This window comes from Photobacterium sp. BZF1 (genome assembly GCF_014349205.1).
Classification (GTDB): domain Bacteria; phylum Pseudomonadota; class Gammaproteobacteria; order Enterobacterales; family Vibrionaceae; genus Photobacterium.
The window spans coordinates 1-42111 of sequence record NZ_JACSOF010000044.1 but is presented as its reverse complement, the minus strand read 5'-3'; the positions used below and the strand labels follow the sequence as shown (position 1 = coordinate 42111).

Genomic DNA, 42111 nt, shown 5'->3' with positions numbered 1-42111 from the left:
GACATTGTTTCATTCGGGTATCGGCGTAAAGTATGCCTTGTCGACAGGGAGTTGGCACAGGAAGGAAAGCGCCATTGAAGGCATGGGCAGGTGGCCCGAAGGATCACAGGATGTCCGGCAAGGAGCCGGGTAGACCGCAAGAAGTGGTAAGGATTGTCAGGAAAGACCCTTACGGAAAAGAAAACACAACATAGGAAGCAGCATTCTAGGGACGGGGTGCACACACGGATGGTGAACTGGTTGCTTGATGGCAACACGCTAATGGAAAAGCCGGTTAAGGATAACCGTATAGGTAAGGAAAGCCGTTCAAGGACGGAAAAAATTCATCAGGATGATGAAGAACAACAAGTTGGCATGGAAGCAACAATAACAATGGATATTGTCAGACCGGGATGTTTCTAACTGGTTAAGGACAGACTAGACAGGATATAGCCAGCAATGGCGACCCCACAGAGCGACAGGTTTTCTAACCTGTCGCTTTTTTCTTTTATACATCTTGCCCTGCTAACCTTTGTAGTGCACATTTCTCAATCAAATCTGCTATTATACCCGGCTTCATTTTGGCGCCGTGGCATTGTCCTGTGCGTTAGACTTAACAGGAGAGCGAAGATGGCCCCTTGCCCGCTGTGCCATAGCCAAAGCACTGCGCTGTTTTTTGAAGACCGGCGCCGACAGTATTTCCGTTGCGGTGAATGTGCCCTGATTTTCGCTGATCCTGGGTCGAGATTGTCGCCACAGGAAGAGAAAGCGCACTATGATTTGCATGAGAATAACCCGGAAGATATGGGTTACCGGCGCTTTCTTGCCCGGCTAGCGGATCCGCTCCTTGAGCGAATCGGCCGTGAACCGCTCGATGGCTTGGATTTTGGTTGTGGCCCCGGCCCGACCTTGTCGCTGATGTTGGCTGAAGCCGGCCATAATATGGCGGTCTATGATCCCTATTTTGCCGACAAGCCGGCGGTGCTGGATACGCAATATGATTTTGTGACCTGCACAGAAGCGATAGAACATTTTTATACGCCTGCGAAGGAGTGGGGGCAGCTGGTTGGTATGGTAAAACCCAGTGGTTGGCTGGGCTTGATGACCAAACTGGCACGAGATGCAGATGCCTTTGCGCAATGGCATTACAAGAACGACCCGACCCACGTGAGCTTTTTCAGCCGCGAAACCTTCCATTATCTGGCCCAGCGAGACGGTCTGGATGTGGAGTTTGTCGGGAATGATGTAATTTTGCTGAGGAAAACCCAGTAATGACCCGTAAGAAAAGAAGCCGTACTACCGGAATGTCCGATCAGGTAGTCACTGTAAAGACCCGCACCCAGCATGACCTTGATGGTCTGCAGCGTAAGAAAGATCGTAAGCGCAAAGGCCTGAAATCTGGTAGCCGCCATTCAATGGTATCGCCGGAAGATGCCCGCAAGGCTGCACAGCGTAAAGATCCGCGCCACGGCAGCAAAAAAGCGATCCCGTTGATTGTCGAGCCGCAGAAGCCGGCAACCAAACAACAGCGCCGCATGAGTGCAGAGCAAGAGCTACAGATGCTGGAAAATGATGCGCAGCTAATGGTATTGCTTGACCGTATTGAAGCGGGCGAGAAACTGGGTGCTGGCCTGCAGAAGCAAGTTGACCAGAAACTGGATCGTATCGAGCAATTGATGAACCAACTTGGCCTGCTTGAAGAAGACGAGCCTGAAATGGATGAGGTAGCGGTTAGCGGTCCTCGTTCCGATGACGACTTGCTCGATCAGTTCGAAAACATGGAATTTGACGGTTTAGACAAGGAGTAAGCCTTGCAGGATATGACATTGTGGCTAGGACTGGCCGGGCTGATTGTGGCAGTACTGGCAAGCTATGCCGGCTATTTGTTGTTTAAGCTATATAAGCAGACTCAACGTCATAAGGCTTTTCTTGCCAGGGCCCAGCGCCAGCAGGAAGAAGGGATCAAGCAGCGCAATGCCAATATTATGGAGAGCGTGCTGATCATCGCCGAAGCCGGCAAGCAGGACGAGTGCGATATGTCTGAGATCGCCATTCGCTTGTACAAGCTGATGGAAGTTCTACAGGGTGATCACCGGGTGGACTTTGCCAGCCAATATCCGGCTATGCATGAGCTCTACCAAGTGGTGAAGGATATGCCACGTGGTGATCAGCGTAAGACCCTGGCCAAGAAAGAGCGCATGCAGCTGGATCTGATCCGGATGAAAGCTGAAGCCCGCCTGCAAGATACCATCAAGTCAGAGCTGGATCTGATCTTGGCCGCCAAGCCAACAGCCTAATACCGAGCACTGCCTTCCCCTGTCTATACTACAGACAGGGGAAGCTGATCGGGTTAGCAGTTTAGTTATCTCCTATCTACATCTTTACCAAGTTGTGTCACACTTGGTGGTCAGTTTTCTCTCCCCTCTAATTTAGTGGAAGTAAGTCATGTCAAATGAGCAAATTGTTTGGGATCAGGCCTTAATCGAAAAATATAACTATTCCGGGCCGCGCTATACTTCATACCCGACGGCGCTGGAGTTCCACGAAGCGTTCACGCCAGCGGAATTTGACATGGCGTGTGCCCAGTACCCTGAGCGCAACCTGTCGTTGTATGTCCATATCCCGTTTTGCCACAAGCTGTGTTACTACTGCGGCTGCAACAAGATTATCACCCGTCACCAGCACAAGGCTGATCAGTACCTTGATGCACTGGAGCAGGAAATTCGCCAGCGTTCGACCCTGCTGGGTGAGCGTACAGTCAGCCAGTTACACTGGGGTGGTGGTACGCCAACCTTCCTGACCAAGCCGCAGGTCAGCCGTTTGATGGGGCTGCTGCGCGAGCAGTTTACCTTTGCCCCTGATGCCGAGATCAGCATCGAGGTCGATCCGCGTGAAATCGAGCTTGATATGCTTGACCATCTTCGCAGCGAGGGTTTCAACCGCCTGAGTATCGGGGTGCAGGACTTCAACAAGGAAGTCCAGAAGTTGGTCAACCGTGAGCAGGATGAAGAGTTTATCTTTGCGATGGTAGAGCGTGCCCGCGAATTGGGTTTCCGCTCGACCAACCTTGACTTGATCTATGGCCTGCCGAAGCAGACGCCTGAACTGTTTGCCCAAACCCTGCAGCAGGTGCTGACCATGCGCCCAGGCCGTTTGTCGATTTTCAACTACGCCCATATGCCGAAGTTGTTCGCGGCCCAGCGCAAGATCAAAGAGGCAGACTTGCCTCAGGCTAACGCTAAGCTGACGATTTTACAGCAGACGATTGCAACCCTGACCGGTGCCGGTTACCAGTTTATCGGTATGGATCACTTTGCCCTGCCGGAAGATGAACTGGCTGTTGCCCAGCGCGAGGGGATCCTACACCGCAACTTCCAGGGCTATACCACCCAGGGCGATACCGATCTGCTGGGCCTTGGTGTATCGGCCATTTCGATGATTGGCGATTGCTATGCCCAGAACCAGAAAGAGCTCAAGCAGTACTACGCCAGCGTTGGCGAGAAGCGTGAAGCGCTGTGGAAAGGGGTCTCGCTGGATAGTGATGACCTGTTGCGCCGCGAGGTCATCAAGTCGCTGATTTGCAACTTCCACCTCGACAAACAAGCTATTGAGCAGCAGTTTGGTATCGAGTTCGACAGCTACTTTGCCGAAGATATCGAGTTGCTACAGACCTTTATCGACGATGGCCTGGTAGAGGTTAGCGATAACGCGATTGATGTAGCGCTCAAGGGCCGTTTGCTGATCCGCAATATTTGTATGTGCTTTGACAAATACTTGCGCCACCGTGCCCGCCAGCAGCAGTTCTCCCGCGTTATCTAACGCTGACCAGAACACGTTGCCGAGATAATCAAAAAGCCCCCGAGCCATACGGTTCGGGGGCTTTTTTGTATCGGCTGATTTATCAACCGTTAAACATGTTCACCGCAGCAATCAGTGCCAGGATGCCGGCAGCAAAATGGCCCGGGCCATTGGCTGCGATCTCACTGACAGCAGGGATTGCCACGCTGAATGAAAATAAACTTTCCAGCATGGTGGGATTCCACTGTGTTCTTGGTGTTATGTTCGCGTTGTGTGGTGTGGCTTCAGGCTTGGCTGAAGTCGGGGGTATTGTACGCAAAATGAGCGAAGATGGAATGGGGGTAGGTCAAAAAATGGCCAGTAATTGGCATTTAATTTTCAAGGCTGTCGTCTGTTTACCTGCTTGAGTTTTCATTCAATCACTGTGCGGAAGGAAGCTTTGCGTTTGGTTGAGCTTCCTTCCGTACAGAAAAGCGAATTAGTCAGTCACGACATTGAGCTCTTTGAGTTTGCGGGTCAAGGTGTTACGCCCCCAGCCGAGCAACCGGGCCGCTTCCTGCTTGTGGCCATGGGTATGCTCCAGTGCTGCTTCCAGCAAGATTTTCTCGAATTCCGGCAACGCTTCACCGAGTAGGTTCTGATGGCCCTGGCGCAGGTTGTCGAAGGCCCACTTTTCCAGTGCATTGTGCCAGTGCTGGTGGCCGCCTTCGCTGGACTCCGGTTCGCTCGGTGCCAGTAGTTCGGGTGGTAAGTCAGCAGGGAGGATTTCCTTGCCGCTTGCCATCACGGTAAGCCAGCGGCAGGTATTTTCTAGCTGGCGGACATTACCGGGCCAATCCAGGGTCGTTAGGGCTTCTTCGGTATCCGGGTGCAGGGTTTTGACTTCGACACCAAGTTCATCAGAGGCGCGCTTGAGGAAATGGCGGGTCAGTTGCGGGATATCCTGACGGCGGTCTTTGAGCGCCGGCAGGTGGACTCGGATAACATTGAGGCGGTGGAACAAATCCTCACGGAAATCCCCTTCGGCCACCAGGCGTTCGAGGTTCTGGTGGGTCGCCGCAATGATCCGGACATCGACATTGACCGGGGAGTGGCCACCGACCCGGTAGAACTGGCCGTCGGCCAGGACCCGCAATAGCCGGGTCTGGATATCCAATGGCATATCACCGATTTCATCGAGGAATAAGGTCCCGCCGTTGGCTTGCTCGAAGCGGCCCTGGCGGACACTGTTGGCACCGGTGAAGGCGCCTTTCTCGTGGCCGAACAGCTCCGACTCAATCAAATCTTTGGGGATCGCTGCCATGTTGAGGGCGATGAACTCCTTGTGGCTGCGTGGGCTGTGGCGGTGCAGGGCATGGGCCACGAGCTCTTTACCGGTACCGGACTCACCGTTGATCAGCACCGAGATGGATGAACGGGACAGGCGGCCGATGGCGCGGAAAACTTCCTGCATCGCTGGTGCTTCACCGATGATTTCCGGTGCATTCTTTTCAATGGCCTCGGGTTGCTGTTGGCGCTTCTGCTCCTGGCTATGGGTCACCGCCCGCTCGACCAGGCTTACTGCCTCATCGATATCAAATGGTTTTGGCAGGTATTCGAAGGCCCCTTCCTGGTAGGCATTGACCGCCGCATCGAGATCGGAGTGGGCAGTCATGATGATCACCGGTAGGGTCGGGTAATCGGCTTGTAGCACCTTGAGTAGCGAGAAGCCGTCCATCCCTGGCATGCGGATATCGGAGACCAGTACGTCAGGGACGCTGCGCTCAAGTGCTTCTACCACGCTGTCGGCATTGGCGAAGGTTTCACATTTCAATCCGGCTGCGTTGAGGGTCCGCTCCAGTACCCAGCGGATAGAGCTGTCGTCATCGACGACCCATATTAGTCCTTTGCTCATGCTAATCCTCTACATAATCGGTAAATACAAGGTGAATTTGGTATGGCCCGGCCAGCTGACAACTTCTATCTTGCCTTGGTGCTGGTCGACCAGGTTCTGTGCAATGGAAAGCCCGAGCCCGGTACCGCCTTCACGCCCGGTCACCATGGGATAGAACAGGGTGTCCTGGATATCACTGGGGATCCCGGGTCCATCGTCGATAATGTCGATTTTGGCGGCGACGCGGTAGCGCTTGCCATGAATTAACGCCTGGTGGGCAGTACGGGTCTTGAGGGTAATATTGCCACCGCCATGCTGCTTGAGGGCCAGCGAGGCATTGCTGACAATATTGAGGATGGCCTGCTCGAGCTGCTCGGCGTCCATGGTGAAGTCGGGCAGGCTGGGATCATAGTCGCGGTGGAGGTGAATATTCTCGCCGCAGTCAATGCTGATCAGCTGGCGGACTTTTTCCAACACCACGTGGATATTGTCTTGCTGGCGGCTACCGGGACGCTGTGGCCCAAGCAAGCGGTCGACAAGGTTGCGTAGCCTGTCAGCCTGCTCGATGATCATCTGGGTATATTCGGTATAGCTCGGGTCGGGCAGGGTCTTTTCTAACAGCTGGGCTGCGCCACGTAGCCCACCCAACGGGTTTTTGATTTCATGGGCCAACCCGCGCACCAGCTCCTTGGCGGCTTGTTGCTGGGCATGTTGGCTGAGCTCCTGGCTGATCCGGCGTTGTTGGTCAATCGGTTTTAGCTCGAGCAAGATCAGCAACTCGCGCTGCCATGACAGTGGGCTGGCATTGAGCTCGAGGGTGTGGTGGCGGCCATCAATGACAAAGGTTACGTCACTGTCTGCCAACCCCTGCCCGCTTTGTAGTGTTTCGGGGATCAGGTTTAAGTCCAGTGAGGTATGCTGAAGCAGGTCGGAAAAACGGGTGTTGTTGAGCCGGCGCTTGCTGAACGACAGTAACTGCTCTGCCGCCGGATTGACGTAGCGTATGGTCAGCGACTCATCGAGCAACACGATTGCCGTGACTTGGTTGTCCAGGATCAGGGAAGAAATGTCAGCCGTCACAAATACCATCCTTGTTGGTGCAGTTCATCATGGTGCATTGAGCTGCTAATGCACCATATTGGTGCAATCAAGTGTAGCCTGTCTATCTGGTATCGTGAACGAAAAAATGGCGAACGCCTGTTATTTGGGCACCGGGAGCGGTGCTGGGCGTTGGTTGATACGGGCACGGTGCAAGAAGACAGTCATTTCTTTAGAAGATGCAATAACCTTGCCGTGTTTGAGCAATTCTACCTGTAAGGTCTGGCTGCCACGATCAATATTGGTGAGGTGCCAAGTCAGTTGGGCCTGGGAGCGGCCGTATACTTCACCATTAAGTCGCAGCTGTGCACTGTGGCCTTGGCTGAGTTTCCGGTTTGCTGAGGCGATGATGGTCAGGTTGCCCTGATTGTCGCGGATGGTTTGTTGATCCGCTGGGCTATTAATTTGGATGCTGGGGGATGGCAGGGCCGGTTCATCGGATAACGGGTCACCGATGGCCGATAAACCCGTAGGTGTCGGCTCCTCTTTTGTAAAGAGGGGCATTGCAGGTGCTGGTAGTTGGATATCGAGTCGTTCTGCACCGGGATAGGGCTTATCGGAAAAATGGGTGGTGCCGTCTTCATCTTGCCAGGTATAGATCTCAGAGGCTGGGGTGGTAGTAGGGAGTGCGGCCAAAGCCACTAACATCGCTGCGAGTACATGGGGAAGCCGGTACATGGTGTCTTCCGGGTTGTGGGTGTTCTGGGTATTTTCAACAGCATCAGCTTGGGTGGACAAGATCAAAAAGGCCAGCTTGTGAAGCTGGCCTAAATCTATTATGTCGACTTATTTATCAGTTACTTAAACTGAGTAGTACAGTTCGAACTCTAGTGGGTGAGTGGTGCTGTTGATTTTCTCAACATCCTGAGATTTCAGGTCGATGTAAGAATCGATGAAGTCGTCAGAGAATACGCCACCCGCTGTGAGGAACTCACGGTCTTCGTTTAGGGCTGCCAGTGCGCCTTGTAGAGACTCAGCAACAGTTGGGATTTCTGCCGCTTCTTCTGCTGGTAGGTCGTACAGGTCTTTGTCCATCGCTTCGCCTGGGTGGATCTTGTTCTGGATACCATCAAGGCCAGCCATTAGCATTGCTGCAAAGCATAGGTATGGGTTGGCTGATGGATCACCGAAACGAACTTCGATACGGCGTGCTTTCGGGCTTGGTACCACTGGGATACGGATAGAAGCAGAGCGGTTACGAGCTGAGTAAGCTAGCATAACTGGCGCTTCGAAGCCTGGAACTAGACGCTTGTATGAGTTGGTTGATGCGTTCGCGAATGCGTTGATTGCGCGAGCGTGCTTGATGATACCGCCGATGTAGTAAAGAGCCATCTCAGATAGGCCGCCGTACTTATCGCCAGCGAATAGGTTAACACCGTCTTTAGCTAGAGACTGGTGAACGTGCATACCAGAACCGTTATCGCCTACTAGTGGCTTAGGCATGAAGGTTGCAGTTTTACCAAATGCGTGAGCAACGTTGTGAACAACGTACTTGTAGATTTGGATTTCATCAGCTTTGTCCGTTAGCGTGTTGAAACGGGTAGCGATTTCGTTCTGGCCTGCAGTTGCCACTTCGTGGTGGTGTGCTTCAACAACTAGACCCATTTCTTCCATGATTAGACACATAGCAGAACGGATGTCTTGTGATGAATCAACAGGCGCTACTGGGAAGTAACCGCCTTTAACACCTGGACGGTGACCTTTGTTACCGCCTTCGAAGTCAGAACCTGTGTTCCAAGCTGCTTCTACGTCGTCGATCTTGAAGAAAGAACCAGACATATCGGTTGCGAACTTCACGTCGTCGAACAGGAAGAACTCTGGCTCAGGACCGATAAGAACGGTATCTGCAACGCCTGTTGCACGCATGAAGTCTTCTGCACGCTTGGCAATAGAACGTGGGTCACGGTCGTAGCCCTGCATAGTAGAAGGCTCTAGGATGTCACAGCGGATGTTTAGCGTTGCATCTTCTGTGAACGGGTCAAGTACCGCGCTCGCTGCATCTGGCATCATGACCATGTCTGATTCGTTGATACCTTTCCAACCAGCAACAGAAGAGCCATCGAACATTTTGCCTTCTTCGAAGAAGTCAGCATCGATCTGGTGGGCTGGGATAGAGATGTGCTGCTCTTTACCTTTAGTATCGGTAAAGCGTAGGTCAACAAACTTAACTTCGTTTTCCTGGATCAGCGCAAGTACGTTTTCTACTGACATCTTGAGTAACCTCCGGTGTTAGGTTGGGCATTGGCCACAACAAATTAGGAATGAGCGTGTTCTGCTCTATTGCTCTAATACAATGCTATAACCGTGCCAACTTTTCAAAGCCCCAAAATAGCGCACTTAGCGGGTATTTCGGGCCGATTAAGTCCATACTTTGCACCTTTTTGGGGAATGGTTGCACCAATATAGTGCAATTGGTGTGATTATCCCTTTTATGGTGCGCGTAACTACATTAGCCCACCGCGGCATATTGTCAATTAGCAAGGATAGGAAAAGGCAAGCAATAAACCGGTCTGCCAGAGCGGTTTGTGGGCTGACGGGGCGGGAAAAACCCCAAATAGAACGGCCAGAGAGAAAAAGGCGGTGATATAAATCACATATTACGTGGGTTTTGGCGTAAAATCTGTTAGATTATGAGCCGTTTTTTTAACCAAGTAGCGCCATCCGGTCGCTGCATGTTCTGAGTGAATGTGAATCCATGTCTAATCCACAGATCGATAAATTAAGAAATATCGCAATTATTGCGCACGTTGACCACGGTAAAACCACCCTGGTTGACAAACTGCTTCAGCAGTCTGGCACGTTAGAGTCTCGCGGTGAAGTTGAAGAACGCGTAATGGATTCCAACGACATCGAAAAAGAGCGTGGTATTACCATTCTTGCTAAGAACACAGCGATTAACTGGAATGATTACCGCATCAACATCGTAGATACCCCAGGACACGCCGATTTCGGTGGTGAAGTTGAGCGTATCATGTCGATGGTTGACTCTGTACTGCTTATTGTTGACGCCGTTGACGGCCCAATGCCTCAGACGCGTTTCGTAACCCAGAAAGCGTTTGCCCACGGCCTGAAGCCAATCGTGGTAATCAACAAGATCGACCGCCCAGGTGCACGCCCTGATTGGGTAATGGATCAGGTATTCGACCTATTCGACAACCTAGGTGCAACTGATGAGCAGCTAGACTTCCAAGTGGTTTACGCATCAGCGCTTAACGGCTGGGCAACTCTGGAAGAAGGCGAGACGGGCGATGACATGGAACCATTGTTCCAGGCTATCGTTGACAACGTAGCGGCACCTAATGTTGACGTTGACGGCTCTCTGCAGATGCAGATCTCTCAGCTTGACTACAGCTCATACGTGGGTGTTATCGGTGTTGGCCGTGTTACCCGTGGTAGCGTGAAGCCGAACCAGCAAGTGACTGTTGTCGGTGCAGACGGCAAAACCCGCAACGGTAAAGTCGGTACTATCCTTGGCTACCTTGGCCTTGAGCGTCACGAAGTTGAGCAGGCGACTGCTGGTGACATCATCGCAATCACTGGCCTTGGCGAGCTTAAGATTTCTGACACTATCTGTGACGTGAACGCGGTTGAAGCACTGCCTGCTTTGTCTGTTGACGAGCCAACCGTAACCATGACGTTCCAGGTGAACACTTCTCCGTTCGCGGGTAAAGAAGGTAAGTACGTGACTTCACGTAACATCCTTGAGCGTCTGCAGAAAGAATTGGTACACAACGTTGCCCTGCGCGTTGAAGAAACGGAAGACCCGGACAAGTTCCGCGTATCTGGCCGTGGTGAACTTCACCTGTCTATCCTGATCGAGAACATGCGCCGTGAAGGCTTCGAGCTAGCGGTATCTCGTCCTGAAGTTATCATCAAAGAAGAAGATGGTCAGCTGATGGAACCGTTCGAAACCGTAACTATCGACGTGGTGGAAGAGCACCAGGGCGGTATTATGGAGAACATCGGCCTGCGTAAAGGTGAGCTGACTGATATGGCACCAGACGGTAAAGGCCGTGTGCGTATGGACTTCATGATGCCTTCTCGTGGCCTGATTGGTTTCCAGACTGAGTTCATGACCCTGACTTCTGGTTCTGGCCTGATGTACCACACGTTTGACCACTACGGCCCGCACAAAGGCGGTACTATCGGTCAGCGTAACAATGGCGTACTGATTGCTAATGCAGCGGGTAAAGCCTTGACTAACGCCCTGTTCAACCTGCAGGAGCGTGGCCGCATGTTCATCGGTCACGGTGTAGAAGTCTACGAAGGTATGGTTATCGGTATTCACAGCCGTGACAACGACCTGACGGTTAACGCCCTGAAAGGTAAGCAGCTAACTAACGTTCGTGCATCTGGTACCGATGACGCGCAGGTGCTGACTCCGCCGATCAAGTACACGCTTGAGCAAGCACTTGAGTTCATCGATGATGACGAGCTAGTGGAAGTAACACCTGAAAGCATCCGTATTCGTAAGAAACTACTTACGGAAACTGATCGTAAGCGTGCAAGCCGCTCAGCAAAATAATTGCTAGCTGTTAGCCGTTAAACCATCCCCCCATCGGTGCTACCATGGGGGGATTGTTGTATCTGAACCCTACAAAAAAAGAAGAACGACTATGCAACCTATCATTATCACTGGGGGACCGGGCGCAGGGAAAACCTCGCTGCTCGCTGCCTTGGCACGGCGCGGGTATATGACTTTCCCCGAGGTGTCCCGTACCTTGATCCGCGAGCAGGCTGCCCTACCTGATGGTGTATTACCCTGGACCGATTTGCCGTCCTTTGCTGCGCTTTGCCTCGATAGGATGAGCAACCAGCGTGAGCAAGCCAAGCGCGGGACCATGCCGGCCTTTGTTGACCGTGCAATAGGGGATATCTGTGCCTATTTGACTATCGGTGGCGTCGAAGTGGACGAACATTACCAAACCATGGCCAAGGGTTACTTTCCGACGGTCTTTGTTTGCGCACCGCACGCCGATATCTATGTTCAGGATGAAGAGCGCCCGCACAGCTTTGCCGAGGCAGGGCAGATCCACCTACAACTTATCGAGACTTACCGAGAGCTTGGCTACGAGGTGGTTGATATTCCGTGGGATGGCATCGAAGAGCGGGCCAGCTGGTTACTGGCCCGGCTTAAGCAGGACTAACTGCAGCAGCGGGCTAGCTGCGTTGCAGCTGGGAAATAAAGCGCTCGGACTCGGCAATCGCTGCTTCCATATCGGTGATCGCCCGTTGGATATCGCGCTGCAGGGACTGGAATTCTCCTTGTAGAGAACCAATCGCGGCCGCATTGAGGTTATGCTTTAAGTACAAAGTGTTATCGCGTAGGGTATCCAGTACTGGGCCCATTTTCTGTTCTGCACGGTGCATCGCACTGAGCATCCGTTGGTATGAAGCCTTGGTGTTGTTGAGCTTGGACTCGCTATCGCGGCGCAGTTTGCTGCTGCTGTAGAGCTCCAGCTCATCTTGCCATTCGTCGAACAGGGCGTCGGCGACATCTTCAATTGCTGCAATGCGCTCACGCACTTTTTCAGCGGCATCGTTGCTGGCCTCGTACTGGTCATTGACCTGATTGTAGGCGCTTTCCAGTTCGCCACCGTCGAACTGGTTGAGGGCCTTAAGGGCATCGAGTGCACTGGTAAACTGTTGTTGGGCGTCTTGTTGGGCCTCATTGGCATCTTCGACCCGGTCGACCATGATATCCCGTTTGTGGATGCCGACCTGTTCCATGGCCGAGTAATAGGCACTTTGGCAACCGGTCAGTACGGTTAGGCTGAGAAGGAAGGCAAGCAAATAGGGCATAGTTGACTCCATGTGTCCTAATATGTGAAAAGTGACTGTAATTAAAAGCAATTAATGACATGACTATGGATGACAAAACGGCAACAAGCAAATCTATCTGGCGTGACAGGCTACGTAGTGCTATGGCATTTACCGGGTATTTGCACTACCGGGTTGGCCATGACCGGCTGACTGTGACGGCGGGCTCGATGGCTTATGTGACTTTGCTGTCCTTGGTGCCTCTTATCACTGTGGTATTGTCGGCCCTGTCATCCTTTCCGGTGTTTGCCGGGCTTGGGGAGTTGCTGCAAAACTTTGTGATTGAGAACTTTGTCCCGGCAGCCGGTGAAGTGGTCAAGCAGTACCTCAACGAGTTTGTGGCCAATGCCGGCAAGATGACGGCGGTGGGGGTCGGAGCATTATTTGTCGTGGCGATGATGCTGATTTCGTCTATCGACAAGTCACTCAACTACATCTGGCGGGTCCATGAAAAGCGCCGCCCGGTGATCTCGTTTTCGATATACTGGATGGTCCTGACCCTCGGGCCGATTTTGGTCGGAACCAGTATTGCGGTCAGCTCTTATCTCGGCTCGCTCAACTTACTCGGCAGCGATGCGGTTAATGGCCTGCTGCAGCGCTCGTTGCGCTGGCTGCCGGTCCTTATGTCGAGCAGCGCCTTCCTCGGGCTTTACTTATTGGTGCCCAACACCAAGGTACGGTTCCGCCATGCCTTGGTCGGTGCCGTTATTGCCAGTATCCTGTTTGAACTGAGCAAGAAAGGTTTTGCCCTCTATATCACTAATTTCCCTTCTTACCAGGTGATCTACGGCGCGTTGGCCGTGGTGCCGATTTTATTTGTATGGGTTTACCTGTGCTGGTGTATTGTATTGTTCGGGGCGGAAATTACGGCGAGCCTCGGCGAGAAAAGCCATTGGCACCCAGAAACCAAGGGGTGGCAAACTACCGTACCCACCCAGGAAGAACTGTCGGATATTCAACAGGCTGTGGATCTTCAGGCAGAGAATGAACAAACAGCCTCACAACAGATTGTAGGAAAAGGTAAAAACGAATGATTGCACTGATCCAACGGGTGAGCGAAGCGAGTGTAACGGTTGATGGCCAGGTAACGGGTGCTATCGGCAAGGGCTTGCTGGTTCTGCTTGGCGTCGAAAAAGGCGATGATGAAGCCAAGGCCAAGCGCCTGCGCGAAAAAGTGCTAGGCTACCGGGTATTCGAGGACGAAGAGGGTAAGATGAACCTCAATGTCCAGCAAGCCGGTGGCAGTGTGCTGGTGGTATCGCAATTTACCCTAGCCGCCGAAACCAAGAAAGGAATGCGCCCGGGTTTTTCCAACGGTGCGGCACCGCAAGATGCCGAGCGTATGTATGAATACTTTGTTGATTGCTGCAAGGAAACAGGGATCAAGACGGAAACGGGCATCTTTGCCGCCGATATGAAAGTGGCACTGCTCAATGATGGCCCGGTAACCTTCTGGTTGCAGGTATAATTATCTAATAGGCACCTTTGCCTCAGGAACGCTGGAGAAGGATTTCATGTTTCGACTTGTCACCCCCCAAACGGAAGAAGAGCTGGCGAGCTATTATGATTTTCGCTGGCGGATGCTGCGTGAGCCCTGGCATATGCCGGTTGGTTCGGAGCGAGATGCCTACGACGATTTGAGCAGCCACCGGATGATAGTCAGTGATAACGGTCAGACTATCGCGATTGGCCGTCTATATATGACACCGGACAACGACGGCCAAATCCGCTACATGGCGGTCCACCCGGATCACCGCCACCAGGGAATGGGGGCGATTGTCCTGATGGCGCTGGAATCACTGGCCCGTGAGGAAGGGGCGAAACGCCTGGTGTGTAATGCCCGCGAGGATGCAATCCCGTTCTACCTGCGGAGCGGCTTTGCTAATCAGGGTGAGTTGAGCGAGGAAAAGGGGCCGGTACGGCACCAGCAAATGCTCAAGCACCTCGATCCGCTCACCGAAGTGGTGCGCCATCCGGATTGGTGCCAAGAGCTGCAAGAACTGTGGCAGTCCCAGATCCCAATCAGTGAACGGATGGGGGTGAAGATCAGCCAGTATACCGGTTACCGGTTTGAGGTCAGTGCCCTTATCAATGCCAACCTAAATACCAAAGCCAATATGTTTGCCGGCAGTATCTTTACGATGGCAACACTGGCTGGCTGGGGCTTTGTCTGGATGTTGCTCAAAGAGCGTAAGTACAAAGCCGATATCATGCTGGTTGATAGCCACATCCGTTATCGCTCACCCGTCAAAGAACGCCCTCGGGCGGTGGTCACTGTGGAAGATCTTGAGGGTGACGTAGAACGGTTGGCGACCCACCGTAAGGGCCGGGCTATCGTTAAGGTCAATGTCTACAGTGGCGATGAACTGGCTTCGACGTTCACCGGCACTTATATGCTGCTGCCGTCACATAACGAGCCAGATACTGTTTGCTGACCTTCCTGCCAGCGCTTGGTTAGGCGCTGGCAACCTATCTTCGCCTCCAATTCCAGTTGCTGCCCGGAAGGCGTGGCCAAATCCCATTGGCCTTTAAATAGCACGTCTATCTCTTTGCCGGTAATGCTGAGCGGTGAAATCGTCATTCGCCCCCGGTCACTGGTGATCTTGAGTGGTGTGATGGCTAGAGGTGTGGCCTTATCCACCTCTGCTTTGGTAGCCGCTGGTATGTCCGATGAAGATGCCTGCTGCCAGGCATTGAATAGCACTTCGCCGCCTAGCTCGACAGCACTATCACGGAATGCTGCCCGCAGCTCGCCGTTCAGGCTATGGGACAGGCTGGCATAGTTCTGGCCGAGTCCTTGAAGGGCAGCAGTCATATCAATGTGGCCGCTAGCGGGCCAAGGCACTGATAGCCAACGCGGTAAAATGTGGGCAGGCAGGCTATCACCCTGGAGGGCTACCTGCCAGGGTAGCCCTTCTTGGCCCAGATCAATCTGCCCCGTTGCCTCTAGCAACCCATCCTTGAACGGCAGGAAGGCTTGCTCCAATTGCCACTGGCCGTTATCACTGCTCATCTCGACAAGCGGTTCGAATAAGTCGACAGTATTGAGGCTAGCCTGGCGGGCAGTCGCTGCGACATTGCCTTGCCAGAGGCTGAAATAAGGTTGGGTACGGAGCTCGATATTCTTGCCGCTGGCGTTGAGTCCATTGATATACCAAGGGATTTCACTGTCAGCAGCGGTCAGCTGGGCATAACCGATATCCAAAGATTGGATACTGATTTGCTTGAATGGTGAGAGAGCCAAAGACAGGAGGTTTGCCCAATCGGCAGGTAAGAACCATTTGATCCCCTTGCTGGTGAAGTTATCCAGTTGCAGTGCCCCTGGGGAGGCTTTGCCTTCAACCCGCCAATATCCTTCCAGCGCATTGACCGATGCTCCGTTGATAATGACCTCATGCGGCCTGAAGTTCACATCCAATAGGGGATCGGTAAATAGTTGCTGCTGCCAACTGCCACTCTCTGCATTGAATGATAACCAGGCGTCCTGTTGCAAATAAGCGGTGCGTGGCCACTGCCAGCCGGTGAGGGAAAGGTTGGCGTGGTTGAGGCTAACAGCAGGGAGCTCGATACTGCTGTCGAGGATATCGACCCGCTTTAGGGTGGCCTGCCATTGTTCTGAGGCCCAGTTCTCGAGCTGATGCTGGATTATTTGCATTAACCCGCTATCTTGCAGCTGCAGTCCGGACAAGCTCAGCTGGTGGATAGCCAGTGTTTTATTGTCGCTGTCCAAGTCGAGTTGGCCATTGACGCTGGCATGCTGCCAATCGAACGAAAAGCCGTTGAGTGTCCATTGGCTGTCATCATAGTGCCCATCAAGCAGAAGCTGCTGGGTTTCCCATTGCTGCCACTGGGCGCTGTCGGCTGCCAGTTGGAAGCTGCCCCTGAACTGCTGCCACCAAGGTGTGGTCGTGCCAGGGCGGTAATGCCAATTATCAAGCTGGAGTTCTGCTTGCCCGAGGGCCACTGTGTTGGTGCTTACGTTCAAGCGGCTGATTGCAAGGCGATGGCTGTACAGTTCGGGCAGCTTGGTGTTGGTTAGTGCTTGGGGAGGAACGACAGGGCTATCAATCAATAGGCTATCAAAGCGCCACTGCAGTTGGGTCAGCGATTCAGTGTTTAGCCAAAGCGAAATGCGGTCAGCACTTATTGGTGGCTGGCTGCCATTGATGCTCAACGATGGACTAAGCAGTGTCAGGTGCCATGGCTCACGGATGTGATAGCGTACATCTGCAAGGTCTAAGGTATGGGGGGTTAGTTGGTTGACCGCTTGGCGGATCATGGTAGCGGCATACTGGGTATGGAGCAGGGTCAGGATGATGGTCGCTCCCAATGCAGCGAGCACAGCTAAAGTGGCAATAATCTTCCCAATAATACGCATAGCGGCTCCCAGCATCCGACAACTCCCAGTCAATTGCCTTCAGTATAACTGTACCGAGGCAATGATTATTAGGCGGCAATTTCCTCCCGGCTGCAAGCATAGGGCAGGACTTTTGATATTTATTTAACGAAAAAGCCCCTCATCAGAGGGGCTTAGAGTGTTTCGGCTAGCGACTAGCGGTTAGTCAATTTGCGGACCTGCTGCAACCAGAGAGGCACCTTCGGCATTGTCGGTGTACTTCTCGAAGTTGTTGATGAAGCGCTCGGCCAAGTCTTTCGCCTTGCTTTCCCACTGTAGTGGATCGGTGTAGGTATCGCGAGGGTCAAGGATCTCTGGGTCAACATGCGGTAGCGATGTTGGGACTTCCAGGTTGAAGATTGGGATATTCTTCGTTTCGGTGTTCTCGATAGAGCCATCAAGGATAGCATCGATAATTGCACGGGTATCCTGGATAGAGATACGCTTGCCAGAGCCATTCCAGCCGGTGTTCACCAGGTATGCCTCGGCACCTGCTGCTTCCATACGCTTAACCAGTACTTCTGCGTACTTGGTTGGGTGTAGCGTCAGGAATGCATTACCGAAACAGGCCGAGAAAGTCGGGGTTGGTTCGGTGATACCACGCTCAGTACCTGCTAGTTTGGCAGTGAAGCCAGACAGGAAGTGGTACTTGGTTTGCTCTGGGGTTAACTTGGACACAGGAGGCAATACGCCGAATGCATCCGCCGACAGGAAGATAACCTTGTTGGCATGGCCGCCTTTGGAGATAGGCTTAACGATGTTTTCGATGTGGTAAATCGGGTAAGAAACACGGGTGTTTTCTGTTTTCGAGCCATCATCGAAGTCGATAGCGCCATCGCTGCGTACAGTTACGTTTTCTAGCAATGCGTCACGGCGGATCGCATTGTAGATGTCTGGCTCGGCTTCTTTAGATAGGTTGATGGTTTTCGCGTAGCAACCGCCTTCGAAGTTGAAGACACCGTTATCATCCCAGCCGTGCTCGTCATCACCGATAAGGGCGCGCTTAGGATCAGTCGACAACGTTGTTTTACCTGTGCCTGATAGGCCGAAGAATACTGCTACATCACCGTTTTCACCCATATTGGCAGAACAGTGCATAGAGGCGATATCACGAAGCGGCAGGAAGTAGTTCATCATCGCGAACATACCCTTCTTCATTTCGCCGCCGTACCAAGTACCGCCGATAAGCTGCATCTTCTCAGTCAGGTTGAATACCGTGAAGTTTTCAGAGTTCATTTCATGCTCTTCCCACTTCTCGTTGGTGCACTTGGCACCATTCATTACCACGAAATCAGGCTCGAAGGTTTCTAGCTCTTCTTCCGTTGGGCGGATGAACATGTTCTTCACGAAGTGAGCCTGCCAGGCCACTTCAGTAATGATACGGATACATAGGCGGGTATCTGGGTTAGTACCGCAGAATCCGTCAATGACAAACAGGCGCTTGCCAGATAGCTGGCCTGTCACTAGCTCTTTCAGATCGTTCCACGCTTCGACACCAATGCTCTTATTATCGTTTTTGCCTTGGTCTGCCCACCACATGGTATCGCGGGTAGTGTCATCTTTGACGATGAACTTATCTTTCGGGGAACGGCCTGTGAAGATACCGGTATCTACAGCGACTGCACCTAGCTCAGTAACGATACCTTTTTCGTATCCCTCTAGGCCCGGCTTGGTCTCTTCTTCGAACAGAACTTCGTAACTTGGGTTACGAACAATCTCTGTAACATTGTTGATACCGTATTGAGATAGATCTAATTTTTTTGCAACCTTTTTTTCGACGTTCATGACAGTCATAGGTGCTCCTTGGGTAAGATGTTGTTTAACTGTTGACCATGCTAGCAACCCTAAAGGGGTAATTCAGGGAGGTTTATCAAAAATTAACCATTAAAAAGTTAAGGTTAAGTAAAAGTCTTAAATATATTGTAGGTTGTAAGTTTATCGTGTTGTAAAGCGTTTGCGCTAGCTCTAAAAATTAATATTTTCCCTGAAAAAAGCGAGGGTTAGCATGTTATTTGCTTACATCTTGAGCAAGGAAAGTGTGCTTCAGGTAGAAAAAAAGCCGGACAATGTCCGGCTTTTGTAAGTCAGTTTCAGGCTTAATTATGAAGAATAATTAATGCACCTGGTTGCTGTTGTCTTTTGCTGCATTTTCGAACAGTGCGGCAACGTCAATGCTATCAAAGTCATAGCTGGTGCCACAGTAGTCACAATGCAGAGAAACCTTGCCTTCTTCAGCAACGATGCGGTCGACTTCAGCGCGCTCGATAGAGCAGATTGCTGATGCGCTGCGCTCACGTGAACAGCCACACTGGAAGATCACTTCCTGTGGGTCGAACAGCTTAACCGTTTCCTGGTGGTATAGGCGGTAAAGGACATCTTGAGCTTCCAGGCTGAACAGTTCTTCGTCCTTAACGGTGCTTGTTAGCTGCTCAAGGTGCTCGAAATCATCTTCGTGGCCTTGGCCGTCAGGCAGGATCTGCAGCAGCATACCGGCTGCTTTCGCTTGGCCTTCGTGCTCGCCGGTACGTAGCCAAATACGGGTCTTCAGCTGCTCTGAGTTTTCGAAGTAACCTTCAAGGCATGCCGCAAGGCTGTCGCCTTCCAAACCAACGACACCCTGGTAGCGTTCGCCTTTGGTTGGGGTGATGGTGATCACCATGTGGCCCTTGCCCATTAGGTCATGGATATTGCCTTCGGCAGGGACATCGCCGTCCCAACGGGCAACACCGCGCAGTTTCTGGTCGTGGTCACCGTTAATTACAGCGAGCTTAACCGGGCCATCACCTTGCAGCTGGACAGTGATTGACCCTTCGAATTTCAGTGTGGCCGTCAGCAGGCTTGTTGCAACCAGCAGTTCACCCAACAGGGTCTGTACTGGGGCTGGGTAGTCCTTGCTGGAAATGATTTGTTGGTAGGTGTCGCCCAACTGAACCAGTTCACCACGTACGGATACACCGTCAAACAGGTAACGGTATAGACTATCTTTTGTCATTAGCTTGATTTCTCCAGCAGGTATCTAATTGACCAATTTTTGGTATCTTGCGTCAACATAACGAAACTTTTCTGCGCTACACTGAACTAATACCCTTAGTCGGAATGACTCTTAAACTTAATTATATCGCGACGCTGCTTTTTATCAGGGCGCTTTTCGGGACTAGGACTGCCGTAGGCGTGAAGGCGACGCATTTTAGCATGCTCTTCACGGCGCTTTGCGCTCTCCTCAGTCTCCCGGTATAGAGTTTGTGCTTCAGGTGCACCACGGCGGGTGTCTGAGAGTTTCTCTATAATAATGGTTTTTTCGTCATTGCCTTGGCGTAAACGGATCTCAGCACCCACTTCGACCAGTTTACTGGGTTTGGAGCGTTGGCCGTTATATTGCACCTTGCCGCCATCAATCATGGTACGGGCAATAGAACGGGTCTTGTAAAAGCGTGCCGCCCATAACCACTTATCGAGACGGACCTGGATGTTGTCTTGATGCGATGTGTGTTGGCCCACATTATGCTCCTTAACCCATAAGGGCGCTAAAAGTACCACATTGCCGACAGAGCGTCAGCAGGCGTTGAGAGATATTAAATGGTGATATGGGATCGGGATTTCAACAGTAAATCGGGAATAAATCACAGATAATAGCTAGTCTATTGATAGTAGTAGAAACTTTTCTTCATACATTTTGATAGACTACTCACGATAATTAAACGATTCGTTAATTAAGTAATACGTTTTGATATTACATTTTGGTATAACGCGCTAGTTTTTCCGCAGGATGATGGATATTTCATGGTTACAGCAAATTGGTTAGGGAGCTTGCAGTCTAAAAGCAAGATCTCAATCTCTTCATTGACCCGCGTCCTTACGTGGGTGCTAGTGGTGATGCTCGCTTGGGTCGTCGGCCGAATGGTATGGCTTGCGTTGCAGCCTGCCCAAGCACCAGCCAGTTGGCAGGCTTCAACGGTAGCTGTGACATCGAATGCCGGTGGCAATCGTTCTGAAGTGGCCAAGGTACTGAACATGAACTTGTTTGGCCGTTACCAGCAGAATGCGCCAGTGGTAGAGCGCAAGCAACCGGTGAAGCAGGATGCCCCGCAGACTCGCCTTAATTTGACGCTTGTTGGTTTGGTCGCCAGCTCCAATCCGCAAACAGCCCTTGCTGTTATTACCCACCGCGGTAAGCAAAATACCTATGGCCTTAACGAAGCTATTGAAGGGACCCGAGCGACGCTGCAAGCAGTCTATCCGGATAGGGTAATAATCCGTAACAGTGGCCGAGATGAAACCCTGATGCTAGATGGTGTCGATTTCAACAAGGCATCACAAAGTACACCAAGGCCCCGTCAGCCTGAACCGCGACAAGCCGAGCCAACCTCGGACTTGAGCCGTATCAAGCAGGAAATCCTCGAAAAACCACAAACCTTATTTAGCTATATTCGCCTGTCCCAAGTGAAAAGGGATGGTGAGTTGGTGGGATACCGGGTTAACCCCGGTAAAGAGCGGGCGTTGTTCGACGCCGTGGGCCTTAAGGCCAATGACTTGGCCGTTAGCCTCAACGGCAATGATCTGACTGATGCTGCTGTGATGGCGAAACTGTGGACGGAACTATCTAGCGCCACAGATTTTACATTGACCGTCGAGCGAGAAGGTCAGTTACACGATATCTATATTGAGCTGCAATAGCAGTCCAACGCGAACATGCGAAGACGCAGGAGTTTTTTGTGAAAAAATGGATGGGTAAAAGTGCCCTCTGGTTATTAGGCAGCTTGATGTGCAGCTCTGCATTGGCTAGCGAGTTTAGTGCCAGCTTCAAAGGAACAGACATTCAGGAATTTATTAACATTGTCGGGCGGAACCTGCAGAAAACCATCATTGTGGATCCTGCAGTGCGGGGCCAGGTTAATGTTCGCAGTTATGATCTGCTCAATGATGAGCAGTACTACCAGTTTTTCCTCAATGTCCTCGAAGTCTATGGCTTTGCCGTGGTTGAGATGGATAACGGCGTACTCAAGGTCGTCCGTGATAAGGATGCCAAGATTTCTGCTATTCCAGTGGTGGGTGACAACAGCAATATCACCGGCGACCACGTCGTTACCCGCGTCATTGCGGTACGTAATGTCTCGGTCCGTGAACTCTCGCCACTACTGCGTCAGCTTAATGATAATGCCGGTGCGGGTAACGTAGTGCACTATGACCCAGCCAATATCATTATGATCACCGGTCGTGCCGCAACGGTAAACCGTTTGGCGGAGATCATCGAGCGGGTTGACCGTGCTGGTGACAAAGAGATCGATGTGGTTGAGTTGCGCAATGCCTCGGCAGCGGAGATGGTACGTATCGTAGAAGCGCTGAACAAAACGGCAGATGCCAAATCAACCCCAGAATTTCTGCAGCCTAAACTGGTTGCCGATGACCGTACCAATTCCGTATTGCTATCAGGTGATCCGCAGGTGCGTGATCGTCTGCGCCGCCTGATCCGCCAACTGGATGTCGAAATGGCCTCCTCGGGCAATAACCGTGTGGTGTACCTGAAATACGCCAACGCCGAAGAGATGGTAGACGTTCTTAAAGGGGTGTCCGATAACCTGCAGGCAGAAAAGCAGGGCAATGCCAAGGCGACAGCGAACACTAACTCCCAGGTGATGATTTCGGCTCACGTTGATACCAACTCGCTTATCCTGACCGCGCCGCCAGATATCATGCGCGCATTGGAAAACATTATTGCCCAGCTTGATATCCGCCGAGCCCAGGTTCTGATCGAGGCGATGATTGTCGAGCTTGCCGAGGGTGATGGCGTGAACTTCGGGGTGCAGTGGGGCAGTACCGATAGCGGTGGGGTGATCCAGTTTGGTAACTCCGGTGTGCCGATCTCCCAGTACGCCATTGGTCTTGAAGAAGCACAAGAATCGACCAGAACCGAAACCTTCATTAACCCAAATACCGGTCAGGAAGAAACCCGTACCATCACCGAGGATGGTGACTTCAGTACTCTGGCTTCCGTGCTGGGTGGTGTGAATGGTGCCGCGCTCGGTATTGTGATGGGTGACTGGACCATGTTGGTCAATGCCGTTGCCTCGGACCGTAACTCTAATATCTTGTCATCACCGAGTATTACCGTGATGGATAACGGTGAAGCCTCGTTCATTGTCGGTGAGGAAGTCCCTGTTGTAACCGGTTCGACGTCGAGTTCGAACAACGATAACCCATTCCAGACCGTTGAGCGTAAAGAAGTGGGTATCAAGCTCAATGTCACCCCGCAGATCAACGAAGGGGACTCGGTTCAGCTGAAAATTGAGCAGGAAGTCTCTAACGTACTGGGTGCCGATGGCGCTGTCGATGTGCGTTTCTCCAAGCGTCAATTGACCACCAATGTCTTGATCCAGGACGGCCAGATGCTGGCGTTGGGTGGTTTGATCCAAGAGCAGACCAACGAGAGCGAGCAGAAAATTCCAATTCTGGGTGACATCCCGGTACTGGGCCACTTGTTCAAGTCAACCAATACCACGACGGGTAAAACCAACCTGATGGTCTTCATCAAGCCGACCATTATCCGTGATGGGGTGACGGCAGATGGTATTACCCAGCGTAAGTACAACTACATTCGTGCTGAGCAGCTGTTCAAGGCGGATAAGGGTTTGCGCCTAATGCCTGAAACCGATGTGCCGGTTCTGCCGAAATACGGCGAGGATATCTCACTACCGCCAGAGGTACGCGCCTTTGTTGCCCAGTTGGAGAATGACCAGTAATGCATGATGTAAGCCAGGAACAGGATAAGCAGCCGCTGTTCCGGCTGCCTTTCTCTTTTGCCAAGCGCCACCGGGTGGTGCTTGAAGCATTGGATCAGGATGTTGCCTTGTATTACAGCGGCCAGTTGTCAGGTGCGGTTTTGGCCGAGATCCGTCGGGTTGCCGGTGGTAGTTTTGTGCCACATGCACTGGAAGACAAGGCATTCGAGCTGAAATTGACCGAAGCTTATCAGCGCGACTCGTCTGAGGCCCGCCAGTTGATGGAAGATTTGGGCTCGGATAGTGATGACTTTTTCTCTCTGGCCGAGGAACTACCGGAAACTGAGGATCTGCTGGAATCGGAAGATGATGCGCCAATCATCAAGTTGATTAACGCCATGCTGGCCGAAGCGATCAAAGAGGCGGCATCGGATATCCATATCGAGACTTTCGAAAAAGTGCTGTCGATCCGTTTCCGGGTCGATGGTGTGTTGCGTGAAGTCCTGCAGCCAAGCCGCAAACTGGCCCCGCTGTTGGTTTCTCGTATCAAGGTAATGGCAAGATTGGATATTGCCGAGAAGCGGGTCCCGCAGGATGGCCGTATCTCGTTGCGTATCGGTGGCCGTGCGGTAGATGTGCGTGTATCAACCATGCCATCTTCCCATGGTGAGCGGGTGGTATTGCGTCTTCTGGATAAGAACGCGACCCGTTTGGATCTCTACAGTCTTGGCATGACCGAAGCCAACCATGCCAACTTCCGTCATATTATTGAGCGCCCGCACGGGATTATCCTAGTGACCGGCCCGACGGGTTCGGGTAAGTCGACCACCTTGTATGCCGGCCTACAGGAGCTCAATGGTAAGGAACGTAATATCCTGACGGTTGAAGACCCGATTGAATTTGATATCGACGGTATCGGCCAGACCCAGGTAAACCCGAAGGTTGATATGACTTTCGCCCGTGGCCTTCGTGCGATTTTGCGTCAGGACCCAGATGTGGTGATGGTCGGTGAGATCCGTGACCTCGAGACGGCTTCTATTGCAGTACAGGCGTCGTTGACCGGCCACATGGTGATGTCCACCCTTCACACCAACACAGCTGTGGGTGCCATTACGCGTTTGCGTGATATGGGGATTGAACCCTTCCTGGTGTCTTCTTCACTGCTTGGCGTACTAGCCCAGCGCCTGGTCCGTACCTTGTGCCCGACCTGTCGCGAACCCTATGAAGCCGATAATGAGCAGAAGAAGTTGTTCGGTGTATCAGCAGATGAAGATTTGACGCTCTACCATGCCAAGGGCTGTGAAGCGTGTAACAACAAAGGCTATCGCGGCCGTACAGGTATTCACGAGCTATTACTGATTGATGATCAGGTACAGGAGCTGATCCATGCTGAGGCCGGTGAGATGGCGATAGAAAAAGCCATTCGCGCCCATACCCCAAGTATTCGTGATGATGGTCTGTCGAAGGTCAAGGCCGGTATCACTACCCTTGAGGAAGTGATGCGGGTGACCAAGGAGGGCTAACCGATGGCGGCGTTTGAATACAAAGCCCTGGATGCCAAAGGGCGCCAGAAAAAAGGGGTTCTCGAAGGGGATACCGCGCGGCAGATCCGCCAGCAACTCCGTGAGCAGGGGATGATCCCGGTTGAAGTGGTGCAAACTCACGAGCGCGAGAAGAAAAAAGCCAGTGGCGGTTTTCAGCTGCGCCGAGGGATCAGTACCACGGAACTGTCTCTTATCACCCGACAGCTTGCGACCTTGGTGCAAGCATCGATGCCGCTAGAGGAATGCCTTAAAGCCGTGGCTGAGCAAAGTGAAAAGCCGCGGCTGAAGAATATGCTGCTGGCCGTTCGCTCGCGGGTGGTCGAAGGTTACACCTTGTCGGATTCGATGGCGGAATACCCGCATATTTTCGATCAGCTGTTCCGGGCCATGGTGGCTGCCGGTGAGAAATCCGGCCATCTGGATACGGTGCTGAACCGCTTGGCGGACTACACCGAAAACCGCCAGAAAATGCGCAGCAAGTTGATGCAGGCGATGATCTACCCAACCATGCTGACCATTATTGCGATAGCCGTCGTGGCCTTCTTGTTGGCCACGGTAGTGCCGAAGATTGTCGACCAGTTCGTTCAGATGGGCCAGCAATTACCGACTATTACCGAGGTCTTGCTTGCGGCCAGTGACTTTGTCCAGAACTGGGGCCTAGTTGTCCTGCTGGTGATTGCTGCCCTGTTCTTGCTGATCAAGATGGCCCTCAAGCGTCCGGACTTCCGGCTGAAGTGGGATCGTTGGGTTATGCGCCTGCCGGTGATAGGTAAGGTCGCTCGGGGCCTGAGTACCTCTCGTTTTGCCCGTACCTTGTCCATCTGTACCTCAAGTGCGATTCCTTTGTTGGAAGGCATGAAGGTCGCCTCGGATGTCATGACCAATACCTGGGTCAACCAACAGATCCAGGAAGCGGCAGACAAAGTGCGCGAAGGTTCAAGCCTGAGGGTTTCTCTCGAGCAAACCAAACTTTTCCCCCCTATGATGCTGCACATGATCGCCAGCGGTGAGCGCAGTGGTGAGCTGGAGCAGATGCTGACCCGTGCGGCCGATAACCAGGACCGAGACTTTGAGTCCTTGGTGAATATGGCGCTGGGGATTTTCGAACCCTTATTGATCGTCGCGATGGCTGGCATCGTGATGTTTATTGTTATTGCTACCCTTATGCCGATCATTGCTTTGAACAACATGGTCGGAATGTAATTTTTGGAGGTTTTTTCAATGCAACGCAAACAACGCGGCTTTACGCTGCTGGAAGTCATGGTCGTAATCGTTATCCTTGGGGTGTTGGCCAGTTTGGTCGTACCTAACCTATTAGGCAACAAGGAAAAAGCTGACCAGCAGAAAGTCGTGACCGATATCAGCGCGTTAGAGCAGGCACTGGATATGTACAAGCTGGACAACAGCGTGTACCCAACGACAGATCAGGGCCTTGAAGCTTTGGTCAGCATGCCTTCTTCTAGCCCTGAGCCACGTAATTACCGTGATGGTGGTTACATCCGCCGTTTGCCGAACGACCCATGGGGTAACCCATACCAGTACGTAATGCCGGGTGAACACGGCGCGGTTGATATCTTCAGCCTAGGCGCTGATGGCCAAGAGGGCGGTGAAGGTGTGAATACCGATATCGGTAACTGGAACATGCTGGACTTCTAAGTCGTGATGATGAGTAAGCGTGCAGCGGGTTTTACCCTGATCGAAATACTGTTGGTGCTGGTGCTATTGGCAACCAGTGCTGTGGCAGTCATCGTGGCCTTGCCCGAGAGCAAGGAAGATAAAGTCAGGGAAGAAGCTGCGCGCTTTCACCACCTCGTCCAGTTGCTGGGCGAGGATGCTCTGCTTAATGGTTACGACTACGGCGTTCGGGTTGAGCGTAACCGGTACCAGTTTCTTCAGCTAACCAGTCAGGATTGGCAACCACTCGAGTCTTCCAAGTTTTTCACCGAGGTGGAAATGCCTGAAGATGTTCGTTTAGTGGTCGAAATAGGCAGTTACTCTTGGCAGGACAAGGATCGTTTGTTCAAGCCGGGCTCGCTGTTTAATGAAGACTTGTTTGCTGAGCAAACTGATAAAGACAAGATTAAACCACCTCAGGTGGTGGTGATGGCCAGTGGTGAATACACCCCATTTACCTTGGAGTTTGAAGTGACGGGTGAAAACCAATTTTGGCGGGTACAGGCTGATGAGTTGGGGCAACTGTTCTTGCTGCCACCGGGCGAGACTATTGCCAGTGTGCAAGAGAAGGCCCAACCATGAAGCTGTTATCCCCATCACTCAAGCGGAATCGGGGCCTGACCTTACTGGAAGTGCTGGTTGCCTTGGCGGTGTTTGCGACTGCGGCTTTGAGTGTGATGAAGGCGGTTAGCCAGCACCTCAATACCTTGGGTTACCTTGAGGAGAAGACCTTTGCCTCCATGGTCGCCGACAACGAAATGGCCAAGATCAGGCTGTCGGGAGAGATCCCAACCACAGCCAAACGCGGGAAATCCGAACTGGCTGGGCGCGAGTGGTATTGGTCGATAACAAGCACCCAGACGGCAGATGGCTTTTTGCGTGCATTGGATGTCACGGTAACTACAGATGAAGCACGCAAGCAATCGGTAGTAACGCTGAGAACTTATGTTGAGAATTAAAACGTCTTCCGGCCAACGACCCCCTCGCTTGAATAGCGCAAAACAAGCGGGCTTTACCTTGCTGGAGGTATTGGTAGCGATTGCGGTGTTTGCCATGCTGAGCCTGTCAGCCTACCAGGTGATGAATGGTGTACAGCGTAGTGACGAACAATCTCGCGAACACAGTGAGCGGCTTAAGGATATTCAGCGTGCGATGGTAATGATGGATAATGATTTCCGTCAGGTGGTGGCTCGCAAGGTCCGCAATCAAGGTGAGACAACTAGCGACCGTATTTTCCAGAGCAGTGAATATCTGATGGACTCATCGAGCTACGGCATTTTGTTCACCCGTACGGGTTGGCAAAACCCACAACAGATGTTTCCGCGTGGCGAAAACGTCAAGGTGGGCTACCGGATTGTCGATGATCAGCTAGAGCGGGTTTGGTTTAGATACCCTGACAGTGTGGTCGGTACCGAAGCCTTGATCAGGCCGATTTTATCTGGGGTCGAGGAGATGTCGTTCCGCTTCTACAGTGAAAAGAAATGGCTGGAGACCTGGGATAAACCAGCGGCCTTGCCAGAAGGTGTCATGATCAAACTAACGCTTGAAGACTACGGTGAAATTGAGCGGGTCTACATGCTGCCAACCTCGGCATTGGAGGCGAGCAATGACACGTAAATGTGCACCGCCTAAAAAGCAGCGGGGTGTGGCCTTGATTGTGGTGCTGTTGCTGCTGTCACTGATGACCTTGTTGGCTGTACAAATGACCGAAAGGCTGCACCTCAATTTCTACCGGGTCGAAAACCAAATCCAGAACCAGCAAGCCTACTGGTATGCACAGGGGATGGAAGAATTGGCCAAGGTGGCGATCAAACAAGGGGTTGATGATAGTGATACGGTCAACTTGAGCCAGGCTTGGGCAACACAAGGTCAGCGCTATCCACTCGATGGCGGTGAAGCTATCGGCGATATTATTGACCGCCAGGCATGCTTTAACCTAAATGCGTTGTCTGGTGTGCAACCGGAAACAGGAAGTAGCACCAAGCCATACATCGTGACCGTTTTGCAGACTCTGATCGAAGAGACAGGCGTTGATAGCTATGACGCCGAGGTTGTAGCAGATTCGGTATGGGAATATGTCGATACGGATGAAAAGGTCAATGCTGCGTTTGGTGCCGGGGACAGTACCTATGAGGGGTTCCGTCCGCCTTATTTGCCGCCACGGGATTGGATGGCTGATGCCAGTGAGTTGCGAGCAGTCAATGGGGTAACGGCCGCGATTTTTGACAAGGTCCGTCATCAGGTGTGTGCGATTCCGACCACCACATTGGCCATTAATGTTAATACGCTCTATGAACATCAAGCCCCTATCTTGGTGGCATTGTTTTCATCACGGTTGTCGTTGTCAGATGCCCAGAAATTGATTGCCGACCGGCCTTACGACGGTTGGGATAGTGTAGTTGACTTCCTTGGGGAGTCGCAGCTAAGTAGCATTGACGCCGACACAAAAAATCAGGCCAAGAATTATCTGGCGGTCAGCAGTGATTATTTTCAGATGGATACCGAGGTATTGGTCGATCGGTCTAGGGTAAGGCTGGTGGCCTTGCTCAAACGAGATAGTGAAGATTCGGTGACGGTTGTTCGTCGCCGTTATGGAGGAATCAGTGAGCGAATTTCTGACAATCAGGCTAAGTAGCCGTGCTGACCAGCCGGTGCAATGGCTTGTCTGGTCGCCACAACAAAAAGAAGTCATCGCATCGGGCCAGCTAGATGCTATCAGTCAACTCAACGAGATAGCTGACTATGCCAGCCAACGCGTTGTGTACGTACTGGCACCGGCTGCCGATGTGTTGATGACGGAAGTTGCCATCCCGGCAGGGAGCAGTCGTCAGTTATCCGCCGTATTGCCATTCTTATTGGAAGAAGAGCTGGCTCAGGATGTTGATAACCTACATGTCCATCTACTGCAGAAAAGTGGTGATATGGCGCAGGTGGCGGTGGTGGAACACCAGAAAGTCACCTTATGGCTGGCCGCGCTGGAAGATGCCGGCATCGAAGCCAAGGCGCTGATCCCTGACTGTTTGTGTTTACCGCTATTCGACAATGGTTTTACGGCCGCTGAGCTTGATGGCATGTGGCTGATCCGCCAATCGGATTCCTTGGGTGTGGGTGCGGATCGATCCTGGTTAGCACCTTGGCTGCAATCACAGATGGTAGCGCCAGGTAAGAGTGAAGAAGTTAGTGAAGCCAATGACGATCAAGAATCGCAGCAAGATGATGAGCCGGCAAGTGATGAACTTGTGGTGCATTACTATACCCAGGCGCCTGAGGGGATGCCGGGTGTCTGGCAGGCGGAAACGCCGGAACTGGTGATGCAGCTTCTTGCTCAGGGAGCCGCAGAGAGTAAGGTCAACTTACTGTCGGGCCAGTACAAGCAGCAACCAGCATGGCGTAAGTATTTAAAACCTTGGCGTAAGGTGGCTATCGCCGCTGGGGTCTTGTTGTCGGTACTGGTCGTAGAGCATGTGATTTCGGTACAGGCGATGGAAGCGCAAGCACAGGCCTATAAAGCGGAAAGCGAGCGTATTTTCCGCCAGGTGCTGCCCCAGTTCCAGCGTGTCCCGTCACAGAGTTACCTAAGACGACAAATGGACAGTGAGTTGTCCCGGTTGGGTGGCGGCGGCAGCACGGAAGGTATTTTGCTTTGGCTAGCTGAATTGCAACCATCACTGGCCAAGGTTTCGCAGTTGTCGGTGCAGAACTTCCGTTATGACCAAAACCGTAACGAGATGCGCTTTCAGGCTATTGCCTCGGAGTTCCAGCATTTTGAGCAACTAAGGACCCTGTTAGATGAAGACTTTGATGTCGAGCTAGGTCAGTTGAACCGCGAGGGGACCCAAGTAACTGGTGCCATCGTGCTAAGGAGAAAGTCATGAATGCATGGTGGAAAGGGCTAAGCCAGCGTGAGCAAAGGCTAGTACTAGGCGGCGGTATCGCCTTGTTTATCGCCATACTCTATTGGGGAATTTGGCAACCGTTGGCAAACAATGCCGAGAATGCTGAGCGCCGCCTGCAATCTGAGCGCCAGTTGCTAAGTTGGGTATCAACCAAGGCTGATGAAATCTTGTCACTGCGGGCGTCAACCGGTTCAACGGGTTCGGTTAGCGATAAAGGGTTGAATCAGGTCGTCAATGAAACCACTCGCCAGTTCAATATTGAATTGATCCGTATGCAGCCTCGTAGTGAAGCCGTTCAGGTATGGGTGCAACCACTACCGTTTAATACCTTGATCAACTGGTTGGCCTTTTTGCGTGATGAGCACGGTATTGATGCCCAGTTTTTGGATGTATCTAAAGCCGATCGTACAGGTGTTGTTGAAGTTAACCGCTTGCAGTTAGGGCGGGGGTAAGCGTGAAATATAAGTTATTACTGGGTGCCTCGTTTGGTGCGGTGTTGGTTGGAAGCCTAGTGGCACATATTCCTGCAAGTTGGGTATGGCAGCAGGCACCAGCTATTCAAGGATTAGATATATCGGGCATACGTGGTACCCCTTGGCAGGGGACAGCAGCCCAGATCCGCTGGCAGGGTAAGAATTTTGGCCGGGTGCAGTGGGATATGCAAATTTTCTCTTTGCTGACGGGTAAACTGAAAATGGATGTCCGCTTTGGCCAAGGCAGTGAAATGAATTTGCAAGGGCGGGGTTTGGTTGGCTATGCCAGCAGTGGTCCGTTTGCCGAGAACCTGCTGGTCTCTATGCCCGCCAGTGAAGTTATCAAGTATTCCCCAACGGCGTTGCCGGTTGTGGTCAATGGGAACTTAGAACTGACGCTGCGCAACTATCAGTTTGCAGCACCATATTGTGTCCAACTAGACGGTGCCTTGGCATGGACTGCCGCTCAAGTATCTTCACCGTTAGGCGCTTTGGAGCCCGGCCCGGTTATTGCTGACTTAACCTGTGATCAGGGTAAGTTGTTAGCCGATGTCGCTCAATCTTCTGACGATGTGGCCAGTGAATGGCAGGCTTCCCTTGCCCCTGGCAATACTTATTCCTTGTCTGGTTGGTTCAAACCGGGAGCGCAATTTCCGCCCCAGCTTGGTGAGCAACTTAAGTGGTTGGGTAACCCCGATCCCAAGGGGCAGTACAAAATTTCGTATAACGGACGCCTTTAATCGTAATACCCGACTTTTTTCGTCGGGTTAACGTTTTCCCCACAAACTACTTTATTTCCTTTGCGGCTTGCCATTAAATAGCAGTTATTGTCTTGGTTTCCGCTTCAATGGCGGTAGACCGCTTTCCCGGGAATAGGACATAACATGACTGCGGAACACAACAAACCTGAAATTTTGGCGACAGAAGTAGTCGCCCAATCCCGACTGTTCAAGATTGAGTCGCTCGATTTGCGTTTTTCTAATGGTGTTGAGCGAACCTACGAGCGGATGAAACCGTCAGGTCGTCATGCTGTGTTGGTTGTGCCAGTGACAGAGCAGGATGATCTGCTTCTGATCCGAGAGTACTCTGCCGGGACCGAGCGTTATGAGCTTGGCTTTCCTAAAGGGCTGATTGACCAAGGTGAATCGGCAGCCGAAGCGGCAAACCGTGAATTGAAAGAAGAAATCGGCTTTGGCGCCAAGGCACTGCAACCACTAAAGGAAGTGGTGCTGGCACCGTCATACTTCTCGAGCAAAATGACCTTGTTCTTAGCTCAGGATCTCTACCCGGAAAAACTCGATGGTGATGAGCCAGAGCCTCTTCAAATCGTGCGCTGGCCGCTGAGCCAGGCGGAAGAGCTGCTACATCATATGGATTTTGCCGAAGCAAGAAGTATCACAGCCTTGTTCCTGGCATTAAAGCAACTTGGAAAATAGGAGCGAATATGGACTTATCTCACCTGTTGCCACAAGTTATCGATATTGCTCGCTCTTCAGGGCAAGTGATCCTGGATATCTACCAGCGCGGCCAGTTTGAAAAACAAGTAAAGCATGACAACACCCCAGTCACCAGTGCTGACTTGGCAGCCCACAAGTTGGTTGTTCAGCGTTTGTCAGAGTTAACGCCAGATATTCCGGTGTTGTCGGAAGAAGATGCTGATGTCCCATTGACCGAGCGGGCCAAGTGGCAACGGTATTGGCTGGTGGATCCGTTAGACGGCACGCAGGAATTTATTGCCGGGAGCGGTGACTTCGCGACGATTATTGCCTTGGTCGATAACAACAACCCGGTAATGGGGGTTGTTTATGCTCCGGTATCAGGCGTGGTGTATTACGCTTACAACGGCAAAGGTGCATGGAAAACAACGCCGGAAGGCGAGACGGTACGTATCTCTACCCATAAGCATGAGTTACCGACCCAGTCGATTGCTGTCGCGATCAGCCGCCGCCAAGATATCAGTGCTATCACTAACCGGTTAGATCCGGCCCTGAATTATGATTTAGTACCGCTCGGCTCTGCTGCGCTCAAGTCTTGTTTGGTAGCGGAAGGGGCGGTGGATTGTTACCTGCGCCTCGGGCCAACGGGAGAGTGGGATACGGCAGCGACCCAGTGTATTGTTGAAGAAGCAGGGGGGCGTATTCTTAATACCCACCTAACGCCTCTGTCGTATAACGAGCGCGATACGCTAGAGAACCCTAACTTTATTACCCTGGGTGATGAGAGCCTGCCGTGGTCGTCGATATTGACGCCGGATAATCGGTTGATGGAAGTCGACTGACAAAAAAACGGAGCTAATTGGCTCCGTTTTTGTTTGGTTTATTGTAAATGGATTAGGGGTTAGAACAACCGGTTAAGGCCGTTGAGGGCAGCAACCCGGTAAGCCTCTGCCATCGTTGGGTAGTTGAAGGTGGTATTGACGAAATAGTCGAGGCTATTGCCTTCTCCTTTTTGCTCCATGATCGCTTGCCCGATGTGAATGATCTCTGCAGCACGCTCACCAAAGCAGTGGATCCCGAGGATCTCCCGGGTTTCGCGGTGGAATAGGATTTTCAAACTGCCCACTTCCGTTCCGGCGATCTGGGCCCGGGCCAGGTGTTTGAACTGCGAACGACCAACCTCATAAGGGACTTTTTCTGCGGTTAGCTCTTGCTCGGTTTTACCTACCGAACTGATTTCAGGAATGGTATAGATCCCGGTGGGGATATGGTCGATAAGCTGGCCTTCGGCTGCGCCGTTGGCAATGGCCTGGGCCACAAAACGGCCTTGGTCATAAGCAGCACTGGCAAGGCTAGGGTAGCCAATCACATCCCCTACAGCATAGATGTGCTCTACATCAGTGCAATAGTTCTGGTTGACCTTGAGTTGGCCACGGGAATCAGGTTTCAGGCCGACTTTGTCCAAATGGAGTTTGTCCGTATTACCAGTACGTCCGTTGGCATACAGCAGGCAATCGGCACGCATCTTTTTGCCTGACTTCAGATGGAGGATCACCCCGTCTTCGGTCCCCTCAATCTGGTCGTAGACCTCTCCGTTGCGGATCATTACCCCACTGTTCCAGAAGTGGTAGGACAGGGAATCGGAGATTTCGTTGTCGAGAAATTCCAGCAGGCGGTCCCGGGTGTTAATCAAGTCGACCTTGACCCCAAGGCCGCGGAAAATTGAGGCATACTCACTGCCGATAACACCTGCGCCATAGATGATGATATGGCGGGGATCATGCTTGAGCTGCAAAATAGAATCGCTGTCGTAGATCCGGTTATGGGTAAAGTCGACGTCACTAGGTTGGTAAGGACGCGAACCGGTAGCGATGACAAACTTGTCGGCACTGTAGTGCTCTCGGCTACCATCGGGCTTTTTCACTACGACACTGTGGGTACCGGTAAAACACGCTTCACCAAAAATGATGCTGCAGTGGTTACGGTCGTAAAAACCCTGACGCATCCGGGTCTGCTTGTTGACCACGTCTTGGGCGTGCCCGAGGATTTGGCTGAAGGTGCTGTGCAGGCTGGAGTTATTCTTGCAATAGAGCGGGTTCTGGTTGTATTCGATAATACGGCTGACAGCATGGCGTAGCGCTTTGGACGGGATGGTTCCCCAGTGGGTACAGCCGCCACCAACACTGTCTTCACGTTCAATTATTGCCACATTGAATCCGGCTTTGGTTAGCCCCATGGCCGCCCCTTCACCACCTGGACCACTGCCAATGATAATGGCATCAAAGTGTTGGGTAGAAGAGTGTTTGCTTTTTGTCATGCTTGGCCTTATTTATCATCCTTGCAACATTGCTACCGCGTTATTTTAACTTCTTCTAAAGCAAGGTAGAATGAGTGCGCTGCGATAGGGAGCGGGCGATCACGTTGCTGCATTATTTTTGCAGCAAAAGTTGGAGGTAGGTGGGAGTTTTGTTTAGTGCCCAGCGGGGGCGGAGTTTGTGAGCTGGCAGAAAAACTGGCAAGAACGACTTTGATTAAGCGCCAGTCAGGATTTACTATGTTTTGATGGCAGTGAAAAAGCGCGTATAGTGACTATTAATTTGACGCAAGATAATTCAAAGAGAAACAAAAACCCCATGGGAATCAGGGCTCAGCAGAAAGAAAAAACCCGCCGTTCACTGATTGATGCTGCCTTCAATCAGTTAAGTGCTGAACGTAGCTTTTCTAACTTAAGTTTACGGGAAGTGGCCAGAGAGGCCGGCATTGCGCCGACATCGTTTTATCGCCACTTTAAAGATATGGATGAGCTTGGCCTGACAATGGTTGATGAAGGTGGCTTGATCTTACGTCAGCTGATGCGCCAAGCCCGTCAGCGCATTGCCAAAGAAGGCAGTGTGATCCGCACCTCGGTTGAAACCTTTATGGAGTTCATCGAGAGTAGCCCGAACGTATTCCGTTTGCTGTTGCGTGAGCGCTCCGGTACCTCACCGGCATTCCGTGCAGCTGTTGCCCGGGAGATCCAGCATTTTGTCGCGGAACTAACGGAATATCTCGTGGCCAAAACCGGTGTCACCCATGAGGAGGCCTTTACCCAGGCCGAAGCCTCGGTGACCTTGGTCTTCAGTTCTGGGGCAGAAGCTTTGGACTTGGACAACCAAGCCCGCGGTGAGCATGCAGAAAGATTGATTATGCAATTAAGAATGATTGCAAAAGGTGCTTATTGGTACCGTAAAGAGCGTGAGCGTAGAGAGCTCAGGCAAAAACTCTAACTTTATTATGTTGGTGAAAGGATATGAACAAGGAACAAACTAAAGCTGAACGCAAAACGCTGGTATTGTCATTGCTAGCAGGCCTGTGTGGTAATGCGACACTGGCAGTGTTTACTTCAAGCGCGGTGGCGTTTTCTATCTTCCCAGTGATTGCATTCGCATTGGCGCTGTACTGCCTGTACCAGGAGTACTTGAGCAAGCCAATGGCCGAAGGGACACCTGCGATCGCATTTGCCTGTTTCCTCGTCGGTGCATTTGGGTATTCAGGTTTTGTCCGTGCTCAGGTACCGGACATGGGCTCGAACTACTTCCAGTTGATCGTATCGCTAAGCTTGATCATCTGGGTGGCGTATAAGCTTGGTATCATGTCTCCTAAATCACAGTCTGAAGCTTAATAGCCCCTAGACATTGATATTAAAAAAGGCGCCGGAAGGCGCCTTTTTTTATCATTTTGTTATTTACGCTCGAGTAGTACCCCAGCTTCCATATGATGGGTGTATGGGAACTGGTCAAACAGGGCAAAGCGAGTAATGCGGTGCGTTTCAGACAATATCTCTAGGTTGTCCTTCAGCGTATCTGGGTTACATGAAATATACATGATACGGTCATAGCCCTGAACCATACGGCAGGTGCCTTCATCCATGCCTGAACGTGGTGGATCAACGAAAATCGTGTTGCAGTTGTAGCTTTGCAGGTCGATATTCTGATCTTTAAGACGGCGGAACTCACGGCGGCCTTCCATTGCATCAGTAAAGTCTTCTGCCGACATACGGATGATTTGTACATTGTCGATGTTGTTCACGGCAATATTGTATTGTGCCGAGTCAACAGATGGCTTGGCCAACTCTGTTGCCAGAACGCGCTCGAAGTTTTGGGCAAGGGCCAGTGAAAAGTTACCGTTACCACAGTACAACTCCAGTAGATCACCTTGGCTTTCCTGAGTGCAGTCAACCGCCCACTCCAGCATCTTCTGAGCCACTTCACCATTTGGCTGGGTGAAGCTGTTTTCCACCTGCTTATAAGTCAGTACACGGTCATTAACCTGAAGTTTTTCGATTACGAACTCTTGGTCTAGGACAATCTTTTGTTTACGGGCGCGGCCAATGAAATTCAGGTTGAAGCCTTCGTCATTCAGGCGTTGCTTAAGTGCTTTGGCTTCCTTTTCCCACTCGGCATCTAGCTGGCGGTGGTAAAGCAGGGAAACCAAGATTTCACCGCTTAGGGTAGACAGGAAATCTACCTGGAACAGTTTGTGGCGAAGGGCTTTTACTGGCTTCAGTGCATCAACCAGCAGCGGCATTAGGTCATTGATCAGACGGCTGGCTGCTGGAAACTGATCCACGCGGTACTTTTCGCGTGTCTCTTGGTTGAACATGATGTAGTAAAGATCTTCACCTTCATGCCATACACGGAACTCAGCACGCATACGGTAATGCTCGGCAGGAGAGGCAAACACCTCAAGCTCAGGTGTATCAAAATCGGCAAAGATATTTTGAATACGCGCTGCTTTTTCATCTAGCTGCGATTGGTACTCAGCTGGATTGATAGTGGTGGTTGCCATAAAGGTTGCCTCAAACTGCTCAAAATAAGAGCGCCAGATTTTATTGTATTGTTGACCGATGTCCAGTGTTGTGCCGGATAAAATCGTGAATCAGTCGTTATTTCGCGCTCAAAGCAATAACAACTAGACATTCGAATGTAGGATAATTAGCATGCAATTGCGCTGGTTAGCCTGCTTGCAGGCTGGGGAACACGGTGAAATTCCGTGACTGACGCGCAGCGGTGATAGAGAACGAAAGCACATGGACGTACAGTTCCGAACACTGCTTCTACAATCTGCGCAATGCAGGTGCCTGAAGTGGGAAGTTGTTGCCTAGGCGGCCGTCCGGCCACGCTCTTAAGTCCGAAGACCGACCAGTGTATTGAGCACCCAAGAGCTCAGTAATCAACGCGACTTAGGATATCTATATAATGAAAAAAACGCTTTTAGCAGTGGCGTTGGCACAAGTGTGCCTGCCGTCTATGGTCTATGCCGACACTTCAACCGATGAAGTGATGGTCGTGACCGCCAACCGATTTGAGCAATCTGTCAAAAATGTGATTGCCCCTGTCTCTATTGTCACCAAAGATGAAATTGATGCTATCCAAGCTAAGTCTTTGGCTGAAGTATTGCGTCGCCTGCCGGGTGTGCAGGTTGTTTCCGGCGGGTATGGCCAGAACACAGAAGTGTATGTTCGTGGTACGACATCTCGCCATCTATTGGTGATGATTAATGGTGTGCGTATTGGCAGTGCAACGCTTGGCAGTGCTGATTTCAGCCAGATCCCATTGACAGGCATCGAGAGAATCGAGTTTATCCGTGGTTCAAGGGCGGCACTGTATGGTTCAGATGCGGTCGGTGGTGTGCTTAATATCATTACCGCCTATCAGCCGGGAGAGACACTGGCTGAGCTTAGCGCTGGCGCCGGCAGTGATGGTTATTACCAGTTGGGCGGTTCGGTTGCCGGGGCGATTGGCCAAAACAGTTGGGGTAAAATCGCACTAAAAGGTGAGCAGGCGGATGGTTTTTCTGCCCGTAAGGAGCCTTACGAGCAAGACGATGATGGCTTCAAGAACCGTAATGTCGTGGCAGAAATCGGCACTCGGCTAAATGATAATTGGCAGATAAGCCTACAGGGTTATTATCATGATGGCGAAAGCGACTACGATGACGGGTACTTCGACTTTGCCACTGGCGATTTCATTTCTACGCCAAATGCACAAACTGAAGCCTCCCTGTATAACGTAGCAGCGAAAGCAGGTTACTCAGCCGATAACTTTATTAGTGAAGTGACGGTTGCCCAAAACCAGGATGAAGCACGCAACTTCAGCGATATCAGCGACGGTAGTAAAATCAAAACTAAGCGTGATGTGGTGAATTGGCAAAATCATTACCAATTCAATTCAGAACTTGAGTTTGGTGGTGGTTTTGAGTGGTACCGCGATTCGGTATCCAACAGCACGACAGTCCTTTCTGAAGATGAACGCGATAATACTGCACTCTACCTCACATCTATTTACCGTAACGACATGGGCTTGCAGCTTGAAGGTAGTGTGAGGACAGATGATAACGATAGTTATGGACGCAATAACACCTGGCAGCTAGCAGCAGCTTATTCATTCTTTTCTAACTATCAGATCTCTGCCAATGTGGGTACCGCTTTCAAAGCACCGACGTTTAACGACCTTTACTGGCCAGACTCGGGTAATCCGGATCTAGATCCAGAGGAGTCAACCAACTACGAAGTGTCTTTATCGGGCTCGCATCAATGGTTAGATTGGCGAGTGACGGCCTATCAGTCTGAGATTGATCAGCTTATTGCTTGGGCACCTATTGAGCCAGGCAGTACGATATGGAAACCGATGAATGTCGACGAAGCCGAGATCAAAGGGGTAGAGCTAACTGCAGGGTTTAATACCGGTCCGCTGTACCACGATGTTAGCTACGATTACTTGGATGCCGAGGATAGCAGTACTAACAAGCAATTGATCCGCCGCTCCAAACACAACGCCAAGTGGAATATCTCTTATTTACTTGATCAATGGCAGTTTGATGCCAGTGCTTTGTACAAGGGCAAGAGTTATGAAGATGCGGCGAATACAAATAGCTTGGATGCATATACCTTAGTGGATTTGGCAGCCACTTATTACTGGGGTGATAACCTAATCCTACGCGGGCGCATAGCAAATTTATTTGATGAAGACTACGTGGCTAAGGAAACCTATAACGTCCAAGAGCGTAGCTACTACGCCACCGTTACCTATCAGTTCTAAAACCGATAAAAGCCACCTGCTGGTGGCTTTTTTCTTGGAGCCAATACTTATGCGCCCATTAAAAACGATTGTTAGCTGGTCCTCCGGCAAAGACTCCACCCTCACGCTTATCCGCCTGCTTGAAGATCCCCGCTATGACGTAGTGGGTTTATACACCACCTATGTGGAGGATGAAGTACCTTTTCAGGCTACACCTCTTGCTGTTGTCCGTGCCCAGGCCGCTTTGACAGGCCTACCATTAGTTGAAATACCCTTGCCTGAAGTGTTCCCATCGAATGATGTCTATCAATCACTGGTCATAGATGGGTTACGTGCCTGCGGTTTGGGGGTTGAAGCTGTCGCTTTCGGGGATATGTTCTGTAATGGCATTGCCGACTATCGCTGGAGTTATATAGAGCCGGTTGGCTGGCAGTGTGTATTCCCTTTGATGGGGCAAGACAGTTTCGCCTTGGCTGATGAGATGCTCCAGCGTGGGATCAAAACCTTACTGACGACGATTGATACCAGCCAACTAGATGGTGGCTTTTGCGGTCGGTGGTATAACCGCGAACTCATAGCGTCGTTGCCAAAGGGTGTTGATCCGTGTGGTGAAGACGGTGAATTTCACACACTTGTTGTTGAAGCCCCATGCTTTGATGGCAAACTGGAAATCACATTGACACAAATAGAACAGCAAAGCCGCTTTCATTATCAGCGCTATTGTCTAACTTAAAAATAACCTTGGTTATTTTGGTCAAGCATTCAATTCGCAGTATGATGTTGCTCCTTGTGAGCAATACGACAGAGTATAACAGTGAAGCGGGTACTGATTTTTGATTCCGGTGTAGGTGGGTTGTCCGTATATCAGGAGATATATGCGCAGCTGCCTAACGTTCAATATATCTACGCATTCGACGATGCGGCATTTCCCTATGGGGAATTACCCGAAGATGAATTAATCACTCGGACCCGTCATATTGTTTCGCTGTTGGTTGAACGTCACGCTATCGATTTGGTCGTTGTCGCTTGTAATACAGCAAGTACTATTGTTCTGCCAACATTGCGGGATGTGTTATCAATTCCGGTCGTTGGCGTTGTCCCTGCTATTAAACCTGCGGCTACACTCAGCCAGCGAAAAGTAATTGGCTTATTGGCAACGCCGGCAACAGTTCAACGTGAATATACCGAATTATTGATCAGCCAATTTGCTAGCCATTGCCAAGTGCTCAGAATAGGCTCCACGCGTTTGGTCGAAATGGCCGAGCAGAAACTTCGTGGCCAGGCTATTTCATTGACGGAGCTTGAGGCGATTTTAAAACCCTGGCGTAACGTGGTGGACTGTATTGTGTTGGGATGCACTCATTTCCCATTAATTAGAGACGAGATCACCCAGGCACTCGCAGGGGAGGTCACTATTGTTGATTCTGGGCGTGCTATCGCCAATCGGGTAAAAGATTTGCTGGGGGAAGTAGCGGTAACCAGTAAAGAACCAAACCTTACATACAATAGTGCCGCTGGTAATCACACAGCGGCACTTAATAATAGTTTGGCAGCAATGCAGTTAGAACCGGTTAGGTCTCTACACTATCCCCGCCTTTAGGTTCATTAGCTTCTCGTACTTTCAGGGTGCGCTGGCCATATTCCTTGTCATTTAATTGAGCGATAGCGTTATCAGCATCGTTACTGCTCATCACAACAAAGCCAAAACCACGTCGCTTGCCGGTTCGCTTATCTTTCATTAGGCGAACGGCAAATACTTCACCGTGTTCAGAGAATAATTTCTTTACTTCACTTTCATTGGCTCGGTAAGGAAGGTTGCCAACATAGAGGGTTTTACTGGCTTGCGCGGTATTTGATTCTGCAGAAGAAGATTGGGCAGGAATAAGCGGTAGGATATAAGCAGTACAAATAGCACCAAGCGCAAAGGCTATTCCGGGATAGATGGGGAGAAAACTAAATACTAAGCCCCCAACAACAGCGATTGCGAGAACCGGCATAAGAGATTGTTTGGATAATTTCATAAGTTAACTACATCGTCATAAGAAAAAAGAAAGAAGGCGTTATTGGTTATTTTAACAACAAAGTCACATTGATATTACTTTCATTGACTTGGAATTGCTAGATTGTGAGTGTGACGGCCCTCTAATGTTGAAATTAGAGCCGTTTATCTCACATTAGTTGAAATAATCAGCAGGTGGAAATTTTTTTAAAGAAAACCCTTGTCAGGATGAATCAAGTCTCTATAATGCCGCCTCACTGACACGGAGCACGGCAACTTAAGCCGCTAACCAATCAGTATTGTTCTTTAACAATTTGACCATGCAATCTGTGTGGGCACTCGTGAAATGAT

42 protein-coding genes and 1 riboswitch are annotated in these 42111 nt (G+C 51.3%); of the genes, 29 read left to right on the top strand and 13 right to left on the bottom strand.

The window, feature by feature from the left end; translation table 11 throughout:
* Window positions 1–228: 228 nt before the first annotated feature.
* The 5 genes from BIZ37_RS11900 (at window position 229) to hemN (ending at window position 3798) form a co-directional block, all read left to right on the top strand.
* The gene (locus BIZ37_RS11900; protein WP_158264588.1) at window positions 229–402 is read left to right on the top strand and encodes a hypothetical protein; all 174 of its coding nucleotides are present in this window, start codon (window positions 229–231) and stop codon (window positions 400–402) included.
* 207 nt (window positions 403–609) lie between these two features.
* On the top strand, window positions 610–1251 hold the full coding sequence (locus tag BIZ37_RS11895; protein WP_187461690.1) for a class I SAM-dependent methyltransferase: 642 nt from the start codon (window positions 610–612) through the stop codon (window positions 1249–1251).
* Entirely contained in the window at window positions 1251–1787 is a 537-nt protein-coding gene (gene yihI, locus BIZ37_RS11890; protein WP_187461689.1) for a Der GTPase-activating protein YihI, read from the top strand. Before BIZ37_RS11895 ends, yihI begins: the two co-directional genes overlap by 1 nt.
* Window positions 1788–1790: 3 nt before the next feature.
* Window positions 1791–2276: a DUF2489 domain-containing protein gene (locus BIZ37_RS11885; RefSeq protein ID WP_107300287.1), complete on the top strand. Its 486-nt coding sequence runs from the start codon at window positions 1791–1793 to the stop codon at window positions 2274–2276.
* A 148-nt stretch (window positions 2277–2424) separates the two neighbouring features.
* Window positions 2425–3798 carry an oxygen-independent coproporphyrinogen III oxidase gene (gene hemN, locus BIZ37_RS11880; protein ID WP_187461688.1) on the top strand — a complete coding sequence of 458 codons (1374 nt, stop codon included), beginning with the start codon at window positions 2425–2427 and terminating at the stop codon, window positions 3796–3798.
* Between the two features lie 82 nt (window positions 3799–3880).
* Here hemN and BIZ37_RS30450 read toward each other — a convergent pair whose 3' ends face one another.
* The 5 genes from BIZ37_RS30450 to glnA form a co-directional block, all read right to left on the bottom strand.
* A complete protein-coding gene (locus BIZ37_RS30450) occupies window positions 3881–4009 on the bottom strand; it encodes a hypothetical protein (protein WP_255526741.1) in 129 nt (42 codons plus the stop codon).
* Between the two features lie 246 nt (window positions 4010–4255).
* Window positions 4256–5671 carry a nitrogen regulation protein NR(I) gene (glnG, locus tag BIZ37_RS11875; protein ID WP_107300285.1) on the bottom strand — a complete coding sequence of 472 codons (1416 nt, stop codon included), beginning with the start codon at window positions 5669–5671 and terminating at the stop codon, window positions 4256–4258.
* A gap of 9 nt (window positions 5672–5680) precedes the next feature.
* Window positions 5681–6730, bottom strand: coding sequence for a nitrogen regulation protein NR(II) (gene glnL, locus BIZ37_RS11870; protein ID WP_107300284.1), 1050 nt, complete (start codon window positions 6728–6730; stop codon window positions 5681–5683).
* 120 nt (window positions 6731–6850) lie between these two features.
* On the bottom strand, window positions 6851–7486 hold the full coding sequence (locus BIZ37_RS11865) for a DUF4124 domain-containing protein (protein ID WP_187461687.1): 636 nt from the start codon (window positions 7484–7486) through the stop codon (window positions 6851–6853).
* Window positions 7487–7549: 63 nt separating this feature from the next.
* Window positions 7550–8959 carry a glutamate--ammonia ligase gene (gene glnA / locus BIZ37_RS11860; protein ID WP_107300282.1) on the bottom strand — a complete coding sequence of 470 codons (1410 nt, stop codon included), beginning with the start codon at window positions 8957–8959 and terminating at the stop codon, window positions 7550–7552.
* Between the two features lie 484 nt (window positions 8960–9443).
* On the opposite strand from glnA, the gene typA reads away from it, so the two are divergent.
* Both typA and BIZ37_RS11850 read left to right on the top strand, forming a co-directional pair.
* Complete coding sequence (gene typA, locus BIZ37_RS11855) at window positions 9444–11273, top strand: translational GTPase TypA (protein ID WP_107300281.1); 1830 nt, start codon at window positions 9444–9446, stop codon at window positions 11271–11273.
* A gap of 91 nt (window positions 11274–11364) precedes the next feature.
* Window positions 11365–11895, top strand: a complete 531-nt coding sequence (locus tag BIZ37_RS11850; RefSeq protein WP_187461686.1) for an AAA family ATPase — start codon at window positions 11365–11367, stop codon at window positions 11893–11895.
* 13 nt (window positions 11896–11908) lie between these two features.
* Here the strand turns inward: BIZ37_RS11850 and BIZ37_RS11845 are convergent, their stop codons facing one another.
* The gene (locus BIZ37_RS11845) at window positions 11909–12550 is read right to left on the bottom strand and encodes a DUF2959 domain-containing protein (RefSeq protein ID WP_187461685.1); all 642 of its coding nucleotides are present in this window, start codon (window positions 12548–12550) and stop codon (window positions 11909–11911) included.
* Between the two features lie 122 nt (window positions 12551–12672).
* Between BIZ37_RS11845 and BIZ37_RS11840 the strand changes: the two genes are divergently transcribed.
* From BIZ37_RS11840 to BIZ37_RS11830, 3 genes are read left to right on the top strand one after another with little or no spacing between them, the layout of a single operon-like run.
* A complete protein-coding gene (locus BIZ37_RS11840) occupies window positions 12673–13602 on the top strand; it encodes a virulence factor BrkB family protein (protein WP_370577342.1) in 930 nt (309 codons plus the stop codon).
* Window positions 13599–14036, top strand: a complete 438-nt coding sequence (gene dtd / locus BIZ37_RS11835; protein ID WP_107300278.1) for a D-aminoacyl-tRNA deacylase — start codon at window positions 13599–13601, stop codon at window positions 14034–14036. The genes BIZ37_RS11840 and dtd overlap by 4 nt, the downstream gene beginning before the upstream one ends.
* A gap of 46 nt (window positions 14037–14082) precedes the next feature.
* Entirely contained in the window at window positions 14083–15003 is a 921-nt protein-coding gene (locus BIZ37_RS11830) for a bifunctional GNAT family N-acetyltransferase/hotdog fold thioesterase (RefSeq protein WP_107300277.1), read from the top strand.
* Here BIZ37_RS11830 and BIZ37_RS11825 read toward each other — a convergent pair.
* From BIZ37_RS11825 to hslR, 4 genes are all read right to left on the bottom strand, one after another.
* Window positions 14958–16946, bottom strand: coding sequence for an AsmA family protein (locus BIZ37_RS11825; RefSeq protein ID WP_187461683.1), 1989 nt, complete (start codon window positions 16944–16946; stop codon window positions 14958–14960). The two genes, BIZ37_RS11830 and BIZ37_RS11825, sit on opposite strands and share 46 nt — an antisense overlap.
* A gap of 180 nt (window positions 16947–17126) precedes the next feature.
* Complete coding sequence (gene pckA / locus BIZ37_RS11820) at window positions 17127–18758, bottom strand: phosphoenolpyruvate carboxykinase (ATP) (RefSeq protein ID WP_187461682.1); 1632 nt, start codon at window positions 18756–18758, stop codon at window positions 17127–17129.
* A 319-nt stretch (window positions 18759–19077) separates the two neighbouring features.
* Window positions 19078–19956, bottom strand: coding sequence for an Hsp33 family molecular chaperone HslO (hslO, locus tag BIZ37_RS11815; RefSeq protein ID WP_107300274.1), 879 nt, complete (start codon window positions 19954–19956; stop codon window positions 19078–19080).
* Between the two features lie 95 nt (window positions 19957–20051).
* Window positions 20052–20462: a ribosome-associated heat shock protein Hsp15 gene (gene hslR, locus BIZ37_RS11810; RefSeq protein ID WP_107300273.1), complete on the bottom strand. Its 411-nt coding sequence runs from the start codon at window positions 20460–20462 to the stop codon at window positions 20052–20054.
* Between the two features lie 282 nt (window positions 20463–20744).
* Between hslR and gspC the strand changes: the two genes are divergently transcribed.
* The 14 genes from gspC to cysQ all read left to right on the top strand — a co-directional run bounded on the left by gspC (window position 20745) and on the right by cysQ (window position 33545).
* Window positions 20745–21638, top strand: coding sequence for a type II secretion system protein GspC (gene gspC / locus BIZ37_RS11805; protein ID WP_187461681.1), 894 nt, complete (start codon window positions 20745–20747; stop codon window positions 21636–21638).
* 38 nt (window positions 21639–21676) lie between these two features.
* Entirely contained in the window at window positions 21677–23701 is a 2025-nt protein-coding gene (gene gspD / locus BIZ37_RS11800; RefSeq protein ID WP_370577338.1) for a type II secretion system secretin GspD, read from the top strand.
* Window positions 23701–25203, top strand: a complete 1503-nt coding sequence (gene gspE, locus BIZ37_RS11795; RefSeq protein ID WP_187461680.1) for a type II secretion system ATPase GspE — start codon at window positions 23701–23703, stop codon at window positions 25201–25203. Before gspD ends, gspE begins: the two co-directional genes overlap by 1 nt.
* Before the next feature lie 3 nt (window positions 25204–25206).
* Window positions 25207–26427 carry a type II secretion system inner membrane protein GspF gene (gene gspF, locus BIZ37_RS11790; protein WP_187461679.1) on the top strand — a complete coding sequence of 407 codons (1221 nt, stop codon included), beginning with the start codon at window positions 25207–25209 and terminating at the stop codon, window positions 26425–26427.
* 18 nt (window positions 26428–26445) lie between these two features.
* A complete protein-coding gene (gspG, locus tag BIZ37_RS11785; RefSeq protein WP_158264586.1) occupies window positions 26446–26880 on the top strand; it encodes a type II secretion system major pseudopilin GspG in 435 nt (144 codons plus the stop codon).
* Between the two features lie 9 nt (window positions 26881–26889).
* Window positions 26890–27480, top strand: a complete 591-nt coding sequence (gene gspH / locus BIZ37_RS11780; RefSeq protein WP_107300337.1) for a type II secretion system minor pseudopilin GspH — start codon at window positions 26890–26892, stop codon at window positions 27478–27480.
* Entirely contained in the window at window positions 27477–27857 is a 381-nt protein-coding gene (gene gspI / locus BIZ37_RS11775; RefSeq protein WP_187461678.1) for a type II secretion system minor pseudopilin GspI, read from the top strand. The genes gspH and gspI overlap by 4 nt, the downstream gene beginning before the upstream one ends.
* On the top strand, window positions 27844–28515 hold the full coding sequence (gene gspJ / locus BIZ37_RS11770; RefSeq protein ID WP_187461677.1) for a type II secretion system minor pseudopilin GspJ: 672 nt from the start codon (window positions 27844–27846) through the stop codon (window positions 28513–28515). Before gspI ends, gspJ begins: the two co-directional genes overlap by 14 nt.
* The gene (gene gspK, locus BIZ37_RS11765; protein WP_187461676.1) at window positions 28505–29533 is read left to right on the top strand and encodes a type II secretion system minor pseudopilin GspK; all 1029 of its coding nucleotides are present in this window, start codon (window positions 28505–28507) and stop codon (window positions 29531–29533) included. Before gspJ ends, gspK begins: the two co-directional genes overlap by 11 nt.
* On the top strand, window positions 29502–30773 hold the full coding sequence (gene gspL, locus BIZ37_RS11760) for a type II secretion system protein GspL (RefSeq protein ID WP_370577337.1): 1272 nt from the start codon (window positions 29502–29504) through the stop codon (window positions 30771–30773). Before gspK ends, gspL begins: the two co-directional genes overlap by 32 nt.
* The gene (locus BIZ37_RS11755) at window positions 30770–31246 is read left to right on the top strand and encodes a type II secretion system protein M (protein ID WP_107300264.1); all 477 of its coding nucleotides are present in this window, start codon (window positions 30770–30772) and stop codon (window positions 31244–31246) included. The genes gspL and BIZ37_RS11755 overlap by 4 nt, the downstream gene beginning before the upstream one ends.
* A gap of 2 nt (window positions 31247–31248) precedes the next feature.
* Complete coding sequence (locus tag BIZ37_RS11750) at window positions 31249–32007, top strand: type II secretion system protein N (protein WP_187461674.1); 759 nt, start codon at window positions 31249–31251, stop codon at window positions 32005–32007.
* 144 nt (window positions 32008–32151) lie between these two features.
* Entirely contained in the window at window positions 32152–32703 is a 552-nt protein-coding gene (gene nudE, locus BIZ37_RS11745; RefSeq protein ID WP_187461673.1) for an ADP compounds hydrolase NudE, read from the top strand.
* An 8-nt stretch (window positions 32704–32711) separates the two neighbouring features.
* Complete coding sequence (cysQ, locus tag BIZ37_RS11740) at window positions 32712–33545, top strand: 3'(2'),5'-bisphosphate nucleotidase CysQ (RefSeq protein WP_187461672.1); 834 nt, start codon at window positions 32712–32714, stop codon at window positions 33543–33545.
* Window positions 33546–33604: 59 nt separating this feature from the next.
* Here the strand turns inward: cysQ and sthA are convergent, their stop codons facing one another.
* Window positions 33605–35020, bottom strand: a complete 1416-nt coding sequence (gene sthA, locus BIZ37_RS11735; RefSeq protein ID WP_187461671.1) for a Si-specific NAD(P)(+) transhydrogenase — start codon at window positions 35018–35020, stop codon at window positions 33605–33607.
* Window positions 35021–35336: 316 nt separating this feature from the next.
* On the opposite strand from sthA, the gene fabR reads away from it, so the two are divergent.
* Both fabR and BIZ37_RS11725 read left to right on the top strand, forming a co-directional pair.
* On the top strand, window positions 35337–35969 hold the full coding sequence (gene fabR / locus BIZ37_RS11730) for an HTH-type transcriptional repressor FabR (protein ID WP_187461670.1): 633 nt from the start codon (window positions 35337–35339) through the stop codon (window positions 35967–35969).
* Window positions 35970–35992: 23 nt separating this feature from the next.
* Window positions 35993–36364, top strand: a complete 372-nt coding sequence (locus tag BIZ37_RS11725; RefSeq protein ID WP_107300258.1) for a YijD family membrane protein — start codon at window positions 35993–35995, stop codon at window positions 36362–36364.
* A gap of 59 nt (window positions 36365–36423) precedes the next feature.
* On the opposite strand, the gene trmA is transcribed toward BIZ37_RS11725, so the two are convergent.
* Window positions 36424–37530, bottom strand: coding sequence for a tRNA (uridine(54)-C5)-methyltransferase TrmA (gene trmA, locus BIZ37_RS11720; RefSeq protein WP_187461669.1), 1107 nt, complete (start codon window positions 37528–37530; stop codon window positions 36424–36426).
* Window positions 37531–37676: 146 nt separating this feature from the next.
* Window positions 37677–37903, top strand: a riboswitch (cobalamin riboswitch).
* A gap of 37 nt (window positions 37904–37940) precedes the next feature.
* Between trmA and BIZ37_RS11715 the strand changes: the two genes are divergently transcribed.
* From BIZ37_RS11715 to murI, 3 genes are all read left to right on the top strand, one after another.
* A complete protein-coding gene (locus BIZ37_RS11715) occupies window positions 37941–39782 on the top strand; it encodes a TonB-dependent receptor domain-containing protein (protein ID WP_187461668.1) in 1842 nt (613 codons plus the stop codon).
* Window positions 39783–39831: 49 nt separating this feature from the next.
* Window positions 39832–40494: an adenine nucleotide alpha hydrolase gene (locus tag BIZ37_RS11710; protein ID WP_187461667.1), complete on the top strand. Its 663-nt coding sequence runs from the start codon at window positions 39832–39834 to the stop codon at window positions 40492–40494.
* A gap of 81 nt (window positions 40495–40575) precedes the next feature.
* On the top strand, window positions 40576–41361 hold the full coding sequence (gene murI / locus BIZ37_RS11705; RefSeq protein ID WP_187461666.1) for a glutamate racemase: 786 nt from the start codon (window positions 40576–40578) through the stop codon (window positions 41359–41361).
* Here the strand turns inward: murI and BIZ37_RS11700 are convergent.
* Window positions 41333–41782, bottom strand: a complete 450-nt coding sequence (locus BIZ37_RS11700) for an RNA-binding protein (protein ID WP_187461665.1) — start codon at window positions 41780–41782, stop codon at window positions 41333–41335. The two genes, murI and BIZ37_RS11700, sit on opposite strands and share 29 nt — an antisense overlap.
* Window positions 41783–42111 lie beyond the last annotated feature (329 nt).

Coding starts and splice junctions, on each gene's coding strand:
- BIZ37_RS11900 (WP_158264588.1), top strand. CDS start 229: ATGGTGAACTGGTTGCTTGATGGCAACACGCTAATGGAAAAGCCGGTT.
- BIZ37_RS11895 (WP_187461690.1), top strand. CDS start 610: ATGGCCCCTTGCCCGCTGTGCCATAGCCAAAGCACTGCGCTGTTTTTT.
- yihI (WP_187461689.1), top strand. CDS start 1,251: ATGACCCGTAAGAAAAGAAGCCGTACTACCGGAATGTCCGATCAGGTA.
- hemN (WP_187461688.1), top strand. CDS start 2,425: ATGTCAAATGAGCAAATTGTTTGGGATCAGGCCTTAATCGAAAAATAT.
- BIZ37_RS30450 (WP_255526741.1), bottom strand. CDS start 4,009: ATGCTGGAAAGTTTATTTTCATTCAGCGTGGCAATCCCTGCTGTCAGT.
- glnG (WP_107300285.1), bottom strand. CDS start 5,671: ATGAGCAAAGGACTAATATGGGTCGTCGATGACGACAGCTCTATCCGC.
- glnA (WP_107300282.1), bottom strand. CDS start 8,959: ATGTCAGTAGAAAACGTACTTGCGCTGATCCAGGAAAACGAAGTTAAG.
- typA (WP_107300281.1), top strand. CDS start 9,444: ATGTCTAATCCACAGATCGATAAATTAAGAAATATCGCAATTATTGCG.
- BIZ37_RS11850 (WP_187461686.1), top strand. CDS start 11,365: ATGCAACCTATCATTATCACTGGGGGACCGGGCGCAGGGAAAACCTCG.
- BIZ37_RS11845 (WP_187461685.1), bottom strand. CDS start 12,550: ATGCCCTATTTGCTTGCCTTCCTTCTCAGCCTAACCGTACTGACCGGT.
- BIZ37_RS11840 (WP_370577342.1), top strand. CDS start 12,673: ATGGCATTTACCGGGTATTTGCACTACCGGGTTGGCCATGACCGGCTG.
- dtd (WP_107300278.1), top strand. CDS start 13,599: ATGATTGCACTGATCCAACGGGTGAGCGAAGCGAGTGTAACGGTTGAT.
- BIZ37_RS11830 (WP_107300277.1), top strand. CDS start 14,083: ATGTTTCGACTTGTCACCCCCCAAACGGAAGAAGAGCTGGCGAGCTAT.
- BIZ37_RS11825 (WP_187461683.1), bottom strand. CDS start 16,946: ATGCGTATTATTGGGAAGATTATTGCCACTTTAGCTGTGCTCGCTGCA.
- pckA (WP_187461682.1), bottom strand. CDS start 18,758: ATGACTGTCATGAACGTCGAAAAAAAGGTTGCAAAAAAATTAGATCTA.
- hslO (WP_107300274.1), bottom strand. CDS start 19,956: ATGACAAAAGATAGTCTATACCGTTACCTGTTTGACGGTGTATCCGTA.
- gspC (WP_187461681.1), top strand. CDS start 20,745: ATGGTTACAGCAAATTGGTTAGGGAGCTTGCAGTCTAAAAGCAAGATC.
- gspE (WP_187461680.1), top strand. CDS start 23,701: ATGCATGATGTAAGCCAGGAACAGGATAAGCAGCCGCTGTTCCGGCTG.
- gspF (WP_187461679.1), top strand. CDS start 25,207: ATGGCGGCGTTTGAATACAAAGCCCTGGATGCCAAAGGGCGCCAGAAA.
- gspG (WP_158264586.1), top strand. CDS start 26,446: ATGCAACGCAAACAACGCGGCTTTACGCTGCTGGAAGTCATGGTCGTA.
- gspH (WP_107300337.1), top strand. CDS start 26,890: ATGAGTAAGCGTGCAGCGGGTTTTACCCTGATCGAAATACTGTTGGTG.
- gspI (WP_187461678.1), top strand. CDS start 27,477: ATGAAGCTGTTATCCCCATCACTCAAGCGGAATCGGGGCCTGACCTTA.
- gspJ (WP_187461677.1), top strand. CDS start 27,844: ATGTTGAGAATTAAAACGTCTTCCGGCCAACGACCCCCTCGCTTGAAT.
- gspK (WP_187461676.1), top strand. CDS start 28,505: ATGACACGTAAATGTGCACCGCCTAAAAAGCAGCGGGGTGTGGCCTTG.
- BIZ37_RS11755 (WP_107300264.1), top strand. CDS start 30,770: ATGAATGCATGGTGGAAAGGGCTAAGCCAGCGTGAGCAAAGGCTAGTA.
- nudE (WP_187461673.1), top strand. CDS start 32,152: ATGACTGCGGAACACAACAAACCTGAAATTTTGGCGACAGAAGTAGTC.
- cysQ (WP_187461672.1), top strand. CDS start 32,712: ATGGACTTATCTCACCTGTTGCCACAAGTTATCGATATTGCTCGCTCT.
- sthA (WP_187461671.1), bottom strand. CDS start 35,020: ATGACAAAAAGCAAACACTCTTCTACCCAACACTTTGATGCCATTATC.
- fabR (WP_187461670.1), top strand. CDS start 35,337: ATGGGAATCAGGGCTCAGCAGAAAGAAAAAACCCGCCGTTCACTGATT.
- BIZ37_RS11725 (WP_107300258.1), top strand. CDS start 35,993: ATGAACAAGGAACAAACTAAAGCTGAACGCAAAACGCTGGTATTGTCA.
- trmA (WP_187461669.1), bottom strand. CDS start 37,530: ATGGCAACCACCACTATCAATCCAGCTGAGTACCAATCGCAGCTAGAT.
- BIZ37_RS11715 (WP_187461668.1), top strand. CDS start 37,941: ATGAAAAAAACGCTTTTAGCAGTGGCGTTGGCACAAGTGTGCCTGCCG.
- BIZ37_RS11710 (WP_187461667.1), top strand. CDS start 39,832: ATGCGCCCATTAAAAACGATTGTTAGCTGGTCCTCCGGCAAAGACTCC.
- BIZ37_RS11700 (WP_187461665.1), bottom strand. CDS start 41,782: ATGAAATTATCCAAACAATCTCTTATGCCGGTTCTCGCAATCGCTGTT.